This window comes from Nocardioides sp. W7, assembly GCF_022919075.1.
Lineage (GTDB): Bacteria > Actinomycetota > Actinomycetes > Propionibacteriales > Nocardioidaceae > Nocardioides.
Genome location: NZ_CP095078.1, coordinates 2,153,243 through 2,209,983, shown reverse-complemented (window position 1 = coordinate 2,209,983; position 56,741 = coordinate 2,153,243). Strand labels below are relative to the sequence as shown.

Genomic DNA, 56,741 nt, shown 5'->3' with positions numbered 1-56,741 from the left:
GCGGTCGTCGACGACCTGCTCCCGGCGCTCGACGCACTCGGCACCAGCCTGGAGGCGAAGGCCGAGGAGTTCGCCGGTCTGGTGAAGTCCGGGCGCACGCACCTGATGGATGCGACGCCGGTGATGCTCGGCCAGGAGTTCTCCGGGTACGCCGCCACGGTCCGCTACGCCGCCGAGCGCCTGCAATCCGTGCTCCCGCGGGTCCGCGAGCTGCCGCTGGGCGGCACCGCCGTCGGCACCGGCATCAACACGCCGGCCGGCTTCGCGGCCCGGGCGATCGAGGTGCTCAGCGAGCTGACCGGCCAGGAGTTCACCGAGGCCCGCAACCACTTCGAGGCCCAGGGCACCCGCGACTCGCTGGTCGAGCTCAGCGGCGTACTGAAGACGTACGCCGTCGGCCTCACCAAGGTCTGCAACGACATGCGCTGGATGTCGTCGGGCCCGACCACCGGGCTCTCGGAGATCCACCTCCCCGACCTGCAGCCGGGGTCGAGCATCATGCCCGGCAAGGTGAACCCGGTGCTGCCCGAGGCGACCCTGATGGTCTGCTTCCAGGTGATCGGCAACGACGCCGCGGTGACCGCGGCCGGCGCCAGCGGCAGCTTCGAGCTCAACGTCGCGATGCCCGTCATCGCCCGCAACGTGCTGGAGTCCACCCGCCTGCTCGCCGCCGCCTCCCGGGTGCTTGCCGAGCGCTGTGTCGACGGCATCACCGCCAACCCCGAGCGGATGCGCCAGTACGCCGAGTCCTCCCCCTCGGTCGTCACCCCCCTGAACAAGTACCTCGGCTACGAGGCTGCCGCCAAGGTCGCCAAGAAGGCCCTCGCCGACGGCGCCACCATCCGCGAGACCGTCCTCGCCCTGGGCTACGTCGACCGTGGCGAGCTCACCGAGCAGCAGCTGGACGAGGCCCTCGACGTGGAATCGATGACCCGCCCCTGAGCGCGACCCGTCACTTTCTCGGCGGATTTCGCGGTGTGTCGGCGAACGATTGACGGGTCAGTCCGCGGCCAGCGCGAGCTGGTGGTCGATCTCCGCGCCGAGCTCGCGGCGGAGTTCGTCGTACGACGGGTCGAGGGCGGGCGCGGCCGGGACCAGATTCTCCCAGTGCCACAGGGCGGCCGGCCAGCCCCGTACGGCGGCCGGCTCGTCGTGGTAGCGCGGCGTCACGTGGGCGTGCAGGAACGCGTCGGTGTTGCCCTGGATCTCCAGGTTGATCCGTCGGAACCCGTCCGGGTCGCGACGCGCGCAGACCGCGGAGACGGCTCGGCCCAGGATCGCCATGTCCTCGAGGAACACCAGCTGGCGCTCCGGGGGAAGGTCGGTCAGCTGGTCGACGCCAGGCGTGTCGCTGAGCAGCACGCAGTAGCCCGGCAGGTGCTGGTTGTCGCCGATCACCGCGAACCCGGCGCGCAACCGGCGCAGCACGGTCGGGTTGGTGCCCGCGAGGGCGGTGCCGACCCGGTCGGCGCGGAAGTCCGGGGTCATGGCCTCAGTCCATCCTCGGTCGACCCGTCGATCCCTCGCCGACACGCCGAGAAAAGGGCCGAGAAAGTGACGGGTCGGCGTCCCGCCCCGGGGCCGCCGGTTCACGGGTGAGGTGAAGAGGCTCCTAGCCTTCTCCGGTGCCCGTCACTCCCGCCGCGTCCGCCAGCCCCTCGGTCCTGAGCGTCCTGCGCTCGCCCCGGCTGCTGCGCACCGAGGTGGTGGCGGGGCTGGTCGTCGCGCTGGCGATGATCCCCGAGGCATTGTCCTTCTCGGTGCTCGCAGGCGTCGACCCGCGGGTGGGGCTGTTCACCAGCTTCACGATGGCGATCACCGCGGCCGTGCTCGGCGGCCGGCCGGCGATGGTCTCCGGCGCCGCGGGTGCGACCGCGCTGGTCATCGCGCCACTGGTGGCGTCGCACGGCATGGAGTACCTCATCGCGACCGTGCTGCTCGCCGGCGTCATGCAGCTCGGGCTCGGGCTGGCCGGGCTGGGCCGGCTGATGCGGTTCATCCCGCGCTCGGTGATGGTCGGCTTCGTCAACGCGCTCTGCATCCTGATCTTCGCCGCCCAGGTGCCGCACCTCGTCGGCGACGGCGGGGCGGTCTACGCACTCGCCGTGCTGGCGATCCTGGTGCTGGTGCTGCTCCCCCGGCTCACCCGGGTGGTGCCCGCCCCGCTCGTCGCGGTGCTGCTGCTGGCGGTGCTGGTGGCGGCCGGGGGCCTCGACGTACCCCTGCTCTCCGGGGAGGGCGAGCTGCCCAGCAGCCTCCCGGGCCTGGTCTGGCCGGACGTCCCGATGACCGGCGACACGATGGGCGTCATCGCGCCGTACGCCCTCGCGATGGCGCTGGTGGGGCTGATGGAGTCGCTGATGACCGCCAAGCTGGTCGACGACCTCACCGACACCCGCTCCAGCAAGACCCGCGAGGCCCTCGGCCAGGGCGGCGCCAACCTGGTCACCGGCTTCTTCGGCGGCATGGGCGGCTGCGCGATGATCGGCCAGACGATGGTCAACGTCAAGGAGGCCGGCGCCCGCACCCGGGTCTCGGCGTTCATGACCGGGGTCTGGCTGCTGGTCCTGGTCGTCGGGCTAGGCGAGACGGTCGGGCGGATCCCGATGGTGGCGCTGGCCTGCGTGATGGTCGTGGTCGCCGTGACCACCTTCGACTGGCACAGCGTCCGGCCCGCGACGCTGCGCCGGATGCCCCGCAGCGAGACCGCGGTGATGATCGTGACCGTCGCCGTCGTCGTCGCCACCGAGAACCTCGCGATCGGCGTGGTCGCCGGCGTGCTCGTCGCGATGATGCTCTTCGCCCGCCGGGTCGCGCACCTGGCCGAGGTCACCCGCGAGCTGTCACCCGACGGCCGTACCGCGACGTACCGCGTCACGGGCGAGCTGTTCTTCGCCTCCAGCAACGACCTCTACACGCAGTTCGAGTACGCCGCCGATCCGCCGCGCGTCGTCGTCGACCTCAGCGACTCCCACGTCTGGGACGCCTCGACGGTCGCCGCGCTGGACGCGGTCGAGACGAAGTACGCCGCGCGCGGGGTGAGCCTGGAGATCGTCGGGCTCAACGCCGCGAGCGCGGCCATGCACGCGCGGCTGAGCGGCAATCTGGGCTAGCTTCGGTTGCGAACCGAATCTTGAGGTCCGAGAGGTCGTTTTGCCCATCCGGACGACGATGTCGGTGCTGCTTCCCGGCAATGATTCGCCTTAGTGGCGTCGCTGTCCTTGATGGCAGCGTTGTCATGCGAGTTCCTCCTGGGTGGGAGAGGCCGGTGAGCTGGCGGTAGTTCCCGCTGACGTCCAACTGCCCCTCTGCAACGAACCGGCGGAGTGAACGCCGTGTCCGGCGTCAACTGTCGCCGACCGCGGATAGCATCGAGGAAGAGACGGAGGATGGGATGCCCCAGCACAGGTCACAAGTCGAGCAGGAGCGCAGGGAACGAGCGATCCGCGCCGCCCGGCAGACCAACCAACTCGAGGGATCGCGAAGCACCGACGCCACCCGCGCCGACCAGGACGCGTATGTGCGAGGCGAGATTGACGTGGAGCAGTTGGGGAGCCGCGTCCGAGCTCGATACGGACTGCGCTGATCGACCAGCACGAAGCCGATTGGGACGCATACTTGATCCCTGGCACAAGTGTGCTGGCGAACAAACTAGGTCTCACCACGTCGGCGGAGTTACGCGATGCTGAAAACGACCTACTCGAGGCACGCGTCGCGGAACTGCGCGCTAGTCCGCTCATCGTTCGACAGACATTCGATGCGGCTCATCTGTGCGGACTGCACCGACAGCTCTTTCAGGATGTATACGAATGGGCAGGGCAACTGCGAAAAGTCGGGATATCCAGGAACGGCGAGTCGTTCGTGCCGCCGTCCAACATCATGCAGCCCCTGTCGCACTTCGCCCAGCGGATCGCTGAATCGAACCGACTTGCCGACGTCACCGAGGCAGGCTTGGCAGCCGAGATTGCGTACCTGTACGACTACGCGAACTACGCACATCCGTTCCGCGAGGGCAACGGACGCACTCAACGGGAGTTCTTTGATCAACTCCTCGCCTGCTCCGGGCGCGGCCTTGCATGGGACACCATCGACATGAAGCGGCTGCACGAGGCGTGCCATCAGGCTCGAAAGGAGGTCGACTCCGACCTGGGTCTACTCGAACAGCTCTTCGCCGACCTGCTAACAGACGACCCTGCATATTGACCATGGGCGAACTGTTCTTCGCCTCCAGCAACGACCTCTACAGGCAGTTCGGGTTCGCCGCCGATCCGCCGCGCACGGCGTGGGCGAGGAGCTCGTCGGGCTCTACGCCGCGAGCGCAGCGGCGAAGCGAGCTGCGCTGTCGCGGGCGCCGCGTCGGCGACCAGGACGGGTCCGAGAAGCCGTGATCGTGGACTGCCGAGAAGGCAGTGGTCACACGTCCAGGAACGGACGAGCGGGTCCGTCGGCCGCGCTCAGTACCAACCGTGCGACTGGCTGTGTCCCCAGGCGCCGCAGGGCGAGCCGTAGCGATCGTCGATGTAGCCGAGGCCCCAGCGGATCTGGGTGGCCGGGTTGGTCTCCCAGTCGGCGCCGGCGCTCGACATCTTGGAGCCGGGCAGCGCCTGGGGGATGCCGTACGCCGAGGAGCTCGGGTTGTCGGCGTTCCAGGTCCAGTTGGACTCGCGCGTCCACAGCGAGTCGAGGCAGCTGAACTGGTCGCCCGAGAAGCCGAACTCGCCGAGCAGCGCCCGGGCGATGTCGCGCGGGTTGTCGTCGGAGAGCGACTCGGTGACGCTCATCGCGCCGCCCTCGTCCTGCGAGAGGGCCGCGACCTTGGCCGGGTCGGCGGCTTCGCGACGGTCCGAGCGCGAGAGCACCGGCGTACGCGCGGGAGCCTCGGCGGCCGGGGCCGACTCAGCGGCCGAGGCCGCCGCACCGGTCTCGGCGGCGTCACCGGCGTCAGTCGCCGCGGAGGCGCCGGCGCCGGACGACGCCAGGTGCGGGACGGTCGTCGACCCCAGGTCGGCAGCGGCGATGGTCACGCTGGCCGGAGCCGAGCCGAGCAGGCCCGCGGAGACGGTCGCGCCGGTCGCCGCGACGGCCAGCGAGGACATCACCAGCGTCGTACGGATCGCCTTCTTGGGCGCGTCCGCCGTCACCGGTCGAGTCGGGGCACCGCGGTGCTTCGGGACATGCTTCAGGTGCTTCGACACAGGGGATTGGCTCACGGGTAGGGGGCGTGGGTCCCGGCCACCCTGCCCGACGAGCAGGGTGGTCGCAAACCGAACACCCGGTGTGCGGACAGCTTGTTGACCTTCACCCGCGACCGGAGTGCCTCACGAGTCACAGCGGACCCAGGAGGCCCTCCGGCCACGGGTTCAGGGGACCGGGCTCACAGCGTGACGTTCTCCAGCATCTCGGTCACCAGCGCCGCGATCGGCGAGCGCTCCGAGCGGGTCAGCGTGACGTGGGCGAAGAGCGGGTGTCCCTTGAGCTTGTCGATGACCGCAACCACGCCGTCGTGCCGGCCCACCCGGAGGTTGTCGCGCTGCGCGACGTCGTGGGTGAGCACCACCTTGGAGTTGGCGCCGATCCGCGAGAGCACCGTGAGCAGCACGTTGCGCTCCAGCGACTGGGCCTCGTCGACGATGACGAACGCGTCCTGGAGCGAGCGGCCGCGGATGTGCGTCAGCGGCAGCACCTCGAGCATCCCCCGGTCCAGGATCTCGTCGATCACGTCGCGCGAGGTCATCGCGCCGAGGGTGTCGAAGACGGCCTGGCCCCAGGGCGACATCTTCTCCGACTCCGAGCCGGGCAGGTAGCCCAGCTCCTGTCCCCCGACCGCGAACAGCGGGCGGAACACGACGACCTTCTTGTGCTGGCGACGCTCCATGACCGCCTCCAGGCCGGCGCAGAGCGCCAGCGCGGACTTGCCCGTGCCGGCGCGCCCGCCGAGGGAGACGATGCCGACCTCGGGGTCGAGGAGCATCTCCAGCGCGATCCGCTGCTCGGCCGACCGGCCGTGCAGCCCGAAGGCCTCCCGGTCACCGCGCACCAGGTGCACCTGCTTGTCGGCACCGACCCGGCCGAGCGCGGTCCCACGGTCGGAGAGCAGCACCAGGCCCTGGTGGCAGGGCAGGTCGCGAGCCACCTGCAGGTCGAGCACGCCGTCGTCGTACAGCTCGTCGAGCTCGGCGGCCTCCACGTCCAGCTCCGCCATCCCGGAGTAGCCGGTGTCGGACTCGCTGATCGCCTCGCCGCGGTACTCCTCGGCGTCCAGGCCGACGGCGGAGGCCTTGATCCGCAGCGGCAGGTCCTTCGAGACCAGGGTGACGGCGGCTCCCTCGTCGGCGAGGTTCTTGGCGACCGCGAGGATCCGGGTGTCGTTGTCGCCGAGCCGGAAGCCCGAAGGCAGCGCGGCAGGGTCGGTGTGGTTGAGCTCGACGCGGACCGAGCCGCCCTCCTCGCCGACCGGGACCGGCTCGTCGAGCCGGCCGTGGATGATCCGCAGCTCGTCGAGCATCCGCAGCGCGGCCCGCGCGAAGAACCCGAGCTCGGGGTGGTGACGTTTCCCCTCCAGCTCGGTGATCACCACGACGGGCAGCACCACCTCGTGCTCGGCGAAGCGCTTGAGCGCACCGGGATCGGCGAGCAGCACGCTGGTGTCGAGCACGTAGGTGCGGGCACCGGTGGCGGGAGCGGGAGCAGAACGCTGGTTCTTCTTGGTCTGCGACGGCACGGTTCACCCCTGACGGGCCGACGCGCGCACTCTTCGCCCCGGTCCTAGTTGCTGCTGGCGGACCGGTGCAGCAACCGAAGACGGGAGTGCCCGCCTCCCAGCGCACCACGGACGAGCCGTCGTACGTCGCAGTCGTGAATGCTCACGATCGGGCCTCCCGGTACGGCGAGCTTCCCCACTCGCCGATGCTCGGAACGTACGCCGCGACCCGCGCGATTCGCGGCAACACGCCGCAACCTGTAGATGAACGTCACCCAGCCGTAACACGCGTTCCGAGGTGGGCGGCGGGCCGGCGGGACCAGCTGTAACGCGATGTTCGCCGCACTGGCTGCACGCCGCAGCGTGCGGGTAGTGCGGCGAACATCGCGTTACAGCAACCAGAGTGGCCGCTGGGACGCATGTGACTCAGGAGCCGAAGCGGCGCTCGCGCAGGGCGTAGGCGCGGATGGCGCGGAGGAAGTCGACCCGACGGAAGTCGGGCCAGTAGGCCTCGCAGAAGTAGAACTCCGACTTCGCGCTCTGCCACAGCAGGAAGCCGCCGAGGCGCTGCTCCCCCGAGGTGCGGATCACCAGGTCGGGGTCGGGCTGGCCCTTGGTGTAGAGGTGGCCGGCGATGTCCTCGACGTCGAGGATGCCGGCGAGCTCCTCCAGCGAGGTGCCCTTGGCGGCGTGCTCGTGCAGCAGCGAGCGGACGGCGTCGGCGATCTCGCGACGGCCGCCGTACCCGACGGCGACGTTGACGAGCATGCCGTCGACGTCGCGCGTGGCCTCCTCGGCGGCCTTGAGTCGGGCGGCCGTCTTGGCCGGCAGCAGGTCGAGGGCGCCCACGGGGTGCAGCCGCCAGCGCCGCTGGTCGGCGAGCGAGTCGACTGCCTCCTCGATGATCTCCAGCAGCGGCGCGAGCTCGGGCTCGGGGCGGTTGAGGTTGTCGGTGGAGAGCAGCCAGAGCGTGACGACCTCGATGCCGACCTCGTCGCACCAGCCGAGCAGCGGCTCGATGTTGGCGGCGCCCGCACGGTGGCCGTGAGCGGTGTCACGACCGACCGCCTTGGCCCAGCGGCGGTTGCCGTCGAGCATCACTCCGATGTGCTGCGGCAGGTCGGCGGGCATCTTGCGCAGCATCCGCGCCTCGTACGCCGGGTAGACGACCCGCCTGATCGCACGCTTCCAATCCGCCACCGGTCCAGGGTAGCCGCGAGCGTGACCAGGGCATCACCGCTTTCGGCGGTTGGCCAACCTTCCGCCGGGTAACTTGAGGTCATGAACCAGGCGATGGACGAGATGCGTTCCGGCATCGAGCACCTCGGTGAGTCGCTGCACGAGACCCTCGAGGAGCTCAAGCCCAAGCTGCGCGGCTGGCTGCACCTCATCATCGCGCCGCTGACGCTGGTCGGCGGGATCGTGCTGGTGGCCCTGTCCCCCACCACGATCACCCGGGTCGGCTCGGCGGTCTTCATCGCGTCGGCGCTGATCCTGTTCACGGTGTCGGCGATCTACCACACCGGCACCTGGTCGCCGCGGGTCTGGGCGTTCCTGCGGCGCTTCGACCACTCCAACATCTTCATCCTGATCGCGGGCTCCTACACACCGTTCAGCCTGATGCTCCTGGAGGGGACCCAGCGCTCCGTGCTGCTGACGGTCGTGTGGACCGGGGCGATCCTCGGCGTCGCGTTCCGGGTCTTCTGGACCGACGCGCCGCGCTGGCTCTACACCCCCATCTACATCGCCATGGGCTGGGCGGCGGTCTTCTTCATCCCCGGCTTCCTCGACGGCGCGCGGACCCTCGGCAGCGTCGGCATCGCCGCCTTCGTGATGATCGTGGTGGGCGGCGCGCTCTACACCTTCGGCGGCGTGGTCTACGGCTTCAAGCGACCGAACCCCTCACCGCAGTGGTTCGGCTTCCACGAGGTGTTCCACTCGTTCACGATCCTGGCGTTCGTCGCGCACTACGTCGCCGTGTCGCTCGCGACGTACGCCCATCGCTGAGCGCCGCCGGGGTCAGGAGGCGACCGCGGTCGCCACGACCAGCGCGGAACCGACGACGGCGTAGCCGGCCGCCAGCACCAGGGAGAGCATCCCGACGGCCACCAGCACCACTCCGATGGCCGTGATCAGCCCGCCGGCGCACCACAGCCGCCAGGTCAGTCTCGGCACCAGCCGCCCGAGCTCGAGGGCCTGGACGGTCCGGCCGACGTCGAGGTCGTCGACCCGGACGGCAGCGGTCCCCGAGGGGTCGTCGCTGACGGCCAGGTCGGCCGCGGCGAGCGCCTCGGCGTTGCCCTCGGCACGGGCGACCACCGCCACCCGCCGCCCGGTCTCCTGCCGCTCCCGCACGAGTCGCTCGCGCTTCTCCGGCTCGGTGACGACCAGCCACTCCTCGACGCCACACTGCTGGGCGAGATGCTCGGCGTTCAGCGCGCTGTCGTCGGAGAGCAGGATGGGCTCGACCCCCAGCGCGAGCAGTCGCTCGACCGACGTCGTGGCGTCGGTCCGGACGTTGTCGGAGACGGTGAGGTAGCCGAACGGCCGGTGGTCGACCTCGACGGCGACGGTGCTGCCGAGGCCGTGGCGCTCGTCCATCCCGAGCCAACCGGGGCTCCCCACCCGCACCGGGTGGCGGTCCACCGACCCGCTGATGCCGCGACCGGGCAGGTTCTCCACCGACCCCAGGCGTCCCGGTGGGCCGAGCCGGGCGATGGCCCGGGCGACCGGGTGCTCGATGCCGTGCTCGAGGGCGGCGGCGAACCACCGCAGGCTGCGGCCGTTCCCCTCCTCGATCGGGTCGACCGAGGTCACCACGAGCTGACCGGTGGTCACGGTGCCCCATCGGTCGAGGAAGACCGTGTCGATCGCCCGGGCAGCGGCCAGGGCGGCCGCGTCGCGGAACTCGATCCCCGCCTGTCGCGCCTGCCGGGTCACCGACCACCGGGCGAGCGGCACAAGGAGGGCGATCAGCGCGGGCAGCAGGACGACGGCCAGGGCCGCCGCCGTACTCCCCGTCACTGGGTGCGCTCCAGGTAGCGCTCGAAGTCGCTCTGGTCACCGGCGATCCACAGGCCGACGCTGGCCTTGAGGACGAGGGTCAGCTGGACCACGAACTCCGGGTCGTGCAACGCCTCTCCGAAGAGCTGGTTGATCCGCCGCCAGCGGTAGCGCACCGTCTGCGGGTGGACGCCGAGCCGGGCGGCGATCGCCGGGGCGCTGTCGCGGGTCTCCAGCCAGACCAGCAGCGTCTCGGACAGGATCTCGCGGGAGTTCGCGGTCTCCTCGAAGAGCGGCTGGAGCAGCTCCTGGGCCAGCTGGCGACGCATGGTCGGCTCGGCATGCAGCCAGATCGCGGTCCGGTGCTCACGGCACTCGATGACCGGGCGCGCCGGGACGACGCCCTGGTCCACCAGGGCCAGCGCTCGCTGCGCCCAGCGGTACGCCGCGGGGGCCTCGCTCGTCTCGACCAGCCAGCCGACCGCGAACCGCGCGGTGGGCACCTGCGCGGTGATGACGGCGATCGCCTCCGCGGGGCCGGCCTCGTCGGTGAGGAGCACGGCCCGTCCTGGGCCGGGCCGGAAGAGGACCGAGGCAGGAAGGTCGCTCGGGTCGAGCCGCCCGTCCACGGGCAGGTCCACGGCCGTCACCACGAGCTGCGCGGGGACCGACCACCCGGCCACCTCGGCGTACGCCTCGACGGTGTCGGGATCGGCGCCGCCGAGCAGCCCGTCGACGAGTCGGCGGCGGGCGAGACCGGAGTCCTGCTCGCGGGCGGCGGCACCAGCCGCGTGGCCCCGGCGGATCTGCGCGAGCAGGTGCTCGACATAGGCATCGAGCGCGTCGTGGAGCTCCTCCAGCGCGTGCGTCGAGATGCTCAGCCCCGCCGCGACGACCCGGATCTCGGCCCAGGACGCGCTCGCACCACCCCGGATCGCGCTCTCCATGTGGGAGAGGTCGTCACCGACGCCGGCCTCGCGGAAACCCATCTTGCGGAAGAGGTCGTCGACGGCGACCGGGGAGACCGGCAGGCCGACGGCACGATCCAGGAAGTAGACGGCGGCGCTGTTGACCGCGGTGAAGATCAGCTGGTGGCGCCGGTCGCCGTGGGCGTACCCGGGCACGGCGGTGCGGATCGCGCTGGTGACTCGCTGGGCGACCCGGGGCAGATGGCGGCGTACGTCGGGGAGCACCAGCCGAGCGGCCTCGGACGGGCGCGCCTGCATGGCTGTGTCAGTCACCGCACCCTCCCCTGGTCGGCGCCCCTCCGCGGGACGCTCGTGCGCCGAGACACCGGATACGATCTCACTCCCCGGTGGCGGAGTCCCGGACTCCGACACATCTCCCCCAATTGTCATCCATGTGACAACTGCCACACGTGCGTCCTGCGAGTATGCACAACGAGCGCGTCCTTTCCGAGTCCCATCTTAGTATGGCCATCCGAGTATGTGGCCAACTTCGAGGACGGACAGCGCGTGACGCCCCACCTGCGATCCAGCACGCATCCCCTTGTCGGGCGACCGTGACGGCGCCGGATCCGCCGTCGTCGCTCCAGCCCTCGACCGACGCCATGCGCCCGTGCCTGGACGCGATGGTCCAGCGGGTCGTGAACGATGTCGTGGCCGCGATGCCGTCGTACGCCGCCGCCCCGGGCAGCCCACGCCACCAGCTGCTGACCTGGGCCGCGCACACCGCCGCGCAACACTTCCTCGACGACGCCGAGGACCCCCCGTCCCGGTCCGGCCAGGTCGACGACCTGTTCCGCCGCCTCGGTCAGGGCGAGGCCCAACGCGAGCACGACTGGACCGCGATCGAGGCGAGCCTGCGCATCGCGAGCCGAGCCTCCTGGGCACAGCTGACGGACTTCGCCACCACCCACGACCTCACCAGACCCGAGCTCCAAGGCCTGGCCGACGCGCTGTTCGACTACCTCGAGCACCTCCGCGAGCAGCTCGCCGACGGCTTCGCGCTCGGACGACGCGGCGGATCCCACACCCGCGAGGGCGCCCGCAACCGCCTCTTCCAGCTCTTCCTCGCCGACCGACCATCGCGCCCGGACCCGCAGGTCCCGGCCGGCATCGACAACGAGACCCTGCACACCCTCGCCGAGATCGCCGAGTGGCCCCTGACCGAGACGGTGACCGCGCTGGCGATCAGCTACCACGGCGAGCCACCCGCGCTGCCGGAGTCACCGACCCTGCTGATCCGCACCCAACCCCGCCGCGCCCTCATCATCTGCCCCGCCGAGGAACACACCGACCTCGTCGAACGCATCGGCCGCTCCCGCCCCGGACTCCGCACCGCCGTCAGCTGGCCCGTGCCACCGGCACTGGCCGGCTCCGCGCTGCGCTGGTGCCAACGCGCCCTCGACCTGGTCCAGCTCGGCGTCATCGCCCCGGTCTCGGTCATCGACTGCGCCACCCAGGCCACCCAGCTGTGGCTGCACGCCGAACCCTCCATGCGCCAGCACCTGTGCCAGGAACTCCTGCGCCCCCTGCTCGCCGAGACGCCCCACTCGCGCGCCATCCTGTCCGAGACGCTGCTGACCTGGGTCGAGACCCGCGACAGCGCGCCAGTGATCGCCGCCCGCCTCGACCTCCATCCCCAGACCATCCGCTACCGCTGGAAACGGATCAACGAACTCTTCGGCGAAGACCTCCGCGACCCCGAGTTCGTCCTGCGGATGACCCTCGTCCTGAAGTCCAGCGTCCCGCTCTGGAAAGCCGGCGACCAGAGCGACTTCGACACCTTCCGCGACCGTGCAGCCGCAGGCCGATGACCCGAGCCGGCGGTTGAGCAGCCCACCGGTGGTTGAGCAGCCCACCGGTGGTTGAGCAGCGAGGGACGAAGTCCCGAGCGTGTCGAAACCCCCACAGCCCACAGACAACCGTGGTCACCGCTGCCTGTTGGCTCACCGGGTTTCGACACGGTTGCTAGCGCAACCTGCTCAACCACCGAGCGACCGGTGGTTGAGCAGCGAGGGACGAAGTCCTGAGCGTGTCGAAACCCCCGCAGCCCACAGACAACCGCGGCCACCGCCATCTGTTGGCCCACCGGGTTTCGACACGGTTGCTAGCGCAACCTGCTCAACCACCGGGCGGCCCGCGGCCACCGCCATCTGTTGGCTCACCGGGTTTCGACACGGTTGCTAGCGCAACCTGCTCAACCACCCGGCGGACGTGTCGCGGTCAGCCACCTCCGGTGACGTCCGGGAACGGCGTGGGCAGCAGGTCGACCAGGGGCACCTCGAGGGCCTGACTGAGCGCCACCAGCGTCCGGAGCTGCGGGTTCATCGGCTGGCCGGGCCGCGACTCGCCCTTCTCGTACTTCTGATAGGTGAAGCCGGTGATGCCGGCCAGGTGCGCGACCCGCTCCTGGCTCAACCCCTTCGCGGCGCGCGCTCGGGACAGGTTGTGTCCGATCTCCCGGGCGAACTCTTCCCAGGTCGGGGCCGATCGTCGTCGTGGCACCCGTCCAGCATCGCGCGCAGATGGCAGTCAGATGACCACCTGAGTATGGGAATTTCGAGCTGGCCGCGGCGGCTCTGTGGGGAAGCGGCGCAGACCGGTCCGCACCGTCGGCGCCGCTCCCTACAGTCGTACTGAGACGCAGGTTCGCCAGCGGAGGCCACGCCCATGACCAGACCCGACCACCAGCCCCCTCGGGCCGACCCAGCTCCGAGCTGGTCGATCGAGCCGTGCCCGCCGTGGTGCGTGCGGGAGCATCGCGAGGACGACCACCCCGAGGACCGCTATCACCAGGGCGAGGCCGCCCAGCTGCCCGTCGTCGCCGGCCACACCGACACCATCCCGATGACCGCCACCCTCCAGGCAGTCGAGCTGACCATCCGTCAGGGACGCCACCACGGCCACGCCCTCGAGTGGCTGGCGATCGAGGCCGACGACCAGCACAGCCTGCGACTCCTGCTCACCCTCGAGTCGGCCCGGTCGCTCACCACGCACCTGGCCCGCCACCTCGGCATCGACGGACAGCGCTGAGACGACGGACGATCGGTCACAGCGGCTGGAGGCCCGTGATCACCCAGCTCCTGCCCTCACGCTCCGCGGTGACACTCAGCTGGGCCGCCGAGACCGACTTCTCCTCGTCGTCGGCCCGGGCGCTGGTCTGGTCGAGGAAGACCAGCAACGTGGCCTTGTCGGTGGTCAGCTCCCGGACACCGGTCGCCTGGACCACGACGCTCAGCATGAGCTGCTGGCCGGGCGCCCGCTCCGAGAGGCTGGCGAACAGGGTGTCGTACTGCTCGCGCGCCTGGCCACTGAGCACCTGGTCGGCGAACGCCCGGGTGGCATCGGGCTGCGTGTAGTCGTAGCTGAGCACCTGGGTCAGTCCCCGTGTCACCACGGTCACCACCCCGGCCTGCCCCGTCTCGTCCAGCTGAGCCCGGTTGTCCAGCGCCGGGTCCTGGCTGAGGGAGCGAGCCTGGACGCCCAGGATCGCGGCGACGGCGAACAGCATCACGGCGATCCCGAGGGACACCCCCTGCCAGGCGCCGATGCTGCGAAGGTCGAGACCGATTCGTCGCGTCATGTCCCCACCGCCACTTGCGCCAGGTTCTCGAGCTTCCACTCGCCGCTGACGCGGACCAGGTCGGCCGCGAACCGGTTCCGCTTCACGGTGGCTTCGGCGCCCTCCTCGGTCGCGCTCACGGTGACCTCGACGGCCACGATCAGCGTCGCGGTCCGGTCGGTGAGCTCGGTGAGTGCGGCCTGCACCACCCGACCGGTGGCGACCCTCTTCTGGTCGGCGAGCAGCTGCTGGTCCTCCGGGGTCATCGCGACCAGCTGGTCGTGCAGCACCCCCGTCGACACGTCCTGCCAGGCCTCGACCCCGGCCGCCACGTCGCGGTAGTCGATGGAGTTCATCGTCTCGACCGCCGCGGTCCCCTCGATCACGGCCGCATCGCGCAGCGCGGCCCGGGCCCGATCGGGGTCGTTGTCGGCGGACCGCCAGGACAGGAAGGCCAGGACGACCGCTACGACACCGAGGCCGCACAGGGCCAGGGCCCAGAGACCGGTCCGGGTCCGACGCGGCTCGGCGGTCGACTCGGTCGCCGGCTTGGCCGTCAGCGGTGGATCCTCGGCCGTCGGCAGTGGATCATCGGCCGTCGGCGGTGGATCCTCGTCCACCTGGGCCGATGACGTGGCCTCCTCGACCGGAGGATCCGCTGGCGGGTGGGGCGGCTCGGCCGCCTTCCGGTTGCGGAGCTCGAACGCCGGCTCCGGATCGGTCGCGTTCACTGGTCGCCTCCCATCAGGTCACCCAGGCTGTCGGCCGAGGTGACCGTGCTCCGACGGGAGTCGTTGTCCTTCTTACTGCCGGGCAGCGGCGCCTTGGGGCCGCGCACCCCCGTCCCGGACGATCGTGGCAGATCACAGCGCGCATCGGTGTTGAACGCCTCGCCCGGCGACGTGTCGGTGCCGGGACGCATCTCGGTTCCCTTGTACTGGCACGGCAGCGGGCTGAAGAACGTCGGCTGCAGGCCGGCCTGCATGCCCTTGCTGGTCATCGCCGCGTAGGTGATGGAGATGCCCTCGGGCAGCCGGATCATGGTCTCCTTCACGCCGGCCGCGTTGGTGCCGAAGACCTCCGCGGTGGAGACCAGGTTGCCCATCAGCTGCCCGAGCGGCTGGCCGACCGAGCTGAACAGGGCGTCGAGCTGCCGGGCTGCGGCCGGGGTCTGCTCCATCAGCTTTCGCCAGTCGTCGTCCTGCTCCTCGAAGGCCTCGGCCACCAGTCGCAGGTCCTCGCTGAAGCTCTGGAAGCTCGACGCGGCCGCCTTCTGGGTCGCCAGCACCTGGCCGGAGTTGTCGATCAGGCTGACCGTCATCAGGAAGTTGCGGTCGGCCGTCCGGACGAAGTCCGACGAGGTCTCCACCAGGCGGGCCAGGTTCTCCCCGTTGCCCTGGGTCATCGCGTAGCCCTCGTCGATGACGGTGTCGAGGGCGTCGGAGGGCACTGAGGCCACGAAGTCCCGGCTGCTGCGCAGCAACCCGTCGATCGAGGGCGGTAGGTCGGCCGCGGTGAGGGTGAGGTGCGCCCCCTCGGCCAGGGTCTCCCCGTCGGTGGAGCCCCCGCTCAGGTCGAAGTACTGCTCTCCGATGGCGGAGCGGTTGACGACCCGGCCGCGCACCTCGGCCGGGATCTCGGGAGCACCGCGCTCGATCCGGATCACCGCATGGGCCCCCTCGGGGGACGCGGTCAGCGACTCGACCCGCCCGACCGGCACCCCGCGATAGGTGACCTCGGAGTTCTGGAACAGGCCACCGGCCTCGGGGAGGTCGGCGGTCACCGTGTAGCCGCCGAGGAACCGGTCCAGCCCGACGTACTGCACGGCGAGGAAGGAGGTGGTCAGCAGCGCGATCACCACGAACATGACGACCTTCGCTCGGGTCATGAGGGTCAGCATCAGTCCTCCCCTCCCGGGGTGGTCGCGGCGCCCGAGGGCGTATCGGTGATCGGCACCTGCACCGACGGCTCCCCCAGGCCCGGCATCGCCGAGTCGGTGGGCGGAAGCAGGCTCGGCGAGGGCGAGGCGGCACCGGACGATCCGGGCGCACTCGGCGACGGGGACGCGCTGCCGCTCGGGCCGGTGGGACCGGTCGGGTCGGCCGGTCCGGTCGGACTGGGCTTCCCGGTGGTCGGGGCGCCCGGCTTCGCCTTGCTGGGGGCACCGGCCGCGGACGGGGACGCCGAGGGGGACGCCGACGCAGACGGGGCGAGCAGATCGATCGGCGGGTTTGTCCCGAGGTCCGGCAGTTGCGGCCAGGGGCATCCGAAGCCGGTGCAGCTGTCTGGCAGCGAGGTGTAGGTGGCCGTGACAAAGACGTTCAGGTAGTCGCCCTTGATCGCATCCAGCACGGAGTCGGGGAACGGGAAGGTCAGCAGCAGCTCCAGGGACTTCGGCAGCGCCGCCCCGGACTCGGCCAGCTCCCGCAGGATCGGCTCGAGCAGCTTCATGTCCTCGACCATGTCCTCCTGGGAGGCGTCCAGGGTGCGCACGGTGGCGTCGCTGAGCTTGTCCAGCGCGGTGAGCATCTCGACCAGCTGGTCGCGCTGCTCGACGAGCACCTGCATGCCGGGGCTGAGGCCCTCCAGGGCCGTCGCGATCTTGTCCCGGTCGGCGTCCAGGGTCGCGGACAGGGCAGCGACGGCGTCGAGCGCGTCGGTGATCGACGCCTTGCGCGAGTCCAGCGAGCCCACGAAGGTCTCCATGTTGCGCAGGAAGCCGCGGATCTCCTCGGGGCGCCCGGTCGAGACCTGCTGGAGCTCGCGCGAGATCTCGCGGAACTTGCCGAGCCCGCCGCCGTTGACCACGAGTGACAGCGCCCCGAGAACCTGCTCGACCTCGGCCACCTGGCTGGTCTCCTCGATCGGGATGTGCGCCCCCGAGCTCAGCGAGCCGGCGCCTGCCGCGCCCTCGACGGGCCGGAGCAGGGCGATGTACTTCTCGCCCAGCAACGAGGTCTGCTGCAGCCGGGCGGTGGTGCCGACGGGCAGGTCGACGTCGCGACGCATCAGCAGGGTGACTCGCGCGCTGCGGCCGTCCGGGTTGAGCTCGATGTCCGAGACCCGGCCGACCGCGATGTTCTCGACCTTGACGCTGCTCTGCGGCACCAGGTCGACCACGTCACGGAAGTCCGCCGTGACGCTGATCGGGTCCTCGCCGACGTCGGCGCCTCCGGGCAGCGGGGTGTTGTAGAGGTCCTTGCCCAGACCGCAGCCGGTCAACAACGCGGCCAGGCCCAGTGCCACCCCGGCAAGTCCGGCTCGTCGGCCGGCCCGCCGCGGGGCGTGGGGGCGGGTGATGGCACTCATCGCTCAGTCCTGTCCGTCGTGCCGCCGTCGAGCATGGTCGGCGGGGCTGAGTCGGAGCTGCGGGCGTTGAGTCCGTCGGTGCTCCAGATGGAGACCTCGTTGACGTTGCCGCGCCCACCGATCAGGTTGTAGGCGGGGTCGTAGGCGTCGCGCAGGTTGTGCAACAGCAGCGGCGCGAGCCGGATCATCTCCTCCAGCGACTCGCGCTGCCGGTGCAGCGCCCGGGTCGTCGGCACCAGGTTCTCGACACTCGTCTGGAGGTTCCCGCGGTTCTCCCGGATGAAGTCGTCGAGCACGGCCATCGCGCCGGCCAGCTCGTGGGCGGCCTCCCCCATCTCCTCCCGGTCCTCGGCCAGGAAGCCGGCGACGTCGGCGAACTGCTCGTTCACCGTCGCGACGGTCTCGTCGTTCTCGGCGAGCATCGTGTTGAACTCGTCGAGGTTCGCCATGGTGCCGAAGAAGGTCTCGTCGAGGTCGGACAGCGTGGCGCTCGCCGCACCGAACTCGCGGATCATGGTGTTCAACCCCGCGCCCTGGCCCTCCAGGTTCGCGGCGCCGACCTTGAGCAGCTTGCTCAGGGCGCCGTTCTTGTTGGCCCCGCGAGGTCCGAGGGCCTCGGACATGTCCTTCAGCCCGCTGTAGAGGTCGTCGATCTCCACCGGTACGGCGGTCCGGTCCTGCTCGATCACCGCGCCGCTGGCCAGTCGCTTCGTGCCGGAGTCCTCCAGCCACGGCTCGGTCAGCTGCACGAACCGGTCGCTGACCATGGTGGGCGCGACGATCACGGCCAAGGTGTCGGCGGCGACCGCCTGGTCGGGGTCGAGCTCCATGGTGACCCGCACCGCCTCACCCTCGGCCGACACCTCGGTGACCGTGCCGACGGGCACGCCGAGCACCTGCACGTCCGACCCGGGGTAGAGCCCCACGGTGGAGTCGAACAGGGCGGTGAACGTCACCGGCTCGGTGCGGAGCAGCGACCTCGCGCCGAGCGCTCCGGCCACGATCAGGCCGGCCACCAGGCCGGCCACCAGCCAGCGTCGCATCCTCGTGCTGGTCATCGGGCACCTCCGGGTGCGCAGTCGCGGATCACGTCGTTCTCGAGCACCGGATCGCCGTTCTCGTCGAACAGCCCGCACAGGTAGGAGTCGACCCACCGGCCGTTGCCGGTCGCGGAGGCCAGGACCCGGTAGTAGGGGCCGAGCTTGGACAACGCGTCGTCGAGGTTCTGCTGGTTCCGGTTGAGGATCGCCGAGACCCGGTCGAGCTTCTCCAGCGCAGGCGCCAGCGTCTCGTCGTTGTCGGCGACCAGGCCACGCACCTGGACGCCGAGGTCGCGGGTGCCGGTCCACATCGCGTGCACCGCCTCGCGCCGCTTCTGCAGCTCCCCGAGCAGCTCGGAGCCGTCGGTGAACAGGGCGGCGAGCTCGCTGTTGCGAGCAGCCAGGGTGCCGCTGACCCCCTCGGTGGCCTCCAGCAGCCCGGCCAGCTCGGTGTCACGCGAGGAGATGGTGCGCGAGAGCTCGGTGAGCCCGCCGACCATCTTCTGCACCGACTCCGGGGTGTTCTCGAAGGCCGTCGCGAGCGTGTCGAAGCTCTCCTCCAGCTTGGCGGTGTCGATCTCGTTGAAGGTGCTGGAGAGGTCCGAGACCGCCGCGTTCACGTCGTACGGCGTCGTGGTGCGCTCCAGCGGGATCGCCCCCGACAGAGTGCCGGTGCCGAGCGGGTCCACGGCGAGGAACTTCTGCCCCAGCATCGACTTGACCTCGATCGACGCGGTCGTCTCGGCGGGCAGGTCGACGTCCTTGGCCTGGAAGCTGACCCGGACCCGGGCGCCGTCGAGCCGGACGTCGGTCACCTCGCCGACCCGAACCCCGGCGACCCGGACCTCGTCACCGGCGCGCAGCCCGCCGCCCTCGGTGAAGATCGCCTCGTGTACCTGGCCGTCCCCGAGGATCGGCAGCGAGGTGATCCGCATCGCGCCGAAGAACAGCAGGCCCAGGACGGTCAGGCCGACCACGGCGATCACGACACGGTTGCGCTCGGCGAACGCGCGTGGGAACCGGGACATCAGCGACACCTCTTCGCGACGGGCAGGACCCCGAGGTCGCCCATGTAGCCCTGGGGCATCGGGATCCGTCCGTCCATGGAGCACATGTAGAAGTTGAGCCAGGAGCCGTAGCTGCCGAGCCGGCCGATCCGGTCCAGCTTGGTGGGTAGCATCTTGAGGAAGCTGTCGACCTCGGCGCTGTGCTCGTCGAGGGTCTCGGAGAGCACTCCGAGGTGACCGATCGACTTGCGCAGCGCCGGCCGGGTCTCGTCCAGCAGGGTCGCGACGCGGCCGGTCAGCTCCCCCATCCCCTCGATCGAGCTGCCGATGGCGGCCCGGTCGGCCGACAGGCCGGAGACGAGCTGCTGCATGGTGGTGATGGTGAGGTCCAGCTGGTCCGACCTGCCGTCGACCGTCTGCATCACGCTGCTGAGGCTGGTGATCAGCTCGCCGATCACCTCGTCCTTCTCGGCGAGCGTGGTGGTGAGGCTGGCGGTGCTCTGCAGCAACCCGTCGACTGTGGCCTCCTCGCCCTGGAAGACGGCGATGATCTGCTCGCTCAGCCGGTTGACGTCCTTGGGGTTGAGCATGTCCAGCAGTGGCCGGAAGCCGTTGAAGAGCACGGTCAGGCTCAGCGCCGGCCGGGTGGCGTCCAGGCCGAAGGTGTGCCCCTCGCGGACCTGCGAGTCGGTGCCGGCACTGGCCGGCACGACCTGGCCGCTGTCGCCGGAGGCGGGGGCGGGGTCGGCCTGCTCGATGGAGAGGAAGCGCTGACCCACGATGTTGCGGAACTTGATCTGGATCACGGCATCGCTGCGCACCGGGACCCCCTTGCGGATGGTGAACCGCACCTTGGCCAGCCGCTTGTCGGTGACGGAGACGTCCTGCACGGTGCCGACCTTGACCCCGGCCACGCGCACGTCGTCGCCGCGGTTCACGCTCGTCGCCTCGGTGAACACCGCGGTGTACTCCACGCCCTCCCCCGCCGAGCTGTTGCGGATGGTCATGGCCAGGATCCCGGTGAGGGTCACCGTCACCACGGTGAAGACCACGCTCTTGATCCCGATGGCCCACAGCGGGCCATGGTTGGCGTCCTTCGTCATTTCAGCACCACCTTGGTGTTCCGCAGGGTCGGTCCGAGCAGCAGCGAGCTCCAGCCGGGGTACTGGACCGGAGCCAGCCCCTGGGTGGGCGCCACCAGCTCGGCGATCAGCCGGTTCTCACTGGGCGAGTTGGCCTCGCCCAGCCCGGTCAGCGCGACCAGGAAGGACTGGGCGTTCGCCCTCGGCGGCGGCCCGATCGCGACCGGATCGTCGCCACTCTCGCTCTCGTCGGCGACGTCGGCGGTGCGCGTGTCCTCGGGCCACTGAGGGAGACCGTCGCCCGAGGCGCTCCGCTTGGCCGGCGAGGTGCCCACCTTGCCGGTCACGTACGGGCAGCGCGGCGCCGGCGTGCCCTTGGTGAAGCTGATGTCGTCCTTGCCGGCGAGGTACTTGCTGCGCGCCGGCATCACCTTCAGCACCGCGTGCATGCCGGGCTCGTCGGTGCCGGCGCCCAGGGCCTCGTCCATGCGCGGCTTGAACCGCGCCACCGCCTCGAACAGGCAGGGGAACTGAGAGGCGTACGGCGCACTGGCCCGCAGGGCGGCCCGGCTCTCATCGGTCAGCACCACGATGGTGTCGTGGTTGTCGGAGATCCAGCCGCGGGCGGTGTCGGAGGATCCGATCACGCCGGCATAGACGTCGCGCAGCTCGGTCTGCTTGTCGACCAGCGTCTTCGACGTGGTGGTCATCGTCGACAGGGCGTCGACCAGATCGGGGGCCGCGACGTTCCACTCGTCGGCCACGTCGGCCAGCAGGGCGAAGTCCTCGGCGATCTGCGGCACCTTCGGGTTGAGCTTCTTCACGTAGTGCGACCACTCGACCATCGCGTCGCCGAGGTTCTTGCCCTGGCCGTCCAGCATGCCGGCGAACTCGCTGAGCATCGCCGACAGCTTCTCGGGCTGGATCGCGCGCAGCACCGGCAGCAGCTCGTCGAGGACCTGCTGCAGCTCGGCCGCCTCGGCCGAGTCGTCCTCGCGGATCACGTCGCCCTCCTGCAGCTCGGTGCCGCTGGCGCTGGTCGGCTGCACCAGGGCGACGTACCGCTCCCCGAACATCGTCTTGGGCAGCAGCCGCGCCACCACGTTGTCCGGCAGCATCGGGAGGATCTCGGGGTCCAGGGCCAGATTCAGGTCGGCGCCCTCGTCGGTGGCGCTGATCTCGGCGACCTGGCCGACCGGGACGCCCTGGAACTTGACGTCCGAGCCGACCTTCAGGGAGTTGCCGACGACGTCGGTGCGCAGGGTCACGTCCCGGTGCGGGACCAGGGCGCGGTTGTAGGCCAGGTAGGCCACTGTGAGCAGGCCCAGCACCAGGGCGATGGCGACCAGGCCGATCAGCAGATCGCGGGTCTTCGCGGCGTTCATCCGGCGATCCTCACGGTGGTGGAGGCGCCCCACAGCGCCATCGAGAGGATCAGGTCCAGCACCGCGACGGTGACCAGGCTGCGGCGGACCGCGCGCCCGACGGCCACCCCGACCCCGGCCGGCCCGCCGACGGCCTGGAAGCCCATCCGGCAGTGCACCATGATGATGATCACCGAGAAGATCAGCACCTTCACGAACGACAGCAGGATGTCGATCGGTGGCAGGAACAGGTTGAAGTAGTGGTCGTAGGTCCCGGCGGACTGGCCGTAGACGAAGACGGTCACCGCCCGGGCGCCGCCGTACGACGTGAGCAGCCCGATCACGTAGAGCGGGACGATCGCGAGGAACCCGGCGATCACCCGGGTGGTGATCAGGTACGGCACCGCCGGCACGGCCATCGCCGTGAGGGCGTCGACCTCCTCGTTGATCTTCATCGCCCCGAGCTGGGCGGTGAAGCCGGACCCGACCGTGGCGGACAGCGCGAGCGCGGCGACCATGGGCGCCACCTCGCGGGTGTTGAAGTAGGCGGAGATGAAGCCGTTGAGGGCCGAGGCGCCGATCTGGTCCAGGGCGGCGTAGCCCTGCATGCCCACGACGAAGCCGACCGAGAGCGTCAGGCCGAGCATCACCCCGATGGTGCCGCCGATCACGGCCAGGGCCCCGGAGCCGAAGCTCACCTCGGACAGCAGCCGCATGACCTCCTTGGGGTAGTGCCGCAGGGTGCTCGGGATGTGCAGCAGCACGTTGACGTAGAAGCGCATGTCGGCGCCAAGCTTGCTGAGCTTGTCGATCGGGCGGCTGAAGATCCGCCCGACGCGGGTGTTGCGGGGGGCGGCGCGCCGCGGTCCACCCCGCTCCAGCTCGGCGGTCAGCGGAGGGAAGGTGGGCTGGGGCCCGTTAGATCGGTTCGCGGCCATGTCAGGCCCCCTTCATGGGCACCAGCGTCAGGTACAACGCGGTGAGGACGAAGTTGACGAAGAACAGCATCAGGAAGGTGATCACCACGGACTGGTTCACCGAGTCGCCCACGCCCTTGGGCCCGGGGGCGGTGTTGAGGCCCCGGTAGCAGGCGACCACGCCGGCCAGGAACCCGAAGACGATGGCCTTGATCTCACCGATCCACAGGTCGGAGATCTGGGCCAGGGCGGTGAAGCTGGCCAGGTAGGCGCCCGGGGTACCGCCCTGGAGGATGACGTTGAAGAAGTAGCCGCCGAGCACGCCGACCACCGAGACCAGACCGTTGAGCAGGATCGCCGCCATCACGCAGGCGATGACCCGCGGGACGACCAGTCGCTGCACCGGGTCGAGGCCCATCACCTTCATGGCGTCGATCTCGTCGCGGATCGTGCGGGAGCCCATCTCGGCGCAGATCGCGGCGCCGCCGGCGCCGGCGATGACCAGGGTGGTGACCATCGGGGCGGCCTGTTGCACGACGGCCAGCACGCTGGCCGCGCCGGTGAACGACTCGGCGCCGATCTGCTTGGTCAGGGTCCCGAGCTGGAGGGCGATGACCGCTCCGAGCGGGATCGAGATCAGCATGGCGGGCACCCAGGAGACGCTCACCACGAACCAGAACTGCTGCATCAGCTCGACCCACGAGAACGGCCGACGGAAGGCGGCCCGGATGGTGTCGAGCCCCAGGGCGAAGAGGTTGCCGGTGGCGTCCAGGGCCCGGGCGGGGAGGATGGCCTTGCGCACGGACCGGTCTCGGTCAACCTCCTCGTCGTCGGCGACGTAGAGGGTCGACGCCCCCGACGCGACGCGCTGCCGGTGCCGATCACTACTGGCCCGCACGGCTCCCGATCGGGGCGTGAGCTGGAGGGGCAGCACCTCGATCGCCCGGGCCCCGGTGCGCACCAGGGCGGATCCGGGATACCCCATGCCCTCGTATGACTCCGGCGCGGTACGCCGGTGGTCGGCCTCCTCGCTCATCCCGATCGGGCCGTCCGGGTCGCCGCTCATGAACTGGCTCACCACGGGGTGGTCGGTCATCAGGAACCCCTCCCGGGGCCCGAACATCACCAGCTCGCGGCGGTACAGCATGCCCAGGTTGTCGGGCAGGGTGCGGGCCAGCTCGATGTTGTGGGTGACCACCAGCATGGTGGCGTCGGTGGCGGCGTTGACCTCGATCAGCAGCTCGGCCAGGTTGGAGGTGCGCACCGGGTCCAGGCCCGAGTCGGGCTCGTCGATCAGGATGATCTCGGGGTCGGTGACCAGCGACCGGGCCAGGCCGGCCCGCTTCTTCATGCCGCCGGAGATCTCGCCGGGCAGCTTGTGCTCCTGCCCGACCAGCCCGACCATGTCGAGCTTCTCCATCACCACGTCGCGGATCTTCGACTCGCTGAACTTCGTGTGCTCGCGCAGCGGGAAGGCGACGTTGTCGTAGACGTTGAGCGAGCCGAAGAGCGCACCGTCCTGGAACAGCACGCCGAACTTCTTGCGCAGCTCCAGGCGGCGGGACTCCCGCGACGAGACCATGTCGACCCCGTCGATCAGCACCTGGCCCTCCTCGGGCTCGGTGAGGCCGATGATCGACTTCAGGAACACCGACTTGCCGGTGCCCGAGGGCCCCATCATCGCGGTGATCTCACCGGGAGGCAGGGTCAGCGTGACGTCGTGCCAGATGTTCTGGCGTCCGTACGTCTTGCTGAGTCCGATGACTTCGACCGATCCGCCCACGGGAGGGCCTCCTGGATTCGTAGGGCGGCCCTGCGAGGGCCGGTTGATATCAGTGGGAAGTGCGCGGTCGCGCTCGCGAGTTGTGACCCCGGTCACCAGCTACCGAGGACAGGCTGCAACACGGCAGCGCTCGATCAGGTCCGAACGACGAGATCGGTCGAGAACGCACCGGCATGTTGTGACCGCAGTGACAACATGCGGGCGCGAAACGGACTAGCGGTCGTCGCGCGCGGGGTACTCGAACGGCTTCGGTCCGGCGCAGGTGTCCATCCCCGGGGACGATCCGCCGGCCTCGCCGCCCAGCTTGGGGTTCGACGCCCCGGGCGGCAGAGGTGCGGGAGCCCCGTTCACGTCATAGGCGCACGACCATGAGGTCCGTGCGATCACCGGATTGTCCGGGCCGGACGCCGAGAGCGTCAGCAGATCCGATAAGTCATCGCCGGTCGTGGTCGTACACCCCGTGAACGGTGGAATCGTCATGGTGCCTGTCAACTGACCACCAAAGGTGGGGTGGTAGTAGGTCGACGGATCCTGAGCACGGAACCACTCCTCTGCGGAGCGCTCATTGACCCGGTCCATTCGGTACGCCGGACCTCGCATCGTGACAGGGGCCGGCGTCTCCGTTCGACAGTCACCATTGAGCCCCAAGTCCACATCATCCACCCTGACCGAGAGGACACGGACGTTCAGGCTGTCTTGAATGAGCGTCTCCTGGTAGTCACGATCAACCCGGGTAGTGCCGGGGTACTTAATCGCGTTGTACCGCAGGAGCACCTCGACTGGAGCCGGATAGCCACCCTCCCGGCGCTGACTGACCTGAATCGTCGCCTCCACCGGGATCATTCCGAATCCGACCGAGCGAACCGTCATCGGCTCCAGGTATCCGAAGTTCTCCGGAGCACCCTTGGGCGATACGAAGTAGCCCGACGCTCGAATCCAGTATTTGTCCGTTTCGAATTGCCCGAACATCACCTCCGCCACGGACATCGCGGCCGGACTCCGGAACCACTGCTTGGCCCGCTTGGCATGCGAGAGCCCCGCCTGCGAGGCGTTCGCCCAGGACCCGAACGTGGTGTCGGGAAGCCCGGGGTACCACTCATCAGCCTGGGAGGACTGCACGGTTGACATCAGAAGAGTCACGAGAGCCGCAGCCAGCCCCCCGCGCAGGAGGATCCTTTTTCGCATGTCCCCACTCTGAGCGGAGTGTCGGGGGCCACACAACCAGTTCGGCGCAACTGGTCCGTTAGAGCCTTCACAGTTGTGATGCCGATGACAACCCGAGGAGCAACGAGTTCATCAAGACCACCGACGGCGTCCGGTCCCGGAGGGCAACAGAATGCGCACTCGAGAACCCGACCCTCTTCCGTCGGGTCCGGTGAAGGCTGCCTCGGTATCGAGCGGCTCGGACAGTTGCCCTTTCGCTCCGGATGCGCTCGCCGGCGACTGGTCTTCAACTGGAACTTCAATCGGCCGGACCCGAAATGTCGAAAGGTGGTGGTCGGACCGCCCCGGGGGCATTGTCCGACCACCACCTCACTGACCAGAGGTGCGGACTACCTCACCTTGAATTTCTTGGTGTGGGTGCTGGCCTTGACCTGTGGATTGCCGAGGTACCTGATGCTCACGGTGTACGCGCCCCGGTACGCGGTCTTAGCCTTCTTGCCTTTGGCTTTGATCTTCTTGATCGTGAGCTTCCCGAACTTCTTAACGGTCAGCTTCACCGCGCCTGAGGACGAGACTGCGACCGTCTTCGCCACGATGGTCTTCTTGCCCTTCTTGATCGTGACGACGGCTCTGCCGGTGGGCGGCCTGGTGGCGCTGACCTTCCCCGTCACGTCCACCTTGGCAGCCTTCTTCGCCACCTTCACCTTGACCACCTTGGTCGACGACGGCACCACCGGCGGGGGCGGGGCGGGCACGACCACGCCGGCTGACGTCGACGAGATCGTGGGCTCGCCAGTCTTGGAAGCCGTCGACTGGTAGGAGATCGCCTTGCCGACCATCGCCGCCGTCACCGCCAGCTGAGCACCGGCAACCGGCACCCCACCCACCAGCCACTGACTCGCCACCGAGTCCGGAGTCGCCGAGAAGGTCCCCGGCACCCCGCTCAACACCGAACCGACCTGCGCCGACCCGACCACCTGAGGTGACTCTGCACGCAACAGCCGCGTCACGATCGCGCCACCCGACATAGATTCAGAGGTGTAGTCATCTCCGAGTGACAGCTGAGAGATCGCACGACCGCTCAGACCCGCTGGCAGCAACGCGGGATCTCCCTCATCCGGGGTCGCGCCCGCGACAGTCGGCCAATGACGGATGACCCGGTCCCGGTCGACCATCGCGAAGCCGAAGCTCAGACTTCTCGCCAGCAGCAGTGGTTCCGCGGCCGCGACCGTCGCCGGCACCGGCCTCGGGACGGGCGGCGCTCCCGTCATGTTGTAACCCCAGGTCACCAGCGAGTCATCAGCCAGCCAGGCCAGCACCCCGCCGTCGCGGCGTGTGATGGCCTTCACATTGCCAGGATCGCTGACCGCCGCCGGCCTTCCGAGCATCCCAGACGCCCGCCCCCACTGCTTGACCGCACCATCGGTCGTTAACGCAGTGGCTGTCCCCGCATCCAGGAGAACCTGGGCCGCCTGCACCTCCGGCGGGCCGTTCGTGGCCTGCAACTCCGGCGGGACATTCGTCGCCCCCACCGTCGGATCGCCCCATGCCACCACCGAGCCGTCCGCCTTCAGGGCCACCGCCGACTCCATGCTGAGGTCCAGCTGGGTGACCCCGGTCAATCCCGCCGGAACATCGTGCGGGGTCGGTCGATTTCTCTTCACACCCCACACCAGCACCCGGCCGTCGCGCGTCACCGCCCCCGCGAACCCGTCGGCGGAGTAGGCGATCTGCGCGACCTTCTCCGCGGCCACCTCGGCAGGGATCTGCTGGATCCGGCGCTGATTGCCACCCCACCCGACCACACGGCCCGCGGCCGTCAGCGCCAACACCGCATCGTCGATCGGCAGCACCTGCGAGAACGCCGTCCCCGCGTATTCCGCCGGCACCACCCCCTCCCCGTAGGTGTTGTCGCCCCACACCACCAACTCCCCCGCCAGTGACAACGGAACCGCCACACCCGCCACCGACAGCGGCCCCGGACCCGGCTCCTCGACGTCGGCCGCCGCCGGCACCACACCGACCGAGCTCATCACCAGCCCCGCCGCTCCGGCGGCCAAACCCGTCCAGCCCAACCGTCCCCGCATAGCTCCTCCTTCACGACCTCACACACGCCACAACCCATGACGTGACTGAGACCACACCGTAGGCGCGACTCCACCGCGCACAGCCCCCAGCGCAAGAACCGGTCAGAACAAGGGGGAAAACTTGTCACCGCGCTGACGACAAATCGCGCGATCGCCCCCAGCGCCCTGTCCCCTTAGCCCACCGCAACCTCGATCCGCAACCCATCTGCCTGGATCTGACGAAAATCGACGAAGCAGCATCTCGAACCCCCATGACCCTGGCGGACAGCGTGCCCGCCGCAACATCCTGCGTCCAGGTGCCAGACCGGGCACCGTTCACCTGAATCAAGGGAGCAACCCCCATGCATCTGCGCAAGGTACTCACCCTCAGCGCCGCCGTCCTGGCAGCCAGCGTCATGACCCTGGGCTCCGGCATCGCCCAGGCCACCACCCCGCACGGCCCGGTGGCCGGCGTCGAGGTCAACGGCAGCAAGGCGGCCGGCTCCGTGCCCGTCGACGGCAGCTACAAGTCCGGCACCGCCACCTTCGCCGGTGTCACCGTCGGCTGCCTCAGCGGCGGCATGAGCGGCGTCGTCAACCGCGGCCCGAACGCCGCTGGACCGCACTTCGTCTTCGACGAGCTCGACCTCACCTGCGACTCGCCCCTGGGCGAGGACGCGGTCATGTCGCTGAAGGACACCGCAGCCTGCAACATCAACACGATCATGGCCGGCACGGTCCACGACACCGTCGCCGTCGACACCGGCGCCCTGGGCGGCGACCCGTCCCGGGTGCCTGGAGTCGCTACGGTTCCCAGCAAGTGTGTTGAGGTCTCCGCGCTGAGCGGCTGCCGGTTCCAGGTCGACGGCACGATCGCCATCGAGTTCGACGAGGCCATCAAGACCACCAGTGGCGTCCGGTCCCAGAACATCCACCTCAACGGCAACAACCTGCGCACCCGCAACCCGAACTTCTTCTGCTTCGGCCTGATCTCGAACGGCGGTGTCATCACCCTGAACAACATCATCATGAACCTCCGGGTGACCGCCGGGACCGACGCGGTCCGCGGCATCAACATCTACAACTGACCCAACCCGCACACCCCGGTGGCCCGGCGACAGACAACTGTCGCCGGGCCACCGGCACGTTCGGAGCCTCAGGCAACACCGCGGGTTCGACCACGAATGATCCCAGGAGCCAGAGGGGTGGATCCCCTTTGCATCGTCAGCGTGACGATCCGCTTCCAGAGTCCCGCGATCCACCAGCCGGGCGGACGACCGCTGCGCCCCAAGATCCTGCGCCCAGGCACCCATCGGGATCTATCCACCCGATTCAAGGGAGTAACCCCCATGCACCTGCGCACGGTACTCACCCTCAGCGCCGCCGTCCTGGCAGCCAGCGTCATGACCCTCGGCTCCACCATCGCCCAGGCCACCACCCCGCACGGCCCGATCGCCGGCGTCGAGGTCAACGGCAGCAAGACCACCGGTGCCGTGCCCGTCCACAGCAGCTACAAGTCCGGCACCACAACCTTCGCCGGCGTCACCATAGGCTGCCTCAGCGGCGGCATGAGCGGCGTCGTCAACCGCGGCCCCAACGCTGCCGGGCCGCACTTCGTCTTCGACGAGCTCGACCTCACCTGCGACTCGCCCCTGGGCGAGGACGTTGTCGTGTCGCTGAAGGACACCGCCGCCTGCAACATCAACACGATCATGGCGCACGCCACGGTCCACGACACGATCGCCGTCGACACCGACGCCCTGGGCGGCGACCCGTCCCGGGTGCCCGGAACCGCGACGGTTCCCAGCAAGTGTGTCGAGGTGACCAATCTGAGCGGCTGCCGGTACCAGGTCGACGGCACGATCGCCATCGAGTTCGACGAGGCCATCAAGACCACCGGCGGCGTCCGGTCCCAGAACATCCACCTCAACGGCAACAACCTGCGCACCCGCAACCCGAACTTCTTCTGCTTCGGCCTGATCTCGAACGGCGGTGTCATCACCCTCAACAACATCATCATGAACCTCCGGGTGACCGCCGGGACCGACGCGGTCCGCGGCATCAACATCTACAACTGACCACGGACCTAGGCATGGCGGAGCAGGCCGCCATGCAGTTGCAGACCCGCCGACGTTGTGAGCGGCATCACAACTTTTGACCTCTTCTGGACCGAGTTCGCTCCGAACGTCCCCGCGGGCCCGGACCGGACAGCAAGATCGGCGCTTACCTGGGAGGGATCCGCCTCCTACGACCTGGGAGAACAAACCATGCGATTGCGCACCCTACTGGCCGCTACGGTGACCAGCGCCCTAGCCGTCGGAGCGATCAGCGCTCCTGCGCTGGCCACCAGCGTCCCGAGTCCGGCTGCGGCCGGTGCCCTCACGACCTGGGGCTCCACCACCAGCCCCCTCGGCGGCGCGGCGATCCCGATCCCCGTAGACCTGACGGCGCCGGTGGTCTCCGTCGCTGCCAGCAACAGGTCCACCGGGGTGGTCACCCTCGACGGCCACGTGCGGGTGTGGGGGGGCGCCGGCGCAGCCGAGGCGGAACAGGTCCCTGCCGGCATCACCGACGCGGCCGCGATCTCCCTCGCCATCGGCTACGGCGCTGTCCTTCACAACGACGGCCGGGTCACCGCTTGGGGCGCCGATTCCCCTCCCGTGAGCGAGGTTCCGACGGACCTGCGCGCCAAGGCGGTGACGGTTCAGAACGGCACCGGCATTGCCGTACGCACCGATGGCACGCTCACGAACTGGGGCGCTGCACCCAGCTTCACGATGCCGACCGGACTCACCAATCTGGTCGACGTGTCTGCCGCCAACACTCACGCCCTCGCCCTGAGCGCGGACGGCACCGTCACCGCGTGGGGCAGCGGCCCCGCCAGCGTGCTGCCCGACTTCGGCGGGAAGAAGGTCGCCAAGATCACCACCAATCTCTCGCGTAGCGGTGTCGTCTTCGAGGACGGCACGATCGCGATCTGGGGTGCGGGGACCCTGCCCCCCAACCCGCCGGACTTCAACGGACTCACCCCGGCCACGAAGGTCGTCAGCCTCGGCGTGTGGGCAAACGCCGCCGCCGTCACCGCCGATGGCAAGGTCCACGCCTGGGGAACGAACACAGATGTGGCCGTCGTTCCGAGTTCCCTCGACGGGAAGCCGGCCGCAGCCGTCGCGATGGGCCAATTCCACGCGGCTGCCATCGTGACCACCTTCCGCGATCTGACGAAGCCAATCGTCGCGGGCCAGCCCAAGGTCGGCCAGACGCTGACCGCCACGCCTGCCACGTTCTCGCTCACGCCCGACGAGCAGGCCACCGGTCAGTGGTACGCCGGCGAGGACGCCATCGAGGGAGCGACGGACACAACGTTGGCGCTGAGCGCAGCACAGCTCGGCAAGTCGATCAGCTACCGCACCACCGCCACCCGCGACGAGGACACCGTCACCTCCGACTCCGAGCCGGTCGGCCCGGTTACGCCGGCCACGGTCGCGTCAACGACGAACCTCAGCGTCAGCCCGGCGACGGGTGCCGTCGGCACGGCGCGCACCGTGACCGCGACCGTCTCCTCGACCGGCGGCAATCCCACCGGCACGGTGACCTTCACAGGGGTCGGCGGCAACGTCACCCAGCCGCTCGCGGGGGGCAAGGCAACCTGGACGCTCCCGGCAACTCTGGCAGCTGGCCAGCACTCCATCACCGCCGCGTACAGCGGTGACAGCAACACCGACCCGTCTACCTCCGCGGCCCTCGCGGTGGCCGTCGCCAAAGCGGGCGCGAAGGCCAAGGCGAAGGCCAAGGCCACCGGCAAGACCAAGAAGGTAGCCAAGAAGGTCACGATCACCGTCACTGTGAAGACCCCCAACGGCGTCTCCCCGGCCGGCAAGGTGACCGTGACCCTCAAGGGCAAGACCAAGAAGAAGGTCACCGTCAAGGTCAACGCCAAGGGCAAGGCCACGGCGACCTTCAAGAAGGTCAAGCGCGGCAAGTACACCGCCACTGTGAAGTACGCCGGCAACGCCAACGTGAAGGCAGCCACCGGCAAGGCGAAGTTCAGGGCCTGACCTACAACAGAACCGGCCGTGGCCGGGGTTCACCTCGTGGTGGGCCTCGGCCACGGTGCCTTGCAGGTGAGATGAGACGGTAACCAGCCAACAGGAGACACGATGACCACCCCCCTGCTGCGACGACTGGCCGCGGTGCTGACCGCCGTCGTCCTCGGCTCCGTCGGCGTGCTCTGCGCCCTCCTGCTGCCCACCTCGGCCGCTCCCGGAGACCTTGTCTCGAGTGCACCTGCTCCCGGCACGGACGCCGAGGAACGGTTCCGCGCCGTGGGGGACGGGTCGCTCACCGAGACCGCGCCACGCCTGCGCGCACCCCACGAGCCGCTGAGCAGCGCCGAACGCGGCTACGCCTACCACCTCGCGCGCGCGGCCGTGCCCGAGACCACTCGCGACGTCCGTGGTGAGTCCGGCGGCGAACTGATCTCCGCCGACCTCCCTCCCCTGTCGGAGCGCACCTCAGACCGTCGGGTCGCCGTCACGCTCTACGATTACGCCTCGGACGAGCTCCACCAGCTGCTGATCGACCTGACCCACGACGCGGTGGTGCGGCGTCAAGCCACTCAAGGGCTTCAGCTGCCTCCGACCCAGGCCGAGACCGCCACCGCGCTCGAGCTGGCCATCACCGCCAGGCCGACCCCGGCCTTCGTCAGCCAGTACCGCCAGCTGAACGGCGTCCCCATCCTCAACCCCGGCCAGGTCTCCGCCGTGGCCGGGGTCTGGCGCCCCGTCGACGAAGGCCCTCCCGCGCCCGCAACCCAGGTATGCGGCCTGCACCGGTGCGTGCAGCTGCTGGTCGCCCTGCCGACCGGCGAGTACCTCGACACCCAGGACTTCGTCGTCGACCTCAGCACGCGGACCGTGCTCCGCATCGAGCGGGAGCAGTAGAGAACATGAACACCGACCACCGACACAGGCCGCTCCAACGCCTCCTCGCGCTCGCCGTGGCCCTCGCCGGCCCGCTAGCCGTCGTCTCTCCGGCTGGCTCCGCTGCGGTGAACGCCGCGACCGACGAGCCAGGACTCGGCTGCGGCTCTTCCGAGGTCACCCACACTCTCGACTCCGGCTCGGCCTGGCGGATGTGCGCCCGGATCGATCCGATGAAGGGTCTCGTCCTCGAGCAGGTGCAGTTCCGGCCTGCCAGCGGCGCCCGTGAGTACGACGGCTGGCTTCCCGTCATCGACTCGCTGTACCTGGCTCAGCTCGTCGTGCCCTACGACAGCGGCCATTGGGCCTACAACGACGTCACCGGCTTCGGCTTCGGCGACTATCAGCTGCTGGCCCAGAACGAGAAGCTGTGCCCCGGGAGCACCATGCCGGTCGAGCAGGCCTTCATGTTCGGTCCTCAGCTGCTCCAGCGGACGATCCCGGGCATCTGCCTGACCGAGTTGGCGAGCGGCCTAGGCTGGGCCAGCCACGGATCCAACGACTCCAGATCGGACAGCTACATCCAACAGGGCCGGTCCCTCGAGATCTCGTCCATGACCAAGATCAGCTGGTACGAGTACCAGCAGAAGATCACGCTCAGCGACCAGGGCACGATCACCGTCGGGCTGGGGGCCACCGGCGACCTGGCGCCCTCGGACTTCTTCTTCCTCGAGGACCCCAGCACGGGCTGGCCGATCGGTGAGGAGCCAGAGGACTCCATTAACTACGCCACGTCGCACTGGCACAACGCCGTCTATCGCGTCGACTTCGGCATCGGCGCGGGCGAGCAGCAGGTCGAGCAGTGGGACTACATTCAGCCCGACCCGCTCCAGCCGGCTCGTGTCGAAGGAGTCGGGACGATCCGCACCGACGCGTTCCACGCCCCCGAAGACGCCGACCCCCAGACCTGGTGGCGGGTCCTGAACCCGACCTGGCTGAATCCCGACGGGCATCCGCGCTCCTACGAGATCGTCAACGACGCGATCCAGAACCCCTACGACCCGCTGACGCGCCCACAGGTCAGCTTCACCAACGACCACGCGTGTCAGGAGTACGCCTCCGACAACCTCAATGCCGGGTGCCCCGGGCTGGCTGTCCCGGACTACGTGGCGGCCGAGACCGAGCCGCTGACCGACCCCGTCGCCTGGGTGAACGTCGGCTTCCACCACATCGCCCGCGACGAGGACCAGTCCCCGATGCCGGCGCACTGGCAGGAGTTCTCGCTCGCGCCCCGCGACTTCCTCACCAGGCAGGCCACCACCCCGCCAGAGCGCTCCTGCGTCAACGGCGGTCCCGTAACGGAGGGTGGCTCCTGCGCGGCTGTCAACGTGGTCGCACCTCGGATCACTACCGAGTCCCCGGCCGTGACGATGGGGACAATCTTAAGCAGCGATCGGGGCACCTGGCGGGTGACCCGATCTCCCCTGGCCTTCCATCGGCAGTGGCTGCGTGATGGTCAGCCGATCACCGGCTCCAACGGGGTTGACCACACCGTCACCGCCGCTGATCTGGGCCGTCGCCTCAGCGTGAGGGTCGACGCCAGTGCCTTTCAGGTCATCCCCGGCTCCGCGACCTCGGCCGAGCTGCTGATCCCGAGCGGCAGCAGCCCGTCGACCTCGCCCACCGCCCAGCCGCCGACGCGGATCACCCCCACCCTGACCCTCACCCAGCCCACCAAGGGCCAGCCTCGGCTGAGGATCCGTGTGCGGGGCAAGGCCGGTGTCGGCACCGGCACCCTGGTGGTGCGCGGTCCGGGTGGCTGGAGGAGCACCCGGACGCTCAGCAAGGGCACGGTGGTCGTGCGCGTCCCGAGGGCGCTGGCCGCCAGCAGGGCCCGGCTGGTGGTCCGCTACCGCGGCGACGCGTCGTACCTGCCGGCCCAGAAGCGGACCCGGATCACCCGTGGCCACGTCAGGTGAATCTTGTCACCTAGGTGAGCAAATTCGTGATTTGGCTCACACAATTTCTCCAAAGTGCGTGACGTAGCGGGCGCTTGGGCGTGGAGTGTCTCTCGGCGGTCGACGCATCGTCGGACGCGTAGGCGACCGAGGCGCAGACCGCTCTCTGGACAAGGAGTCGCGATGTCCCAATCCCGGCCGGCCGAACACCCGAGGGTGCAGGAGCTGCGCAAGCGGCTTGCGCTGGACCGCCTCGCACCAGGGGTGGGCGCGGCCCTGCTCACGTCCTCGACCGATCACCAGAACCGTGCGCTGCGACAGCTGGGCCGGGTGCTGACCGACCCGCTCAGTCCCGGCGCCGGGAAGCTGATCCGGCACACCGTCTGCGTGATGGTCTACGACTTCGCGGCCCTCGCGGCCAACCAGGGCCTCCACCACCCCCCGGCCGCCGACCTGCTCAGGCGGGCCGGCGAGGCCGAGGCCAGGTCGCTGCTCCGGGCCGGGACGACCGAAGGGCTGCTGGCGGTCGTCGCCACGGCCATCCGGGAGCAGATCGCCCGCAACCCCGTCCTCGCGGTGCACACGGTCGCGCTGCACACGTCGCTGCGGCGGTACCTGGACCACCTGCAGCAAGCTGTCCCCAGCAGCCGACCGGCCCAGCCGCCGGCGCCTCCCCTGCCGGCTGCGAACGAGCGTCCCGACAACGTGGCGTCGTTCCTCTACCACGATCTGGTGCAGCACTTCGGCGCCCGGGTCCAGCAGGCCTGCGTGACCGTGCAGATCCCCGCCACCAAGCCGGACCCCACGACCGCGACCACGACCGCGACCACCCCGGGATCGAACCGGGTCGAGGGGGCCTACCTCGAGGCGACCGACCACGTCGCGTTCCTGCACCCGACCGCCTTCCTCCCGACACCCACCGAGGGGTCCGACCCGTCAGCGGTCGCGCTCCAGGTCGGCCCGGTGCCCGTCCAGGAGCTCGTGCGCGCCTACCAGTCGGCGGTGCTGCTCGCCCGGATGATCCACCTGGGGTGGGCGCACCCGCCCGGCCCCATCCAGTGTCACCCGCACGCCCAGGCCGACTTCCCCCTCAGCCTGCTGGAGGAGCTCGCCCCGCACCTGCAGCCGCTGCTGACGGCACCGTTGCCGCACCGGATCGAGCTGGCGCGCACCCTTCGTCGCATGCTGGTGAAGCCCGGCACGATGCAGCAGCACGCGAAGGCCCTGTGCATCTCGACCTCCACCCTGCGCCAGCGCCTGGAGCCGCTCCAGCCGATCCTGGGACAGAACGGGCCGCCGCCGAGCCAGCTGATCGCCCTCGCGACGATCCTGCCGGCGCTGGACTTCCTGTGGAAGGCAGAGCTGAACCACAACGCCCCTGCGACGGGAACCCACATCGAGATCGTCGTCACCTTCGAACCGCCACCGACCCCTCCTCCGCGGGACGTCCCATGAACGAGCCACGGCCCCGCTGACGTGACGTGGCCGATCGCGTCCAGCAGGTACGCCGGCGACCTCGGCCGGGCAGCGCGTCGTACTGCCGACCACCCCGCCGAGAAGCTCCGAGGTCCATGAACGACGAGAGGCCCCATGATCGAGAAGCCGACGAGGATCCAGGTGCTGCCGCAGCACTCGACCCGAGCGGCCTCTCAGCCATGACGGACGGTCCCGCCCTGGCCCCCGAGCCGATCAGGTCCGTCCACAGCCAGCCGTTCCGTGCGCTGCTGCTGCAGATGGTCGAGCCCATCGTCGACCAGATCCGCGCGGAGGTCCCGGCGTACGCCGGAGCGGCCGGCGGGCGGCGGCACCAGCTGATGATCATGGCGGCCAACGCCGCCATCCGCGCGCACCTCGACACCTCCGGGCAGCACGACTCCACCCAGCGCAAGGTGGACGAGCTGTTCCGCCGGATGGGCTGGGGCGAGGCCCAGGACGGCAACCCGACCGACAACCTCGAAGCGGCGTTCGCGGTGGGCGGGCGAGCCACTTGGGAGCGCCTCGCCGACTACGCCGTGGCCCAGGGATTCACCGCCAAGGCCCTGCGCGACGTGTCCCACGAGCTCGCCGACCTCAACGACCACCTGCGGGCCGAGCTGCTGGCCGGGCACGAGCTCCGGACGGGACGACCGCAGGAGGTGGAGCGCGCCCGTCACGAGCTCCTCGGCCTCTTCCGCAACACCACCGCCGGTCGGGTCTCGCCCCTGGCTCCCCTGGGCGTCGACCTCGGCCGGCTCTCCGAGCTCGCCGAACGCGCCCAGTGGCCGATCCCGGAGCGGGCGGTGGCCCTCGCGGTCTCCTTCCACGGCGAATGCCCGGCGGTCTCGCAGCGACCCGAGGTGCTGTGGATGCGGGACGAGAGCCGGCTTCACATCGTGTGCGCGGCCCGGTTCGCCCAGGAGCTGGCCGACGGGTTCGTGCGATCCGGCAGCGATCGACGCGTGGCGATCAGCGCGCCGGTCCCGCCGGTGGAGGCGGGCACCGCGCTGCTGTGGGCCGTCAGGGCACTCGACCTGGTCCAGGCGGGGGCCATTCCGGCGACGCCGGTGGTGCGCTGCGAGGACCACCTCACCCAGCTGTGGCTGCACGCGGAGCCCGCGATGCGCAAGCGACTGTGCCAGGAGCTGCTCGAGCCGTTGCTGGCCGAGCCGCCCAACTCCCGGGAGATCCTCTCCGAGACCCTGCTGGTCTGGCTGGAGTCCCGGGAGAGTGCTCCGGCCATCGCCTCCCGCCTCGACGTGCACCCCCAGACCATCCGCTACCGGTGGCGGCGGATCAACGAGCTGTTCGGCGACGCGCTGCGCAGCCCGGACTTCATGGTCCAGCTGACGCTGGTGCTCAAGGCGAGTGTCCCGATGTGGAAGGGCGGCGACCAGAGCGACTTCGAGCTGTTCCGGGACACCAGGGATGTCGCCGAATGATCGCCGCCAGACTCCTGATGCCGACCACGGTGCTGGGCGTGGACCTGGCCGGCTCCGGGGCAACCTGGGCCGGGTGGGAGGCCGCCGGGCACAACGGCCTCTCGCCGGCCCTGTCGGTGCTGCTGCTCGCGGCTCCGGTGGGGCTGGTGGCGGCCTACTGGCTGCCCGAGTGGCAGGCTCGCCGAGTCGGGCACGAGCTCGGGGTGCGCGCGATCGCTCCGGGGGCACCGGAGCTGTGGCAGCGAGTGCGCCGCCTGATCCTGGATCCGCACACCAGCCTGACGACGGGGCGGCTCGTCGTGACCGGCGTCCAGGCCGTCGACCCCGACCACGACCGCAACCTGCGTTGGTTCGCCGGAGCCCTGGCGCACTCGTACGACGACCCGGTGGGGCACGCCGTGGCGAAGCTCGCCGTGCGGGGCAGGGTGACGGACGTCGTCCAGGCTCCCGGCCTCGGCATCCGCGGCTGGGTCGACCAGCACCCGGTGCGCGTCGGCGAGCCGGAGTGGATCGGCCACGACCAGGCCCAGGAGCAGGCGCAGGTCGGCACCACGGTGGCCGTCGAGGTGGACCAGCGCCCGCTCGGCCGGATCACCCTCGCCGAGGAGGTGCGCGCCGATGCCGCCGGGCAGCTCGGGCGGCTGCGCAGCATCGGAGTGACCCCGGTGCTCGCCTCACCCAGCAGCGAGGAGGCCGTCGCCCGGTTGGCTCGTCTCTCCACGAGCCCGGCGTGGCAGTCCGAGACCGACCCGATCCGACTCGCGCAGGAGCTGGCCATCACCGGGGAAGCGGCCGGGCTGGTGCGGGTCGAGGCCGACGGGTCGGTCACGCTGGTCGTGGTGGAGTGCGATCCACCGGGCCTGGTCCAGCACCGCAGGACCACCTCCCTGACGGGCGCAACGGTCGACTGCCTGGCGCACGCGCTGACCCTGATCTTCTCCGTGGGCCGAGCCCGCAGACGCGCGGTCATCAGCACCGGGGTGCTGATGCTGCTCGCCGTTCCGTTCGCCGTCCTGGGGTTCGTCCCACCCGTGGCCGCGCTGGCCATCGCCGGCCTCAGCTGGCTCGCGGTCGCCGCCATCGCGCTGGGCGGCTTCCCGAAGAACCTCGGGTCGGAGGACCCCGAGGCCTGAGGTCACTGTTGTTCTCCTGCCACCTCTTTTGTCACCCACATCGCAACTTCGCACCCGTGCTCGGACCGACCGCCCACATCCCCTTGTCCCCATCGTTGCGGCATGGGTGAATCTGCCCCGGGGGGAACGTTCGCGGGGTCTATATCCCTCCCTTAGCTCCGCGAACGGCACTCGGGATCGGCCGGTCTCTCTCGCGCGAGGCCGGCCGATCTCAGCGGTCCCCGGGAGCGTGCGCCCCGGGGCCCGCTCTCCGGCGTCAGTGGCCGTCAGGGCCGTCAGCGGCCTCCGGTGACGTCCGGCAACGTCGACGGCAGCAACTCGGTGAGCGGCACGTCGAGGACCTGACTGAGCGCGACGAGCGTCTTCAGCTGCGGGTTCAACGGCTGGCCGGGCCGCGACTCACCCTTCTCGTACTTCTGATAGGTGAAGCCCGTGATGCCGGCCATGTGCGCCACCCGCTCCTGGCTCAACCCCTTGGCGGCCCGTGCGCGGGCCAGGTGGTGTCCGACCTCCCGGGCGAACTCCTCCCAGGTCGGGGCCGATCGTCGTCGTGGCACCCGTCCAGCATCACTCGACAATGGTAGACAGATGACCATCTGGGTGTGGGAATTTCGAGCTGGCCGGGGTGGCTCTGTGGGGAAGTGGTGCAGGCCGGGTCGCACCGTCGGCGCCGCTTCCTATGGTCGTACTGCTTGCCACTGGAGGCCACGCCCATGACCCGACCCGACCACCAGCCCCCTCGGACCGACCCGACACCGAGCTGGCTGGTCGAGCCCTGTCCACCGTGGTGCGTGCGGGAGCATCGCGAGGACGACCACCCCGAGGACCGCTATCACCAGAGTCAGGCGTCGCACCTGCCGGTGGTCGCCGGCAGCACCGACACCATTCCGATGACCGACTCGCTCGAAGCGGTCGACGTGGTCGTCCGGAGGGGGCGCCACCTCGGTGAGGTCGTCGAATGGCTGGCGATCGAGTCCGACGACCTGCGGAGCCTGCGACTGCTGCTCACGGTCGAGTCGGCCACGGCGCTCACGTCGGCCCTCGCGGACCAGCTCGGCATCGACGAGCCGCCCTGAGCTGCGCGCGACCGCGGGCTCGCCCCCGTCGTACCGTTGTCGCATGGCCACGATCGAGCTGACCTCCGACAACTTCGCGACCCACGTCCAGCAGGACGCCATCCTCCTCGTCGACTTCTGGGCCGGCTGGTGCGGGCCGTGCCGACAGTTCGCGCCGACCTACGAAGCCGCCTCCGAGGCGAACCCCGACATCGTGTTCGGCTCGATCGACACCGAGGCGCAACAGGAGCTCGCTGCCGCCGCCGGCATCCAGTCCATCCCCACGCTGATGGCGTTCCGCGAGGGCGTGCTGGTCTTCTCCCAGCCCGGCGCACTGCCCGCCCCGGCGCTCGACCAGCTCATCGACGGCGTGCGCGGGCTCGACATGGCCGACGTGCACCGTCAGGTCGCCGAGCAGCAGGCCGACCAGGGCTGACTTCGCGGGGCGGTCAGCGAGGCCGGCAACAAAGTTGGAAGGAAGACCATGACGCGTCGCTCCGGTCCGGTTCGTCGAGCAACGTGTGTCCTCCGGCGCCCTGAACCGCGACACCCTGGACCTGCTGCGAAGCATGGACGCGGTCGCAGTCACCCACCACAACGAGATCGAGTGCTACCTGGTTGCGCCAGAGCGGAATCAGGACCTGATCGAGCGTGCCGAACAGGCCGACGATCGCGACAACCAATTCGCCTCCACCATCACACTTCTTCTGGCGGCGGCTCGCTCGGGATTCTCCGTTCCGGCCGATCTGCTCGAACGGGTCATGCCGGGTGTCGATCTCAACCAGCCGTAGCGTGATATCGCAGGCTTCACGGCGACCTTCCCTGTCCGGATAACAGCCGGTGAGCACGGGGACCCATCAAGCGTGCTCGGCTCTCTTATGTCGAGAGCGTCGTTGTGCCAGGTCGCGGCGATCCGAGCGAAGGCTCGTTGCGCGATGCAGGCGCAGACCCACCCAGGGGTTGCGACGCCAGCCACAGATCAGAGGACGCGACACTCATACCCTCGATGCGGTACAACTTCTGCCATCCAACCTGGCTAGGCCAGGAATGACTAAGCCCCGCGGTGCCTAACTCGACTCAGAGAGTCGGCCAGAGGGCCGTTGCCGCGGGGCGATATGCAGAGGCTATTCGAATGACTGAGGAAGTTCAAGCGGATGATCCACTCCCCGCACACCCTCCTGGCGCCGCTGCAGGCGCAGTGCGTCCGCCCGGTGGCACGGACGAGATGACCGTCGCAGATCCTCCACCCGAACTGTCGCAGGCCGCCGCCGAACTGTGGCTCAGCATCCCCCGCCTGAGCCGCTATCTCCGGGTCTGCGCCCAGGATCTCGACACCGCGCTGCGGCTCTACGCCTGGAACAGTGAGATCGCCGGGGCCGCGTTCACCGACACCTGTCACTTCGAGGTCGCGCTCCGAAACGTCTACGACCGGGAGCTCATCAAGCGCTACCCGAACTGGGCGATCGACCCCAGCAGTCGCCTCTTCCACCGCGAACAAGGCCACCCGCGAGCTCGAGAATGGCAGCGCAAGATGAACGAGCGCTCCCGCAGGGAGCTCGAGGCCGCCCGCAGTGGCCACGGCGCCCACCCCGCTCATGGGCAGGTCGTCGCCTCCCAGATGTTCGGCTTCTGGACGAAGATGACCGAGAAGGACCGAGCGGCCGTGTTCTGGAACCCGATGCTCTCGCGAGCATTCCCGGCGAAGACCAGCCGCAGCGAGATTCACGACCACGTAGCGCGCGTCAACAGGTTCCGCAACCGGCTCGCACACAACGAGCCCGTATTCTCGTCCCGCACAGGTCTTCTCGAGCGCCTCGATGACGTCCGACATGTCTTCGACCTCATCGCCCCCAGCGCTGCGGCCTGGGCCAGCACCCAGTCACGCGTCCCCGAGCTGGTCGCCGCGTGCCCCGTGCCAGGGCTCATCTCCCGCCCAAGCTCCTAGCCGCCCCTCGACAGCCCGACCCGAACCGGCGCAAGAGTGGCCACCACCCTCAGACGCTCCTAGACTGAGCGGCCGCCGAGGTCAGGGTTTCGAGGATCGCTTCGCTCGCACCTCGACCAGCGTCAGTCAGTCCCCCACCCAGCGTCAGCCGCCGTGGGGGCCGGGCTCGTCCTCATCGTCGACGGGGCCGAAGGCGCCGGCCTTGCGGTTGGCCTCGGTGCGCTTGAGCTGCTTGGTCAGCGCCCAGCCCAGCAGGCCGACCGCGATGGCCAGCCCGATGAACAAGGCGAAGCCGACCCAGCCGGCGACGACGTCGTTGTCCTCCGGGACAGGGTCGCTCGCCAGGAGCTGAGTGGTCAGGATGAACAGCTGCTGCATGGTCACGAGTCTCTCAGGCGGGGTCGGTGATGCCGGCGAACAGGTCGTCCTCCGGAGTGGTCGAGGCGACATGGCTCACGACGAGCTCGAAGTCCTCGGTCGGCCACACGTCCTCCTGGATCTCGCGCGGGATGGCGAACCAGAACCCGTCGGGATCGATCTGGGTGGCGTGCGCGAGCAGCGCCTGGTCGCGCACGCCGAAGTAGTCCGCGCACGGCACCTTGGTGGTCACCCGGGCGTCCCACTCGGGTTCGGGCTGCCACTCCTTCAGGCGCTCGCCCCAGGGCGACTCCAGCCCGTGGGCGACCGTCGCGTCGTGCAGTCGCTGCATCCGCTCGCGGTTGAACGAGTGATGGTAGTAGAGCTTCAGCGGCTGCCACGGCTCGCCGAGCTCGGGGTAGCGCTCCGGGTCACCGGCCGCGTGGAAGGCCTCGACGCTGATCTCGTGGCACTTGATGTGGTCGGGGTGCGGGTAGCCGCCGCGCTCGTCGTACGTCGTCACCACGTGCGGGCGGAACCGGCGGATCAGCCGGACCAGCGGGGCGGCGGCCTCCTCGAGCGGCACCAGGGCGAAGCAGCCCTCCGGCAGCGGCGGCTTGGGGTCGCCCTCGGGCCAGCCGGAGTCGACGAACCCGAGCCAGTCCTGCTTCACGCCGAGGATGTCGCGGGCCCGCTCCATCTCCTGGCGGCGGATCTCGGTGATGTTCTCGAGGATGTCGGGGCGCTCCATCTTGGGGTTCAGGATGGAGCCGCGCTCGCCGCCGGTGCAGGTCGCGACGTGCACGTCGACGCCCTGCGCGACGTACATGGCGGTGGATGCGGCGCCCTTGCTCGACTCGTCGTCGGGGTGGGCGTGGACGTGCATCAGCCGGAGGCCCGACCTGGGGTGCTGCGACATGGGCCCCATCGTAGGTGCGACCATGGTCCGGTGACCTCGCAGGACTCCCCGGCAACGCTGGCCGAGCGGTACGGCGCCCCTTCGCCCTGGCGGCGGCGCGCCACCTGGGTCGCCTGCGCGCTGCTCGGCGTGGTCGCGCTGGGCTGGCTTGCGTGGACCATCGTCGGCCAGACCTCGAAGCCCGTCGACTCCGACCTGGTCTCCTTCGACCTCGTCGACGAGCACACGACGACGGCGCTGGTCGACGTGCGGGTCCGCGACGACGCGACCGGAGTCGCCTGCCTGCTGCGCGCCTTCGCCGAGGACCACAACGTCGTCGGCGAGCTGTCCTTCACCCCGGCGGCCGACGACCCGGACCGGACCGAGCAGACCATCCGCACCGAGCGGCTGGCCACCTCGGTCGAGTTCGTCGGCTGCACCGCGGACGGCCAGGAACGACCCAGCTAGCACGTCCTCGTGGCGCAGGTCACGCGTCGTTCTGCGTTACCGCGGGCAGGTTGCTAGACTCAGCCGTCTGAGCCGTCCCGTCGGGCCGTCCAGGTGAGGGCCCCGCGAGATCCGAGACCGTGCCACGTGGTGGCCGACCGGAGCGGGCGCCACACCCCGACCTCGAAGGGTTTGGCCCCGTCGTACCCCCCAGCAGTGCAGGAGCATCACCATGACCCAGTCGACCGAGCAGGGCACCATCTGGCTGACCCAGGACGCCTTCGACAAGCTCACGCAGGAGCTCGCCGACCTCAAGGGTCCCGTGCGCCAAGAGGTCATCGCCCGGATCAGCGCCGCCCGCGACGAGGGCGACCTGAAGGAGAACGGCGGCTACCACGCGGCCCGCGAGGAGCAGGGCAAGGTCGAGGGCCGGATCCGGCAGCTGGAGGACATGCTGCGCCGCGCCGAGGTCGGCGAGACCCCGCCCAACGACGGCGTCGTCGAGCCCGGCATGGTCGTGACCTACAAGTTCGTCGGCGATGACGACGACGAGGCCGAGACGTTCCTCCTCGGCGCCCGGGAGATCGAGCCCGAGGGGCTGACGGTCTACTCGCCGCAGTCGCCGCTCGGCTCGGCCATCAACGGCCACAACAAGGGCGAGACGGTCTCCTACGAGGCTCCGAACGGCAAGGAGCTCAAGGTCGTCATCCTCGACGCGGTCCCCTTCGAGGGTTGATCTACTCGACCCGGTAGCCCCGCTCGCGCAGCCGCTCCAACAGCAGCTCCGCGTGCGGGGTTCCGCGTGTCTCCAGCTGCAGGTGCACCTGGACCTCGTCGAGGAGCAGCGACGGCGAGATCCGCTCGTGCACGACCTCGAGCACGTTGGCCCCGGCCGCGCCGACCTCGCCCAGCAGCTGGGCCAGGCCGCCCGGGGTGTCGGGCACGGTGACGTGCAGGTTGAGGTAGCGACCGGCGGCGGCCATGCCGTGCCGGATCACCTTGCCGAGCAGCAGCGGGTCGACGTTGCCTCCCGACAGCACGGCGACCGCCGGCGACGCGAACCGTCCCGGGTCGTCCAGCATCGCCGCCACGGCGGCCGCGCCGGCCGGCTCGACGATCATCTTGGCCCGCTCCACCAGCGCGAGCAGGGCGCGGGAGAGGTCCTCCTCGGAGACGGTGAGGATCTCGTCGACGTGGTCGCGGACGGCGGCGAAGGTGAGCTCGCCGGGCAGTCCGACGGCGATCCCGTCGGCCATCGTCTGCATCGACTCCAGGGCGACCGGACGACCGCTGGCCAACGAGGCGGGGTACGCCGCCGCACCGGCCGCCTGGACGCCCACGACGCGCACCCCGGGGCGCAGGGACTTGATCGCGATGGCGATCCCGGCGAGCAGGCCTCCTCCCCCCGTGGGCACCAGCACGGTCTGCACGTCGGGCACCTGCTCGAGGATCTCGAGCCCGGCGGTGCCCTGGCCCGCGACGATGTCGGGGTGGTCGAAGGGATGGATGAGGATCGCGCCGGTCTCGTCGGCGTACCGCCGGGCGGCGACCAGCGAGTCCTCCAGGTAGCGGCCCTCGAAGACCACCTCGGCGCCGTACCCGCGGGTCGCCCGCTCCTTGGGGATGGGCGCTCCCTCGGGCATGAAGACCGTGGCCCTGATGCCGAGCAGCTGGGCGGCGAGGGCCACCCCCTGGGCGTGGTTCCCGGCCGAGGCCGCCACCACCCCGCGCTCGCGCTCCGCGGCCGAGAGCCGCGCGATCCGGACGTAGGCGCCCCGGGCCTTGAACGAGCCGGTGCGCTGGAGGTTCTCGCACTTCAGCGCCACCCGGCCGCCGGCGCGGGCGGACAGCCAGCGCGACTCCTCCATCGGCGTGGTGATCGCGACGCCCTCGAGCAGCTCGCGGGCGGCGACGATGTCGGCGAGCGAGACGCTCACCGTGACCCCTCGGGCTCGGGCTCGGGGACGTCGACGGTCGCGCCCGTCTCCTCGTAGTCCTCGGCGAGCTCCTCGACGGGATCGTCGCCGGGCTCGGTGTACGTCGCCAGGTGCTGGACCACGGCGTTCAGTGCGGCAGCCATCGGGACCGCCACCAGGGCGCCCGCGATGCCGCCGACGATGACGCCCGCCGCGATCGCGAGGATGACGGCCAGCGGGTGCACCGAGACCCAGCGGCCGAGCAGGAAGGGCTGCAGCACGTGGCCCTCGATCTGCTGGACCAGGATGATCACGCCGAGCATCAGCAGCGCGGTGATCGGACCCTGGTCGACGAGCGCGACCAGGACGGCGACGCTGCCCGCGATCGTGGCGCCGATCATCGGGATGAACGCCCCGAGGAAGACCAGGACGCCGATGGCCAGCACGAACGGCACGCCGAGGACCCACGCCCCGACCGCGATGCCGATCGCGTCGACCAGGGCCACGATGACCGTCGCACGCACGAACTGGGTCAGCGAGATCCAGGCGACCCGGCCCGAGCTGTCGACCCGGTCCCGCGCGGCGCGCGGCGCCAGCCGGACGACCCAGGACCAGATCCGGTTGCCGTCGGCGAGGAAGAAGTACGTCGAGAACAGCACGATGAAGAAGCCCGCGAAGACGTGGCCGACCGTCGCGCTGATCTCGGTCACCTGCCCCAGGACGTCGCCGTCGCCGGAGCGGCTCTGGATGGCCTCCTGGGCCTGGGCGATGTAGTCGTTGATCTGGCTGTCGCTGGCGTTCAGCGGGCCGGTCTTGAGCCAGCGCTTGACCTCGTCGAGCCCCTCGACCGTCGAGTTGGCGAGGTCGTTGGCGCCCGCGGCCACCTGCTGGGTGACGTAGGTCAGCAGCAGCACGATCGTCGCGATGCCGGCGATCACCGTCAGCAGCGACGCGAGCCCGCGCGGCAGCCCGGTCCGGTGCAGCAGGTCGACCAGCGGGATGGCCAGTGCGGTGATGAGCAGCGCGATCGCGATCGGCAGGAACACGACCGAGAGGTAGGAGACGGCGTACGCGACGACCGCGCCGGCTACGACGATGACCAGGAACCGCCAGGCCCAGGCGGCGGCGAGGTCGAGGCCCCACGGGACCTGGGCGCGACTGAAGTTCGACCGGCCACCGGTGACCGGTGCCGGTGCCTCCTGGATCCGCCGCTCCTCGCGGAGCTGGGCCCACTGGTGGGCCAGCCGCTGGGCGATGCCCTCCTCGTCACCCTCGCCGTGCGTTCGGGAGAGCCGGAGCCGTCGCCGGTGCTCGTCGGTCGTGCTGGTGACCCCGCCGTCGTCGCTCACGCCCACAACGTAACCGGACCGGACGCGGCTAACTCTCCAGGGCGCGTTCGAGGTCGGCGAGCAGGTCCTCGGCGGTCTCGATGCCGACGCTGAGCCGGATCAGGTCGGCCGGCACCTCGAGGTCGGTGCCGGCGACGGAGGCGTGGGTCATCCGGCCCGGGTGCTCGATCAGCGACTCGACACCGCCGAGGGACTCGCCGAGGGTGAACACCTCGGTGCGGTCGCACACGGCCAGCGCCTGCGACTCGCCGCCGGTCACGCGGAAGGACACCATGCCGCCGTACCTCTTCATCTGACGGGTGGCGACCTCGTGGCCGGGGTGGCTCGCCAGGCCCGGGTAGATGACCTCGCTGACGGCCGGGTGCGTGGCGAGGAACGCCACCACCCGCTCGGCGTTGTCGCAGTGCCGGTCCATCCGGACCGCGAGCGTCTTCAGGCCGCGGTGGGTGAGGAACGCGTCGAACGGGCCGGGCACCGCGCCCATCGAGTTCTGGTGGAAGGCGACCCGCTCGGCCACCTCGAGGTCCTTGACCACGAGCGCGCCGCCGACGACGTCGGAGTGGCCGCCGACGTACTTGGTCGTGGAGTGCACGACGACGTCGGCGCCCAGGGTCAGCGGCTGCTGGAGGTACGGCGAGGCGAAGGTGTTGTCGACGACCAGCAGCGCGCCGGCGTCGTGGGCGACCGCGGCGAGCGCCTCGATGTCGCCGATGTTGAGCAGCGGGTTGGTGGGCGTCTCGACCCAGACCAGCTTGGTCTCACCGGGCCGGATCGCGGCGGCGACCCGCTCGACGTCGCTGACCGGCGCGGGGCTGTGGTCGAGGCCCCAGACCTTGGCGACCTTGTCGAAGAGGCGGTACGTCCCGCCGTACGCGTCGTCGGGGATGACCACGTGGTCGCCCGGCTTGCACAGCGCCCGGATCAGGGTGTCCTCGGCGGCCAGGCCGGAGGCGAACGCGAACCCGCGCTCGCCCTCCTCCACCGCCGCCAGCGCACCCTCCAGCGCGGTGCGGGTCGGGTTGGCCGACCGGCTGTACTCGTAGCCGCCGCGCATCCCGCCCACGCCGTCCTGCTTGTACGTCGAGGTCGCGTAGATCGGCGGGATCACCGCCCCCGTCGTGGGGTCGGGCTCGTAGCCCGCGTGGATGGCCCGGGTCTCGAAGCCCGACTTGCTGCGGTGCTGCTGCTCGCTCATCCTTCGAGGCTACTCACGCTCGCGCAGCGACTCCCCCAGTGCCCGGGCGATGCCCTCGACCTCGAGGGTCCCGTCGGCGACCTTCATGACCAGCTCGAAGGCAGCGTCGTCGTTCATGGTGACGTCGTAGCCGTTCAGCGCCAAGAACGACACCGTGGCGAACCACCCGAGCCGCTTGTTGCCGTCGACGAGTGCGTGGTTGCGACAGATGGAGTGCAACAGTGCGGCCGCCTTGAGCGCCAGCGTCGGATAGGCGTCCTCGCCGAACACGCTGGACCGCGGACGAGCGGCCGCGGAATCCAGCAGTCCGGCGTCGCGAACGGGTCCGGCTCCGAGCTTCCTGGTGAGGACCAGCAGCGCCTCGAGATCGAGATACTCGATCTCGCTCATGCCTTCCCGAGGCGATCCAGCACGTCGCCCCAGCGCTCGAGCATCTCGTTCGAGACGGCATCGACCCGGGCTCGTCGACCGTCACGCTCGTACTTCTCCAGCACCGCACGGCGGACGACCTCCTGCCGGGAGAGCCCTTCGAGCTCGGCGAGCTCCGTGAGCACGCGGTCGAGCTCCTCGTCGGTGCGCAAGGTCATGGCCACCCCTCGACGATACCGGTCTGATACCACTCATGCTAGGGAACAGAGAGACCCAGCGCACCGTTCTTCCACAGCACCACATCCTCCGACGACAGGAGACCCCGTGTTCCTCAACCGCAAGTCCGAGCTCATCGCTCCCGAGCAGGCGCTGCCCGGCCGCAGCGAGCGCAACTTCCCCCTCAGCGACAAGCACGTCGTGCTGGGCACCCCGGTCGTGACCGACCTCGACTCCGGGATCGTGCCGGACGGCTACGAGGTCGCCTTCCTCGGCCTCGGCTGCTTCTGGGGCGCCGAGGAGATCTTCTGGCAGAAGGACGGCGTCTGGTCGACCTCCGTCGGGTACGCCGGCGGCACCACCCCGCACCCGTCGTACGACGAGGTCTGCAGCGGGCGCACCAACCACACCGAGGCCGTGCGGATCGTCTTCGACCCGGCCCGGGTGTCGTACGCCGACCTGCTCAAGACCTTCTTCGAGGTGCACGACCCGACCCAGGGCATGCGCCAGGGCAACGACGTCGGCACCCAGTACCGCTCCGCGATCTACTACACGACCCCCGAGCAGGAGCAGACCGCCCGCGAGCTGACCAAGGTGTACGGCGACGAGCTCAAGCGGCGCCGGCTCGGCGACATCACCACCGAGATCCGGCCCGCGGCCGAGACGCCGTACTACTACGCCGAGGAGCAGCACCAGCAGTACCTCGCGAAGAACCCGTTCGGCTACCGGTGCCACGCGAACACCGGAGTGCGGTTCCCCGCGACGGCCTGACGAGCTCGGTCGCGATACCGCCAGACAGGCAATAGACCCCGCCCGGGAAAGCCGTGAGCGTGGCCGGGACGGCGTGAGGGGACTATTGCCTGTTCGACCGTCCCTGGGTGCGGCGCCCGGGTTGGCGGATCCTCGCAAAGCGGTCAGATTCTGACCGCTGCGGGTGCCAGGCTGGGTGAATGACCCGAACCGTTCAGATCACCTTCGACGCCCACGACCCCCGCGCCCTGTCGACGTTCTGGCGCGACGTGCTCGGCTACGTCCACCCCGCACCGCCCGGCGTCGAGCTGCCGGCCGGCGCCGACCCGCTGGCTGCCTGGGACGACTTCCTCGCGAGGGTCGGGGTCCCGGAGTCCCAGCGCAACACCCGGTCGGCGATCGAGGACCCCGACGGGGCCGGGCCGAGGCTGTTCTTCCAGCAGGTGCCGGAGGGGAAGACCGCGAAGAACCGGGTCCACCTCGACGTCCGGGCGGCTCCCGGGCTGGAGGGCGAGGCGCGGATGGCCGCGCTGGAGGCGGAGGCCGAGAGGCTGGTCGACCTGGGGGCGAGCCGTGTCAGGCGTTTCGAGCCCGAACCGCCGCTGTCGGCGGGACACCTGGTGCTGACCGACCCCGAGGGCAACGAGTTCTGCCTGGACTGACACGCGACCCGCGCCTGCTCGAGCGACGACCCCGGGGACAACCCGGGGTCGGACCAGGGCTGGACCCGATGGGGCGCGGGCGTCGTACGACGCATGCTGGAGGCACCACCCAGCAACCGGAGGAACACCATGAACGACATCCGCTCCAGCCTCGCCCGCCAGGGACTCGTACGACCGCGCGGCGAGAAGATCCTCGGCGGCGTCTGCGCCGGCCTCGGACGGCGGTTCGGACTGACGCCGTGGGTCGCACGGCTGCTGTTCGTGCTGCTGCTGATGGTCGTGCCGGGCAGCCAGATCCTGATCTACCCGATCCTCTGGGTGCTGATGCCGTCCGAGGAGAGCCTGACGACGGCAGGGCCGGTCACCTGGACGGGGCCCGAGACGCCGCGCTGATCCGGACCGTGCCCGAGCGGCCGACGACTCCCGCGTCGCCGGCGTAGGTCACGCCCAGCCGGGACACCCGCTTCGACAGCCGCGCCGTGAGCCGTACCGTCCCGCCCCGCAGGACACCGCGGGCGACGACCCGCCGGCCGGCTCGCACGATGACCGGCCCGGTCGCCAGCACCCCCGGTGCGGACACCGTGACCGTCAGCCGCACCGCTCGGCCCCTGGCCCGCACCGCCTTCGCGCGCAGCCGGGCCGCGGCCTTCGCGACCGGCCCCGTGGCGGCGCCGACCAGGACCGACGGCGCGTGCCCCGCCGCCGTCGCGGTGACCCGCACGCTCAGCCGCCGACCGACGTCCGGGGCGCGGAGACGGTAGGTGGTGCCGGTCGCCCCCGGGACCTCCTGGCCGTCGCGCAGCCAGTTGACCGCGGTCGAGACCGGCGTACCGCCGGTGGACTGGTACGACGGCAGCATCGCCTGCAGCGTCCCGCCGACCCGGGCGGCGCCGACGATCCGCGGTGCCCCGTCGGCCGGCAGCGGACCGCCGCCGGGCAGCGGGTCGCCGTCAGGCGGTGGCCCTCCGGCGACGACCGCCGACGGCTCCGTGACCCATGAGCGATCCAGGTACCCGTCCCGTGTGGCCGTCAGCACGACCCGCACCCGGTGCCCGGCGTCCGCCGCCCGGAGCTCGTAGGCCCGCTCGGACGCGCCGGGGATCGGCGCGTCACCACGGAGCCAGACATACGTCTCGGTCGCCCCGCCCGGGAAGACCGGCGGGTGCTCGACCTCGAGCGTCTCCCCCACCCGGGCGTCGCCGGAGAGCACCGGATCGGCGGACAGCACGAGCTCCCCGGGCAGGATCGTGACGGGCGTCGAGGTCGAGGTGCCGGCGTTGAAGGCCGGGCGGGTGGCCGTGGCGACCAGGGTGAGCCGGTGGCCGGCGTCGGCCGCCCGGACGCGGTAGGCCAGCGTGGTGGCGTCGCCGATCGGGACGCCGTCGCGGTGCCACCGGTAGCCGATCGCCGCCGGGGTCGGGCTGAACTCCGGTGCGCCGCCGGTCAGGTCGTGCCCGACCTGCGGGGTGCCCTCGACCTCGACGGCGCCGACCACGTCGAACTCGGGCTCGACCACCCGGTAGTGGACGACGTGCGTGAGCTCGAGGCCCACCCGGTCCGTGGCGGTGACCCGCACGGTGCGGTTGTCGTCGAGCGTGCCGGTGTCCAGCAGCCCGCCGGAGGGCACCGGTCCCACGCAGGACGCGACCCCCGACTCCTCGTCGCGGCAGGTGTACAACAGCGGGACCTCCTCGCCCTGGACGAAGACGGCGCCCGGCACGACCCGGCCCTGGTAGCTGACCACCGGCCGTCCGCGGTCCAGCCCCACCAGTACCGACGCCGTCGCGACGTTGCCGGCCAGGTCGGTGGCCGTCACGGTCACCGTGGTGCGCCCCGTCGAGCTCACCTCCACGGGACCGCCCCCGGCCGGGATCGAACCGACCCGGGTGTGCCCCCCGTTGAGCGCGTAGGTCACCTCGCCCACCCCGCTGTCGCCGGCCCGGTCCTCGGTGGCCCGCACCTGGACGTGGATCGAGCTGCCGCCGTACCAGTTGTTCGCGCCGCCGGCGGGCGGGGTGAGGGTGATGACGGGCGGCAGGGTGTCCGGTTCGGGATCGGCGGCCACGGCCGCCACCGGGCTCAGCAGGGCGAGCGCCGTCGCAGCGGCGAGAAGGATCGGGATGCGCATGGCCCGAGGCTCGGCCACCCGGCGTCCCGGCCGGGAGGGCCCGCCGTCCCGTCAGGGCAGGAGGAGGGCGACCCGGGTGCCGCAGCCGTCCGGCCCCGAGGTGACCTCGAGGGTGCCGGCGAGCTCGTCGGCACGCTCGCGCATCGACTGCAGGCCGACGCCACGGACCGCGTGGACCGCGATGCCGTCCCCGTCGTCCACGACCTCCAGCCGGACCGGGTCGCCGTCCCCACCGGTCACGCTGACCGTGACCGTCTCCGCGCCGCTGTGTCGTACGGCGTTCAGCAGCGCCTCCGCCGCCACGTGGTAGACCGCGATCTGCCGCTTGGTCCCGACCGACCCCAGCCGGTCGGTGCTGGTGCGGACGACGATCCCGGTGCCCTGGAAGCGGCGGGTGAGCACGCGCAGGGCGCCGACCAGGTCACCGTCGTCGAGCTGGGCCGGCAGCAGCGACCGGGAGAGCTGGCGGACGGCGTCGGAGCGGCCGACGACCTCGGTCTCGAGCTCGGCCAGCAGCTGGTCGGCGACGTCCGGCTCCTCCCGCAGCCGGCGGCGGGCCGCGGCGAGCCCGAGCGCCACCCCGGCGAGCACCGGGCCGAGGCCGTCGTGCAGCTCGCGGCGCAGCATCCGCCGCTCCTCGTGCCGGACCTCGCCGAGCCGCTCCGAGGCGACCCGGAGCCGGCGGTTGGTCTGCTCCAGCTCCAGCGCGACCGCGACCAGGTCGCTGAGGTCGCGCACGACCCGCACCGTGCGCAGGTCCAGCCGCTCGCCCGCGGCGGCGACGACGGTGAGGTCGCCGACGTGGCGGCCCTCCACCACGAGCGGGAGTACGACGGAGTCCGCGCCCGGCGATCGGGTCCCGGACGCCTCGGCGTACACCTCCGGGTGCTCGCGGGAGACGGCCGTGACCGAGCCCAGGCGCAGCCCGCCGCGCAGCCCCTCGACGAGCGCCGGGAGCGCCTCGGCCGCCCGGCCCTGGCGCAGCCGCTCGCCGAGCAGGGCCAGCATCGAGGCGGGGTCACTGTCGGCGCCGTACACCATGGCGTCGACGCGTCGCTGCAGCCCGAGGCGGGCCGGGTGCGCGACCAGCGCGAGGACCAGGGCCGCGAGCAGACCCGCGGCCTGGTCGCTGACCGGCAGCAGCCGCAGGGTGACCCAGACGGCCGCGACGTAGACCGCGACCACGGTGCCGGTGAGCGAGAGCCAGACGGCGAGCCGGCTCACCGCGACGTCGATCCCCCACAGCCGTTGGCCCAGGACGACGATCAGCAGGGCCACCGGCAGGAACGCCTGCGCCGCCAGCAGGCTCGCGCCGGAGAGCTGCAGGACGACCTCGCTCGGCTGCACCTTCAAGAACGCGACCGGCACCAGCGCCACCACGAGCAGCAGCTGGCCGACGGCGAACCAGCCGTACCCGCGCTCGGCCGTGCCCCGGGTGCGCCACCAGACCACCAGCAGCCGGACCAGCCCCAACGCTCCCACCGCCACGCAGGCCCGGTCCGGCCACATCCAGGACGTCACCAGGAGGTCCTGCCAGGGCTGCCACCCGATCGCGAACGGGTTGGACCGCGGCCCCACCGTCACGAGGGTCGCGCCCGCGACGGCAGCGGCCAGCACCGCCGTCAGGCCCACGGCCGCCAGCACCCGGGTCAGGCCCCGCGGGCGGCCCGGTGCGACCAGCCAGGGCAGCACCGCCACCGTCGAGTAGGTGCCGAGGATCCACAGCGGCAGGCTCACGGCCCACAGCAGGTCGCCGTCGGGCACGCCCGGGTGGGCGATCTCCAGGCGGACGTACTGGGTGGCGAGGCTGGCGGCCCCGCACCCGAGCGCGACCGCCATCAGGATCCAGACGGCCGGGTGGCGGGTGCGGGGCAGCATCAGCACCGCGACCACGCCGTACAGCACCGCGCACACGACGTCCGCGACCCAGTAGGTCACCGGCTCCGGCACCATCTGGTGCACCAGGAGCAGCACCACCGAGGTGGCCGCGCACCCCGAGGCGAGCAGGGCGACGCCGAGCGCGACCCAGCGCCAGCCGCGGTGGTCCGGAGTCGTCATGCCGGGCTCAGCGGCGCTTCTTCTTCACCGGCTTGGTGGCCTTGCTCGTCGCGGTCGCGTCGGCACGGCCCGGCGCGGCGGCGGTCACCCGGACGCTGATCCGCTTGCGGACATCGGCACGGACCAGCCGGTACGACGGCTTCGTGGCCTTGCGGATCGCCCGCCCGTTGCGCAGCCACTGGTAGCGGACCGACCCGGGCGCGGGGGCCCAGGCACCGGCGCGGGCCTTGAGACGCTTGCCGACTCGGGCGACGCCACCGACCGTGGGCCGCTTCGTCACCGTGAACGTGCGCACCGCCGGGGCCAGCGGCGCGGCCGACCAGTCCGGCTCGGATCCGCCCGCGATGAGCAGCCGCGGCTGCGGGACCTCGCAGTCGGCGGGGTTCGACTTCACCCAGATCCCGTCCGGCTCCTGCCAGGCCATCGTGGTGCTGTCGGGCGACCAGGTCGGGTCGGCCAGCCCACCCAGCTCCCCGGTCTGGCAGATCCAGTCGGGGGCCTCCGGCACCGGGCCGGACCGGGCGTCCCCGGCGACGGCGTACCAGGTGATGTGCGTGCTCTCGTCGTACCCCCGGACGGCGGCCAGCCACCTCCCGTCCGGCGAGAGCTCCGCGTCGCCGAGGTCGGTGGTCGGCGGCTCGGCCACGTCCTGGTCGTCGAACCAGTGCACCGCCGCCTGGCCGAGGTCGGCGAGGTTGATCTGCTCGAGGAAGCCGCCGGACTGCAGGGTGCGGGTGTTGCCCACCCAGGAGGGCGCCTCCAGGAACGTCGTCCCGTACGTCGACGGCGGGGTGAGCCGGTCGGTGCGGGTGATCGCGGTGACCGTGCGGTAGCCGCACGACGCCCCGATCGGGCACTCCCACCCGCCGAGCGTGTACGCCGCCAGCTGACCGTCCGGCGAGACCGCGGCATGGATGATCGGCCCGTCGACCGGGTGCGAGACCGAGTTGGTCAGCGGGCCCGGGTCGAGCCGACTGAGCACCGTGCCGTTCTGCGTCATCCGGATCAGGTGCGGTCCGTGGCCGACGACGATCACGCCGGTGTCGGACTGCGACGGCGAGGTGTACGGAGTGTGCGGCGTACCGTCGAAGGTCACCTGGTACTGCCCCGAGCCGTCGCCGCGCGCCAGCCACACGTCGTCGTCGTGGACGTAGACGATCGAGCCGCCCGGATCGGCGGCCGACGCGGGGCTCGCGGCGGGCAGGGTGAGCGCGGGCACCGCCAGCAGGACGGCGAGAAGGGGACGGCTTCGCATGCCCCGACCCTGGTGCGCCCGGTGTCCCGGCCACCAGGTCACCGTGTCCTCTTCGGCCGGGCGAGGCCCGGACTTGGGACCCGCACGTCACACTGGAGCCATGAGCGACCTCCCCCGCAAGGCGGTGGCCCGGACCGCGCGTCTGGCCGCCCTGCCGCTGGGGTACGCCGGCCGCAGCGCGCTCGGGCTCGGCAAGCGGCTCGGCGGGCAGCCGGCGGAGGCGGTGATGAGCGAGATCCAGCAGCGCACCGCCGAGCAGCTGTTCCGCACCCTGGGCGAGCTCAAGGGCGGGGCGATGAAGTTCGGGCAGGCGCTGTCCGTGCTGGAGTCGGCGCTGCCCGAGGAGCTCGCCGCGCCGTACCGCGAGCAGCTGACGCGCCTGCAGGACTCCGCTCCCCCGATGCCGACGCAGACGGTGCGCGAGGCGCTCGCGCGCGACCTCGGGCCGGACTGGAGGAAGCAGCTGGTCTGGCTCGACGGCGGGCCCACCGCCGCCGCGTCGATCGGCCAGGTCCACCGGGGCCGCTGGCACGACGGCCGCGAGGTCGCGGTCAAGGTGCAGTACCCCGGCGCCGGGGACGCGCTCCGCTCCGACCTGCGCCAGCTCTCCCGGCTCGCACGCACCATCGGCCCGCTGGTGCCGGGCGTCGAGATCCGGCCGCTGATCGAGGAGCTGCAGGCCCGGGCCACCGACGAGCTCGACTACCGGCTCGAGGCCGAGGCCCAGGACGTCTTCGCCGACGCGTTCACCGACGACCCGGAGATCGTGGTGCCGCGGGTGGTCGCCGTCGGCGACACGGTGCTCATCACCGAGTGGCTCGAGAGTCCGGCGTCGCTGGCCCAGGTGATCCGCGACGGCACCCAGGCCGAGCGCGACCACTACGGCGAGCTGCTGGTGCGGTTCCTGTTCTCCGGCCCCTCCCGCACCGGCATGCTGCACGCCGACCCGCACCCCGGGAACTTCCGGGTGCTGCCCGGCCCGGACGGCGAGCCGGGCCGGCTCGGCGTCCTCGACTTCGGGGCCGTCGCCCGCCTGGTCGACGACGGGCTGCCGGAGGCCATGGGTCGGCTGATCCGGATCGCCGGGCTGCAGGACCGCGACGCGCTGATCGAGGGCCTGCGGGCGGAGGGTTTCGTCAAGGAGCGGATCAGCCTCGACCCCGACCTGGTCCTCGACTACCTCTCGCCGTTCGTGGAGCCGACGCTGGTCGAGCGGTTCCGCTTCTCGCGCGAGTGGATGCAGGCGCA

The 56,741-nt window shown here is 70.6% G+C and carries 54 protein-coding genes and 1 pseudogene (2 of these 55 running past the window's edge); 24 read left to right on the top strand and 31 right to left on the bottom strand.

The genetic code is table 11. The annotated features are described in order from the left end of the window. Positions 1-942, top strand: partial view of a class II fumarate hydratase gene (locus MUB56_RS10450; RefSeq protein WP_244931834.1) — the 3' portion only. 450 nt of this gene lie to the left of the window's left edge; only the last 942 of its 1,392 coding nucleotides appear in the window; its start codon lies beyond the left edge, outside the window; the stop codon is at positions 940-942. A gap of 57 nt (positions 943-999) precedes the next feature. Here MUB56_RS10450 and MUB56_RS10445 read toward each other — a convergent pair whose 3' ends face one another. Further along, positions 1,000-1,488, bottom strand: a complete 489-nt coding sequence (locus tag MUB56_RS10445; RefSeq protein ID WP_244931833.1) for a diadenosine tetraphosphate hydrolase — start codon at positions 1,486-1,488, stop codon at positions 1,000-1,002. A gap of 137 nt (positions 1,489-1,625) precedes the next feature. Between MUB56_RS10445 and MUB56_RS10440 the strand changes: the two genes are divergently transcribed. Both MUB56_RS10440 and MUB56_RS10435 read left to right on the top strand, forming a co-directional pair. Continuing rightward, positions 1,626-3,113, top strand: a complete 1,488-nt coding sequence (locus MUB56_RS10440) for a SulP family inorganic anion transporter (RefSeq protein WP_244931832.1) — start codon at positions 1,626-1,628, stop codon at positions 3,111-3,113. 505 nt (positions 3,114-3,618) lie between these two features. Next, the gene (locus MUB56_RS10435) at positions 3,619-4,203 is read left to right on the top strand and encodes a Fic family protein (protein ID WP_244931831.1); all 585 of its coding nucleotides are present in this window, start codon (positions 3,619-3,621) and stop codon (positions 4,201-4,203) included. 251 nt (positions 4,204-4,454) lie between these two features. On the opposite strand, the gene MUB56_RS10430 is transcribed toward MUB56_RS10435, so the two are convergent. The 3 genes from MUB56_RS10430 to MUB56_RS10420 form a co-directional block, all read right to left on the bottom strand. Beyond that, the gene (locus MUB56_RS10430; RefSeq protein WP_244931830.1) at positions 4,455-5,141 is read right to left on the bottom strand and encodes a lytic transglycosylase domain-containing protein; all 687 of its coding nucleotides are present in this window, start codon (positions 5,139-5,141) and stop codon (positions 4,455-4,457) included. Positions 5,142-5,374: 233 nt separating this feature from the next. Next, complete coding sequence (locus tag MUB56_RS10425; protein ID WP_244931829.1) at positions 5,375-6,721, bottom strand: PhoH family protein; 1,347 nt, start codon at positions 6,719-6,721, stop codon at positions 5,375-5,377. Between the two features lie 405 nt (positions 6,722-7,126). After that, on the bottom strand, positions 7,127-7,900 hold the full coding sequence (locus MUB56_RS10420; RefSeq protein ID WP_280637393.1) for an isoprenyl transferase: 774 nt from the start codon (positions 7,898-7,900) through the stop codon (positions 7,127-7,129). 81 nt (positions 7,901-7,981) lie between these two features. On the opposite strand from MUB56_RS10420, the gene MUB56_RS10415 reads away from it, so the two are divergent. Next, positions 7,982-8,707: a hemolysin III family protein gene (locus MUB56_RS10415; protein ID WP_244931828.1), complete on the top strand. Its 726-nt coding sequence runs from the start codon at positions 7,982-7,984 to the stop codon at positions 8,705-8,707. Positions 8,708-8,719: 12 nt separating this feature from the next. On the opposite strand, the gene MUB56_RS10410 is transcribed toward MUB56_RS10415, so the two are convergent. Both MUB56_RS10410 and MUB56_RS10405 read right to left on the bottom strand, forming a co-directional pair. Then, positions 8,720-9,724, bottom strand: a complete 1,005-nt coding sequence (locus tag MUB56_RS10410) for an HAD family hydrolase (RefSeq protein WP_244931827.1) — start codon at positions 9,722-9,724, stop codon at positions 8,720-8,722. Beyond that, on the bottom strand, positions 9,721-10,944 hold the full coding sequence (locus tag MUB56_RS10405; protein WP_244931826.1) for a PucR family transcriptional regulator: 1,224 nt from the start codon (positions 10,942-10,944) through the stop codon (positions 9,721-9,723). Before MUB56_RS10405 ends, MUB56_RS10410 begins: the two co-directional genes overlap by 4 nt. 281 nt (positions 10,945-11,225) lie before the next feature. Between MUB56_RS10405 and MUB56_RS10400 the strand changes: the two genes are divergently transcribed. After that, complete coding sequence (locus MUB56_RS10400; protein WP_244931825.1) at positions 11,226-12,482, top strand: helix-turn-helix domain-containing protein; 1,257 nt, start codon at positions 11,226-11,228, stop codon at positions 12,480-12,482. A 409-nt stretch (positions 12,483-12,891) separates the two neighbouring features. Here the strand turns inward: MUB56_RS10400 and MUB56_RS10395 are convergent, their stop codons facing one another. Further along, entirely contained in the window at positions 12,892-13,173 is a 282-nt protein-coding gene (locus MUB56_RS10395) for a helix-turn-helix transcriptional regulator (RefSeq protein WP_244931824.1), read from the bottom strand. Positions 13,174-13,338: 165 nt separating this feature from the next. Between MUB56_RS10395 and MUB56_RS10390 the strand changes: the two genes are divergently transcribed. After that, entirely contained in the window at positions 13,339-13,701 is a 363-nt protein-coding gene (locus MUB56_RS10390; protein ID WP_244931823.1) for a hypothetical protein, read from the top strand. Positions 13,702-13,717: 16 nt separating this feature from the next. On the opposite strand, the gene MUB56_RS10385 is transcribed toward MUB56_RS10390, so the two are convergent. From MUB56_RS10385 to MUB56_RS10325, 13 genes and pseudogenes are all read right to left on the bottom strand, one after another. Then, positions 13,718-14,251 (bottom strand): hypothetical protein, encoded by a 534-nt coding sequence (locus MUB56_RS10385; RefSeq protein ID WP_244931822.1) that lies wholly within the window; start codon positions 14,249-14,251, stop codon positions 13,718-13,720. After that, positions 14,248-14,961, bottom strand: a complete 714-nt coding sequence (locus MUB56_RS10380; RefSeq protein ID WP_244931821.1) for a hypothetical protein — start codon at positions 14,959-14,961, stop codon at positions 14,248-14,250. Before MUB56_RS10380 ends, MUB56_RS10385 begins: the two co-directional genes overlap by 4 nt. Continuing rightward, positions 14,958-16,118, bottom strand: coding sequence for an MlaD family protein (locus MUB56_RS10375; RefSeq protein WP_244931820.1), 1,161 nt, complete (start codon positions 16,116-16,118; stop codon positions 14,958-14,960). The genes MUB56_RS10380 and MUB56_RS10375 overlap by 4 nt, the downstream gene beginning before the upstream one ends. A gap of 11 nt (positions 16,119-16,129) precedes the next feature. Further along, the gene (locus MUB56_RS10370; RefSeq protein ID WP_244931819.1) at positions 16,130-17,539 is read right to left on the bottom strand and encodes an MCE family protein; all 1,410 of its coding nucleotides are present in this window, start codon (positions 17,537-17,539) and stop codon (positions 16,130-16,132) included. Beyond that, on the bottom strand, positions 17,536-18,597 hold the full coding sequence (locus MUB56_RS10365; RefSeq protein WP_244931818.1) for an MCE family protein: 1,062 nt from the start codon (positions 18,595-18,597) through the stop codon (positions 17,536-17,538). The genes MUB56_RS10370 and MUB56_RS10365 overlap by 4 nt, the downstream gene beginning before the upstream one ends. Continuing rightward, positions 18,594-19,607, bottom strand: a complete 1,014-nt coding sequence (locus MUB56_RS10360) for an MCE family protein (protein ID WP_244931817.1) — start codon at positions 19,605-19,607, stop codon at positions 18,594-18,596. The genes MUB56_RS10365 and MUB56_RS10360 overlap by 4 nt, the downstream gene beginning before the upstream one ends. Next, complete coding sequence (locus MUB56_RS10355) at positions 19,607-20,689, bottom strand: MlaD family protein (protein WP_244931816.1); 1,083 nt, start codon at positions 20,687-20,689, stop codon at positions 19,607-19,609. Before MUB56_RS10355 ends, MUB56_RS10360 begins: the two co-directional genes overlap by 1 nt. Next, the gene (locus MUB56_RS10350; protein WP_244931815.1) at positions 20,686-22,053 is read right to left on the bottom strand and encodes an MCE family protein; all 1,368 of its coding nucleotides are present in this window, start codon (positions 22,051-22,053) and stop codon (positions 20,686-20,688) included. Before MUB56_RS10350 ends, MUB56_RS10355 begins: the two co-directional genes overlap by 4 nt. Continuing rightward, on the bottom strand, positions 22,050-22,814 hold the full coding sequence (locus tag MUB56_RS10345) for an ABC transporter permease (RefSeq protein WP_348536724.1): 765 nt from the start codon (positions 22,812-22,814) through the stop codon (positions 22,050-22,052). Before MUB56_RS10345 ends, MUB56_RS10350 begins: the two co-directional genes overlap by 4 nt. A gap of 157 nt (positions 22,815-22,971) precedes the next feature. Continuing rightward, positions 22,972-23,739 carry an ABC transporter permease gene (locus MUB56_RS10340; protein WP_244932381.1) on the bottom strand — a complete coding sequence of 256 codons (768 nt, stop codon included), beginning with the start codon at positions 23,737-23,739 and terminating at the stop codon, positions 22,972-22,974. Positions 23,740-24,135: 396 nt separating this feature from the next. After that, positions 24,136-24,732 (bottom strand): annotated as a pseudogene (locus MUB56_RS10335) (ATP-binding cassette domain-containing protein); the annotation flags it as partial. Between the two features lie 213 nt (positions 24,733-24,945). Continuing rightward, on the bottom strand, positions 24,946-25,860 hold the full coding sequence (locus MUB56_RS10330) for a hypothetical protein (RefSeq protein WP_244931813.1): 915 nt from the start codon (positions 25,858-25,860) through the stop codon (positions 24,946-24,948). A 425-nt stretch (positions 25,861-26,285) separates the two neighbouring features. Beyond that, on the bottom strand, positions 26,286-27,983 hold the full coding sequence (locus MUB56_RS10325) for a hypothetical protein (RefSeq protein ID WP_244931812.1): 1,698 nt from the start codon (positions 27,981-27,983) through the stop codon (positions 26,286-26,288). A 341-nt stretch (positions 27,984-28,324) separates the two neighbouring features. Here MUB56_RS10325 and MUB56_RS10320 point away from each other — a divergent pair, with 341 nt between their 5' ends. From MUB56_RS10320 to MUB56_RS10285, 8 genes are all read left to right on the top strand, one after another. Continuing rightward, positions 28,325-29,050, top strand: coding sequence for a hypothetical protein (locus MUB56_RS10320; protein WP_244931811.1), 726 nt, complete (start codon positions 28,325-28,327; stop codon positions 29,048-29,050). Positions 29,051-29,311: 261 nt separating this feature from the next. Next, positions 29,312-30,040 (top strand): hypothetical protein, encoded by a 729-nt coding sequence (locus MUB56_RS10315; RefSeq protein WP_244931810.1) that lies wholly within the window; start codon positions 29,312-29,314, stop codon positions 30,038-30,040. Positions 30,041-30,097: 57 nt separating this feature from the next. Continuing rightward, positions 30,098-32,020 carry an Ig-like domain repeat protein gene (locus MUB56_RS10310; protein ID WP_244931809.1) on the top strand — a complete coding sequence of 641 codons (1,923 nt, stop codon included), beginning with the start codon at positions 30,098-30,100 and terminating at the stop codon, positions 32,018-32,020. A 102-nt stretch (positions 32,021-32,122) separates the two neighbouring features. Beyond that, complete coding sequence (locus MUB56_RS10305; protein ID WP_244931808.1) at positions 32,123-32,905, top strand: hypothetical protein; 783 nt, start codon at positions 32,123-32,125, stop codon at positions 32,903-32,905. A gap of 5 nt (positions 32,906-32,910) precedes the next feature. After that, a complete protein-coding gene (locus MUB56_RS10300) occupies positions 32,911-34,863 on the top strand; it encodes a hypothetical protein (protein ID WP_244931807.1) in 1,953 nt (650 codons plus the stop codon). Between the two features lie 162 nt (positions 34,864-35,025). Continuing rightward, on the top strand, positions 35,026-36,297 hold the full coding sequence (locus MUB56_RS10295) for a hypothetical protein (protein WP_244931806.1): 1,272 nt from the start codon (positions 35,026-35,028) through the stop codon (positions 36,295-36,297). 200 nt (positions 36,298-36,497) lie between these two features. After that, entirely contained in the window at positions 36,498-37,760 is a 1,263-nt protein-coding gene (locus MUB56_RS10290; protein WP_244931805.1) for a helix-turn-helix domain-containing protein, read from the top strand. Next, complete coding sequence (locus MUB56_RS10285) at positions 37,757-38,893, top strand: HAD family hydrolase (protein ID WP_244931804.1); 1,137 nt, start codon at positions 37,757-37,759, stop codon at positions 38,891-38,893. The genes MUB56_RS10290 and MUB56_RS10285 overlap by 4 nt, the downstream gene beginning before the upstream one ends. Positions 38,894-39,168: 275 nt before the next feature. Here MUB56_RS10285 and MUB56_RS10280 read toward each other — a convergent pair whose 3' ends face one another. After that, positions 39,169-39,450, bottom strand: coding sequence for a helix-turn-helix transcriptional regulator (locus MUB56_RS10280; RefSeq protein ID WP_244931803.1), 282 nt, complete (start codon positions 39,448-39,450; stop codon positions 39,169-39,171). Between the two features lie 156 nt (positions 39,451-39,606). Between MUB56_RS10280 and MUB56_RS10275 the strand changes: the two genes are divergently transcribed. From MUB56_RS10275 to MUB56_RS10260, 4 genes are all read left to right on the top strand, one after another. Then, the gene (locus MUB56_RS10275; protein ID WP_244931802.1) at positions 39,607-39,969 is read left to right on the top strand and encodes a hypothetical protein; all 363 of its coding nucleotides are present in this window, start codon (positions 39,607-39,609) and stop codon (positions 39,967-39,969) included. A gap of 43 nt (positions 39,970-40,012) precedes the next feature. After that, entirely contained in the window at positions 40,013-40,384 is a 372-nt protein-coding gene (locus tag MUB56_RS10270) for a thioredoxin domain-containing protein (protein ID WP_244931801.1), read from the top strand. 85 nt (positions 40,385-40,469) lie between these two features. After that, positions 40,470-40,739: a hypothetical protein gene (locus MUB56_RS10265; protein WP_244931800.1), complete on the top strand. Its 270-nt coding sequence runs from the start codon at positions 40,470-40,472 to the stop codon at positions 40,737-40,739. Positions 40,740-41,173: 434 nt separating this feature from the next. Next, complete coding sequence (locus MUB56_RS10260) at positions 41,174-41,893, top strand: Abi family protein (protein ID WP_244931799.1); 720 nt, start codon at positions 41,174-41,176, stop codon at positions 41,891-41,893. Between the two features lie 144 nt (positions 41,894-42,037). On the opposite strand, the gene MUB56_RS10255 is transcribed toward MUB56_RS10260, so the two are convergent. After that, positions 42,038-42,271, bottom strand: coding sequence for a hypothetical protein (locus MUB56_RS10255; protein WP_244931798.1), 234 nt, complete (start codon positions 42,269-42,271; stop codon positions 42,038-42,040). Between the two features lie 13 nt (positions 42,272-42,284). Next, positions 42,285-43,169: a mycothiol conjugate amidase Mca gene (gene mca / locus MUB56_RS10250; RefSeq protein WP_244931797.1), complete on the bottom strand. Its 885-nt coding sequence runs from the start codon at positions 43,167-43,169 to the stop codon at positions 42,285-42,287. Positions 43,170-43,199: 30 nt separating this feature from the next. Here mca and MUB56_RS10245 point away from each other — a divergent pair, with 30 nt between their 5' ends. Both MUB56_RS10245 and greA read left to right on the top strand, forming a co-directional pair. Then, positions 43,200-43,616: a DUF4307 domain-containing protein gene (locus MUB56_RS10245; protein ID WP_244931796.1), complete on the top strand. Its 417-nt coding sequence runs from the start codon at positions 43,200-43,202 to the stop codon at positions 43,614-43,616. 211 nt (positions 43,617-43,827) lie between these two features. Then, complete coding sequence (gene greA, locus MUB56_RS10240) at positions 43,828-44,331, top strand: transcription elongation factor GreA (protein WP_244931795.1); 504 nt, start codon at positions 43,828-43,830, stop codon at positions 44,329-44,331. 1 nt (position 44,332) lies between these two features. Here greA and ilvA read toward each other — a convergent pair whose 3' ends face one another. Genes ilvA through MUB56_RS10215 form a run of 5 tightly spaced genes read right to left on the bottom strand, consistent with a single transcriptional unit; the run spans position 44,333 to position 48,642 of the window. Next, complete coding sequence (ilvA, locus tag MUB56_RS10235; RefSeq protein ID WP_244931794.1) at positions 44,333-45,532, bottom strand: threonine ammonia-lyase; 1,200 nt, start codon at positions 45,530-45,532, stop codon at positions 44,333-44,335. After that, positions 45,529-46,860: an AI-2E family transporter gene (locus MUB56_RS10230; protein ID WP_244931793.1), complete on the bottom strand. Its 1,332-nt coding sequence runs from the start codon at positions 46,858-46,860 to the stop codon at positions 45,529-45,531. Before MUB56_RS10230 ends, ilvA begins: the two co-directional genes overlap by 4 nt. A 28-nt stretch (positions 46,861-46,888) precedes the next feature. After that, entirely contained in the window at positions 46,889-48,055 is a 1,167-nt protein-coding gene (locus tag MUB56_RS10225) for a cystathionine gamma-synthase (RefSeq protein WP_244931792.1), read from the bottom strand. A gap of 9 nt (positions 48,056-48,064) precedes the next feature. Continuing rightward, a complete protein-coding gene (locus MUB56_RS10220; protein WP_244931791.1) occupies positions 48,065-48,445 on the bottom strand; it encodes a type II toxin-antitoxin system death-on-curing family toxin in 381 nt (126 codons plus the stop codon). Next, positions 48,442-48,642 carry a CopG family transcriptional regulator gene (locus MUB56_RS10215; RefSeq protein ID WP_244931790.1) on the bottom strand — a complete coding sequence of 67 codons (201 nt, stop codon included), beginning with the start codon at positions 48,640-48,642 and terminating at the stop codon, positions 48,442-48,444. Before MUB56_RS10215 ends, MUB56_RS10220 begins: the two co-directional genes overlap by 4 nt. A gap of 106 nt (positions 48,643-48,748) precedes the next feature. Between MUB56_RS10215 and msrA the strand changes: the two genes are divergently transcribed. From msrA to MUB56_RS10200, 3 genes are all read left to right on the top strand, one after another. Beyond that, the gene (gene msrA / locus MUB56_RS10210) at positions 48,749-49,411 is read left to right on the top strand and encodes a peptide-methionine (S)-S-oxide reductase MsrA (RefSeq protein ID WP_244931789.1); all 663 of its coding nucleotides are present in this window, start codon (positions 48,749-48,751) and stop codon (positions 49,409-49,411) included. 179 nt (positions 49,412-49,590) lie between these two features. Continuing rightward, entirely contained in the window at positions 49,591-50,052 is a 462-nt protein-coding gene (locus MUB56_RS10205) for a VOC family protein (protein WP_244931788.1), read from the top strand. Positions 50,053-50,181: 129 nt separating this feature from the next. Beyond that, on the top strand, positions 50,182-50,445 hold the full coding sequence (locus tag MUB56_RS10200; protein WP_244931787.1) for a PspC domain-containing protein: 264 nt from the start codon (positions 50,182-50,184) through the stop codon (positions 50,443-50,445). Here the strand turns inward: MUB56_RS10200 and MUB56_RS10195 are convergent. From MUB56_RS10195 to MUB56_RS10185, 3 genes are read right to left on the bottom strand one after another with little or no spacing between them, the layout of a single operon-like run. Next, positions 50,414-52,180, bottom strand: coding sequence for a hypothetical protein (locus MUB56_RS10195; RefSeq protein WP_244931786.1), 1,767 nt, complete (start codon positions 52,178-52,180; stop codon positions 50,414-50,416). The genes MUB56_RS10200 and MUB56_RS10195 overlap by 32 nt on opposite strands. Positions 52,181-52,231: 51 nt before the next feature. Beyond that, positions 52,232-54,238, bottom strand: a complete 2,007-nt coding sequence (locus MUB56_RS10190) for an ATP-binding protein (RefSeq protein ID WP_244931785.1) — start codon at positions 54,236-54,238, stop codon at positions 52,232-52,234. Between the two features lie 7 nt (positions 54,239-54,245). After that, positions 54,246-55,493, bottom strand: a complete 1,248-nt coding sequence (locus MUB56_RS10185) for a hypothetical protein (RefSeq protein ID WP_244931784.1) — start codon at positions 55,491-55,493, stop codon at positions 54,246-54,248. 100 nt (positions 55,494-55,593) lie between these two features. On the opposite strand from MUB56_RS10185, the gene MUB56_RS10180 reads away from it, so the two are divergent. Further along, on the top strand, positions 55,594-56,741 hold the 5' portion of the coding sequence (locus MUB56_RS10180) for an AarF/ABC1/UbiB kinase family protein (RefSeq protein ID WP_244931783.1). The gene runs 184 nt beyond the window's last position; the window shows 1,148 of its 1,332 coding nt (coding positions 1-1,148); its start codon is at positions 55,594-55,596; the stop codon falls past the right edge of the window.

Coding starts and splice junctions, on each gene's coding strand:
- MUB56_RS10270 (WP_244931801.1), top strand. CDS start 40,013: ATGGCCACGATCGAGCTGACCTCCGACAACTTCGCGACCCACGTCCAG.
- MUB56_RS10375 (WP_244931820.1), bottom strand. CDS start 16,118: ATGACCCGAGCGAAGGTCGTCATGTTCGTGGTGATCGCGCTGCTGACC.
- MUB56_RS10305 (WP_244931808.1), top strand. CDS start 32,123: ATGACCACCCCCCTGCTGCGACGACTGGCCGCGGTGCTGACCGCCGTC.
- MUB56_RS10320 (WP_244931811.1), top strand. CDS start 28,325: ATGCATCTGCGCAAGGTACTCACCCTCAGCGCCGCCGTCCTGGCAGCC.
- MUB56_RS10330 (WP_244931813.1), bottom strand. CDS start 25,860: ATGTCAACCGTGCAGTCCTCCCAGGCTGATGAGTGGTACCCCGGGCTT.
- MUB56_RS10255 (WP_244931798.1), bottom strand. CDS start 42,271: ATGCAGCAGCTGTTCATCCTGACCACTCAGCTCCTGGCGAGCGACCCT.
- MUB56_RS10260 (WP_244931799.1), top strand. CDS start 41,174: ATGACCGTCGCAGATCCTCCACCCGAACTGTCGCAGGCCGCCGCCGAA.
- MUB56_RS10355 (WP_244931816.1), bottom strand. CDS start 20,689: ATGACGAAGGACGCCAACCATGGCCCGCTGTGGGCCATCGGGATCAAG.
- MUB56_RS10195 (WP_244931786.1), bottom strand. CDS start 52,180: ATGCGCATCCCGATCCTTCTCGCCGCTGCGACGGCGCTCGCCCTGCTG.
- MUB56_RS10325 (WP_244931812.1), bottom strand. CDS start 27,983: ATGCGGGGACGGTTGGGCTGGACGGGTTTGGCCGCCGGAGCGGCGGGG.
- greA (WP_244931795.1), top strand. CDS start 43,828: ATGACCCAGTCGACCGAGCAGGGCACCATCTGGCTGACCCAGGACGCC.
- MUB56_RS10445 (WP_244931833.1), bottom strand. CDS start 1,488: ATGACCCCGGACTTCCGCGCCGACCGGGTCGGCACCGCCCTCGCGGGC.
- MUB56_RS10300 (WP_244931807.1), top strand. CDS start 32,911: ATGAACACCGACCACCGACACAGGCCGCTCCAACGCCTCCTCGCGCTC.
- MUB56_RS10200 (WP_244931787.1), top strand. CDS start 50,182: ATGAACGACATCCGCTCCAGCCTCGCCCGCCAGGGACTCGTACGACCG.
- MUB56_RS10350 (WP_244931815.1), bottom strand. CDS start 22,053: ATGAACGCCGCGAAGACCCGCGATCTGCTGATCGGCCTGGTCGCCATC.
- MUB56_RS10415 (WP_244931828.1), top strand. CDS start 7,982: ATGAACCAGGCGATGGACGAGATGCGTTCCGGCATCGAGCACCTCGGT.
- MUB56_RS10215 (WP_244931790.1), bottom strand. CDS start 48,642: ATGACCTTGCGCACCGACGAGGAGCTCGACCGCGTGCTCACGGAGCTC.
- MUB56_RS10205 (WP_244931788.1), top strand. CDS start 49,591: ATGACCCGAACCGTTCAGATCACCTTCGACGCCCACGACCCCCGCGCC.
- MUB56_RS10370 (WP_244931819.1), bottom strand. CDS start 17,539: ATGAGTGCCATCACCCGCCCCCACGCCCCGCGGCGGGCCGGCCGACGA.
- MUB56_RS10360 (WP_244931817.1), bottom strand. CDS start 19,607: ATGTCCCGGTTCCCACGCGCGTTCGCCGAGCGCAACCGTGTCGTGATC.
- MUB56_RS10315 (WP_244931810.1), top strand. CDS start 29,312: ATGCACCTGCGCACGGTACTCACCCTCAGCGCCGCCGTCCTGGCAGCC.
- MUB56_RS10220 (WP_244931791.1), bottom strand. CDS start 48,445: ATGAGCGAGATCGAGTATCTCGATCTCGAGGCGCTGCTGGTCCTCACC.
- MUB56_RS10185 (WP_244931784.1), bottom strand. CDS start 55,493: ATGCGAAGCCGTCCCCTTCTCGCCGTCCTGCTGGCGGTGCCCGCGCTC.
- MUB56_RS10275 (WP_244931802.1), top strand. CDS start 39,607: ATGACCCGACCCGACCACCAGCCCCCTCGGACCGACCCGACACCGAGC.
- mca (WP_244931797.1), bottom strand. CDS start 43,169: ATGTCGCAGCACCCCAGGTCGGGCCTCCGGCTGATGCACGTCCACGCC.
- MUB56_RS10290 (WP_244931805.1), top strand. CDS start 36,498: ATGACGGACGGTCCCGCCCTGGCCCCCGAGCCGATCAGGTCCGTCCAC.
- MUB56_RS10285 (WP_244931804.1), top strand. CDS start 37,757: ATGATCGCCGCCAGACTCCTGATGCCGACCACGGTGCTGGGCGTGGAC.
- MUB56_RS10385 (WP_244931822.1), bottom strand. CDS start 14,251: ATGACGCGACGAATCGGTCTCGACCTTCGCAGCATCGGCGCCTGGCAG.
- MUB56_RS10190 (WP_244931785.1), bottom strand. CDS start 54,238: ATGACGACTCCGGACCACCGCGGCTGGCGCTGGGTCGCGCTCGGCGTC.
- MUB56_RS10225 (WP_244931792.1), bottom strand. CDS start 48,055: ATGAGCGAGCAGCAGCACCGCAGCAAGTCGGGCTTCGAGACCCGGGCC.
- MUB56_RS10295 (WP_244931806.1), top strand. CDS start 35,026: ATGTCCCAATCCCGGCCGGCCGAACACCCGAGGGTGCAGGAGCTGCGC.
- MUB56_RS10345 (WP_348536724.1), bottom strand. CDS start 22,814: ATGCGCTTCTACGTCAACGTGCTGCTGCACATCCCGAGCACCCTGCGG.
- MUB56_RS10390 (WP_244931823.1), top strand. CDS start 13,339: ATGACCAGACCCGACCACCAGCCCCCTCGGGCCGACCCAGCTCCGAGC.
- MUB56_RS10365 (WP_244931818.1), bottom strand. CDS start 18,597: ATGACCAGCACGAGGATGCGACGCTGGCTGGTGGCCGGCCTGGTGGCC.